The 55,209-nt window shown below is 66.5% G+C and carries 58 protein-coding genes (1 of these 58 only partly in view); 37 read left to right on the top strand and 21 right to left on the bottom strand.

Annotated elements, in window-relative coordinates; all coding sequences use genetic code 11:
- The 4 genes from glnD to VH88_RS09090 form a co-directional block, all read left to right on the top strand.
- On the top strand, nt 1–2,640 hold the 3' portion of the coding sequence (gene glnD, locus VH88_RS09105; protein WP_045810970.1) for a [protein-PII] uridylyltransferase. Its footprint begins 66 nt before the window's first position; only the last 2,640 of its 2,706 coding nucleotides appear in the window; its start codon lies beyond the left edge, outside the window; it ends in the stop codon at nt 2,638–2,640.
- A 36-nt stretch (nt 2,641–2,676) separates the two neighbouring features.
- Nucleotides 2,677–4,272, top strand: a complete 1,596-nt coding sequence (murJ, locus tag VH88_RS09100) for a murein biosynthesis integral membrane protein MurJ (RefSeq protein ID WP_045810969.1) — start codon at nt 2,677–2,679, stop codon at nt 4,270–4,272.
- A gap of 125 nt (nt 4,273–4,397) precedes the next feature.
- The gene (gene trpS, locus VH88_RS09095) at nt 4,398–5,441 is read left to right on the top strand and encodes a tryptophan--tRNA ligase (protein ID WP_045810968.1); all 1,044 of its coding nucleotides are present in this window, start codon (nt 4,398–4,400) and stop codon (nt 5,439–5,441) included.
- Nucleotides 5,441–5,905 (top strand): OsmC family protein, encoded by a 465-nt coding sequence (locus VH88_RS09090; protein WP_045810967.1) that lies wholly within the window; start codon nt 5,441–5,443, stop codon nt 5,903–5,905. Before trpS ends, VH88_RS09090 begins: the two co-directional genes overlap by 1 nt.
- A 5-nt stretch (nt 5,906–5,910) precedes the next feature.
- Here VH88_RS09090 and VH88_RS09085 read toward each other — a convergent pair whose 3' ends face one another.
- From VH88_RS09085 to VH88_RS09075, 3 genes are read right to left on the bottom strand one after another with little or no spacing between them, the layout of a single operon-like run.
- On the bottom strand, nt 5,911–6,669 hold the full coding sequence (locus VH88_RS09085) for a dienelactone hydrolase family protein (protein ID WP_231576632.1): 759 nt from the start codon (nt 6,667–6,669) through the stop codon (nt 5,911–5,913).
- 43 nt (nt 6,670–6,712) lie between these two features.
- A complete protein-coding gene (locus VH88_RS09080; protein WP_045810966.1) occupies nt 6,713–7,351 on the bottom strand; it encodes an alpha-ketoglutarate-dependent dioxygenase AlkB in 639 nt (212 codons plus the stop codon).
- The gene (locus VH88_RS09075; protein ID WP_045810965.1) at nt 7,314–7,682 is read right to left on the bottom strand and encodes a hypothetical protein; all 369 of its coding nucleotides are present in this window, start codon (nt 7,680–7,682) and stop codon (nt 7,314–7,316) included. Before VH88_RS09075 ends, VH88_RS09080 begins: the two co-directional genes overlap by 38 nt.
- Before the next feature lie 257 nt (nt 7,683–7,939).
- Between VH88_RS09075 and dnaK the strand changes: the two genes are divergently transcribed.
- The 3 genes from dnaK (at nt 7,940) to dapB (ending at nt 12,004) form a co-directional block, all read left to right on the top strand.
- Nucleotides 7,940–9,880, top strand: coding sequence for a molecular chaperone DnaK (gene dnaK / locus VH88_RS09070; RefSeq protein WP_255353582.1), 1,941 nt, complete (start codon nt 7,940–7,942; stop codon nt 9,878–9,880).
- Nucleotides 9,881–10,055: 175 nt separating this feature from the next.
- Nucleotides 10,056–11,258, top strand: coding sequence for a molecular chaperone DnaJ (dnaJ, locus tag VH88_RS09065; protein WP_045810964.1), 1,203 nt, complete (start codon nt 10,056–10,058; stop codon nt 11,256–11,258).
- Nucleotides 11,255–12,004 (top strand): 4-hydroxy-tetrahydrodipicolinate reductase, encoded by a 750-nt coding sequence (gene dapB, locus VH88_RS09060; RefSeq protein WP_045810963.1) that lies wholly within the window; start codon nt 11,255–11,257, stop codon nt 12,002–12,004. Before dnaJ ends, dapB begins: the two co-directional genes overlap by 4 nt.
- Nucleotides 12,005–12,071: 67 nt before the next feature.
- Here the strand turns inward: dapB and dnaQ are convergent, their stop codons facing one another.
- The 5 genes from dnaQ to VH88_RS09035 are packed head-to-tail and all read right to left on the bottom strand — an operon-like array spanning nt 12,072 to nt 15,776.
- Nucleotides 12,072–12,794, bottom strand: a complete 723-nt coding sequence (dnaQ, locus tag VH88_RS09055; protein WP_045810962.1) for a DNA polymerase III subunit epsilon — start codon at nt 12,792–12,794, stop codon at nt 12,072–12,074.
- Nucleotides 12,795–12,818: 24 nt separating this feature from the next.
- Nucleotides 12,819–13,451: a dephospho-CoA kinase gene (gene coaE / locus VH88_RS09050; protein ID WP_045810961.1), complete on the bottom strand. Its 633-nt coding sequence runs from the start codon at nt 13,449–13,451 to the stop codon at nt 12,819–12,821.
- On the bottom strand, nt 13,448–14,278 hold the full coding sequence (locus VH88_RS09045; RefSeq protein WP_045810960.1) for a shikimate dehydrogenase: 831 nt from the start codon (nt 14,276–14,278) through the stop codon (nt 13,448–13,450). Before VH88_RS09045 ends, coaE begins: the two co-directional genes overlap by 4 nt.
- Complete coding sequence (locus VH88_RS09040) at nt 14,275–14,910, bottom strand: nucleoside triphosphate pyrophosphatase (RefSeq protein ID WP_255360411.1); 636 nt, start codon at nt 14,908–14,910, stop codon at nt 14,275–14,277. The genes VH88_RS09045 and VH88_RS09040 overlap by 4 nt, the downstream gene beginning before the upstream one ends.
- Nucleotides 14,907–15,776 carry a pyruvate, water dikinase regulatory protein gene (locus VH88_RS09035; protein ID WP_045810959.1) on the bottom strand — a complete coding sequence of 290 codons (870 nt, stop codon included), beginning with the start codon at nt 15,774–15,776 and terminating at the stop codon, nt 14,907–14,909. Before VH88_RS09035 ends, VH88_RS09040 begins: the two co-directional genes overlap by 4 nt.
- Nucleotides 15,777–16,225: 449 nt before the next feature.
- Between VH88_RS09035 and hemE the strand changes: the two genes are divergently transcribed.
- The 11 genes from hemE (at nt 16,226) to VH88_RS08980 (ending at nt 26,651) form a co-directional block, all read left to right on the top strand.
- Entirely contained in the window at nt 16,226–17,284 is a 1,059-nt protein-coding gene (gene hemE, locus VH88_RS09030) for a uroporphyrinogen decarboxylase (protein WP_045810958.1), read from the top strand.
- Complete coding sequence (hemH, locus tag VH88_RS09025) at nt 17,281–18,342, top strand: ferrochelatase (protein WP_045810957.1); 1,062 nt, start codon at nt 17,281–17,283, stop codon at nt 18,340–18,342. Before hemE ends, hemH begins: the two co-directional genes overlap by 4 nt.
- Entirely contained in the window at nt 18,339–18,806 is a 468-nt protein-coding gene (locus VH88_RS09020; protein ID WP_045810956.1) for a CopD family protein, read from the top strand. Before hemH ends, VH88_RS09020 begins: the two co-directional genes overlap by 4 nt.
- 207 nt (nt 18,807–19,013) lie before the next feature.
- Nucleotides 19,014–20,447, top strand: coding sequence for a transcription termination factor Rho (gene rho, locus VH88_RS09015; RefSeq protein ID WP_045810955.1), 1,434 nt, complete (start codon nt 19,014–19,016; stop codon nt 20,445–20,447).
- A gap of 83 nt (nt 20,448–20,530) precedes the next feature.
- Nucleotides 20,531–20,755, top strand: coding sequence for a DUF6489 family protein (locus VH88_RS09010; protein ID WP_045810954.1), 225 nt, complete (start codon nt 20,531–20,533; stop codon nt 20,753–20,755).
- A 36-nt stretch (nt 20,756–20,791) separates the two neighbouring features.
- Complete coding sequence (gene mnmE, locus VH88_RS09005) at nt 20,792–22,099, top strand: tRNA uridine-5-carboxymethylaminomethyl(34) synthesis GTPase MnmE (RefSeq protein ID WP_045810953.1); 1,308 nt, start codon at nt 20,792–20,794, stop codon at nt 22,097–22,099.
- Nucleotides 22,100–22,201: 102 nt separating this feature from the next.
- Nucleotides 22,202–24,082 carry a tRNA uridine-5-carboxymethylaminomethyl(34) synthesis enzyme MnmG gene (gene mnmG / locus VH88_RS09000; protein ID WP_197071040.1) on the top strand — a complete coding sequence of 627 codons (1,881 nt, stop codon included), beginning with the start codon at nt 22,202–22,204 and terminating at the stop codon, nt 24,080–24,082.
- Nucleotides 24,082–24,714: a 16S rRNA (guanine(527)-N(7))-methyltransferase RsmG gene (gene rsmG / locus VH88_RS08995; RefSeq protein ID WP_045810951.1), complete on the top strand. Its 633-nt coding sequence runs from the start codon at nt 24,082–24,084 to the stop codon at nt 24,712–24,714. Before mnmG ends, rsmG begins: the two co-directional genes overlap by 1 nt.
- Nucleotides 24,695–25,516 (top strand): ParA family protein, encoded by an 822-nt coding sequence (locus tag VH88_RS08990; protein WP_045811025.1) that lies wholly within the window; start codon nt 24,695–24,697, stop codon nt 25,514–25,516. The genes rsmG and VH88_RS08990 overlap by 20 nt, the downstream gene beginning before the upstream one ends.
- 37 nt (nt 25,517–25,553) lie before the next feature.
- Nucleotides 25,554–26,441 (top strand): ParB/RepB/Spo0J family partition protein, encoded by an 888-nt coding sequence (locus VH88_RS08985; protein ID WP_045810950.1) that lies wholly within the window; start codon nt 25,554–25,556, stop codon nt 26,439–26,441.
- A gap of 27 nt (nt 26,442–26,468) precedes the next feature.
- Nucleotides 26,469–26,651, top strand: a complete 183-nt coding sequence (locus tag VH88_RS08980) for a hypothetical protein (RefSeq protein WP_045810949.1) — start codon at nt 26,469–26,471, stop codon at nt 26,649–26,651.
- A 90-nt stretch (nt 26,652–26,741) separates the two neighbouring features.
- Here VH88_RS08980 and holA read toward each other — a convergent pair whose 3' ends face one another.
- The 4 genes from holA to VH88_RS08960 form a co-directional block, all read right to left on the bottom strand.
- Nucleotides 26,742–27,794 (bottom strand): DNA polymerase III subunit delta, encoded by a 1,053-nt coding sequence (gene holA / locus VH88_RS08975; RefSeq protein ID WP_045810948.1) that lies wholly within the window; start codon nt 27,792–27,794, stop codon nt 26,742–26,744.
- A gap of 7 nt (nt 27,795–27,801) precedes the next feature.
- Nucleotides 27,802–28,281: an LPS assembly lipoprotein LptE gene (gene lptE, locus VH88_RS08970; RefSeq protein ID WP_045810947.1), complete on the bottom strand. Its 480-nt coding sequence runs from the start codon at nt 28,279–28,281 to the stop codon at nt 27,802–27,804.
- A complete protein-coding gene (leuS, locus tag VH88_RS08965) occupies nt 28,281–30,866 on the bottom strand; it encodes a leucine--tRNA ligase (RefSeq protein WP_045810946.1) in 2,586 nt (861 codons plus the stop codon). The genes lptE and leuS overlap by 1 nt, the downstream gene beginning before the upstream one ends.
- Before the next feature lie 175 nt (nt 30,867–31,041).
- On the bottom strand, nt 31,042–31,506 hold the full coding sequence (locus tag VH88_RS08960; protein WP_045810945.1) for a DUF3576 domain-containing protein: 465 nt from the start codon (nt 31,504–31,506) through the stop codon (nt 31,042–31,044).
- A gap of 324 nt (nt 31,507–31,830) precedes the next feature.
- On the opposite strand from VH88_RS08960, the gene VH88_RS08955 reads away from it, so the two are divergent.
- Complete coding sequence (locus VH88_RS08955) at nt 31,831–32,250, top strand: NtrZ family periplasmic regulatory protein (protein WP_231576631.1); 420 nt, start codon at nt 31,831–31,833, stop codon at nt 32,248–32,250.
- Nucleotides 32,251–32,260: 10 nt separating this feature from the next.
- Here VH88_RS08955 and VH88_RS08950 read toward each other — a convergent pair whose 3' ends face one another.
- Nucleotides 32,261–32,905 (bottom strand): thiamine phosphate synthase, encoded by a 645-nt coding sequence (locus tag VH88_RS08950; RefSeq protein ID WP_052689539.1) that lies wholly within the window; start codon nt 32,903–32,905, stop codon nt 32,261–32,263.
- Here VH88_RS08950 and VH88_RS08945 point away from each other — a divergent pair.
- The 3 genes from VH88_RS08945 to VH88_RS08935 all read left to right on the top strand — a co-directional run bounded on the left by VH88_RS08945 (nt 32,904) and on the right by VH88_RS08935 (nt 35,718).
- Entirely contained in the window at nt 32,904–33,620 is a 717-nt protein-coding gene (locus VH88_RS08945; protein WP_045810943.1) for a YggS family pyridoxal phosphate-dependent enzyme, read from the top strand. The two genes, VH88_RS08950 and VH88_RS08945, sit on opposite strands and share 2 nt — an antisense overlap.
- A 65-nt stretch (nt 33,621–33,685) precedes the next feature.
- On the top strand, nt 33,686–34,372 hold the full coding sequence (locus tag VH88_RS08940; RefSeq protein WP_017505413.1) for a response regulator transcription factor: 687 nt from the start codon (nt 33,686–33,688) through the stop codon (nt 34,370–34,372).
- Nucleotides 34,373–34,413: 41 nt separating this feature from the next.
- A complete protein-coding gene (locus VH88_RS08935; protein WP_045810942.1) occupies nt 34,414–35,718 on the top strand; it encodes a S41 family peptidase in 1,305 nt (434 codons plus the stop codon).
- 48 nt (nt 35,719–35,766) lie between these two features.
- Here VH88_RS08935 and VH88_RS08930 read toward each other — a convergent pair whose 3' ends face one another.
- Nucleotides 35,767–36,354 carry a YitT family protein gene (locus VH88_RS08930; protein ID WP_045810941.1) on the bottom strand — a complete coding sequence of 196 codons (588 nt, stop codon included), beginning with the start codon at nt 36,352–36,354 and terminating at the stop codon, nt 35,767–35,769.
- A gap of 62 nt (nt 36,355–36,416) precedes the next feature.
- Here VH88_RS08930 and VH88_RS08925 point away from each other — a divergent pair, with 62 nt between their 5' ends.
- Nucleotides 36,417–37,865 carry a PLP-dependent aminotransferase family protein gene (locus VH88_RS08925; protein ID WP_045810940.1) on the top strand — a complete coding sequence of 483 codons (1,449 nt, stop codon included), beginning with the start codon at nt 36,417–36,419 and terminating at the stop codon, nt 37,863–37,865.
- A gap of 3 nt (nt 37,866–37,868) precedes the next feature.
- Here VH88_RS08925 and VH88_RS08920 read toward each other — a convergent pair whose 3' ends face one another.
- The 4 genes from VH88_RS08920 to VH88_RS08905 form a co-directional block, all read right to left on the bottom strand.
- Complete coding sequence (locus VH88_RS08920) at nt 37,869–38,666, bottom strand: exodeoxyribonuclease III (RefSeq protein ID WP_045810939.1); 798 nt, start codon at nt 38,664–38,666, stop codon at nt 37,869–37,871.
- 217 nt (nt 38,667–38,883) lie between these two features.
- A complete protein-coding gene (locus VH88_RS08915; protein WP_045810938.1) occupies nt 38,884–39,387 on the bottom strand; it encodes a hypothetical protein in 504 nt (167 codons plus the stop codon).
- 47 nt (nt 39,388–39,434) lie between these two features.
- Entirely contained in the window at nt 39,435–40,367 is a 933-nt protein-coding gene (locus VH88_RS08910) for a Gfo/Idh/MocA family protein (RefSeq protein WP_045810937.1), read from the bottom strand.
- 4 nt (nt 40,368–40,371) lie between these two features.
- Nucleotides 40,372–41,535 carry a DegT/DnrJ/EryC1/StrS aminotransferase family protein gene (locus tag VH88_RS08905; RefSeq protein WP_045810936.1) on the bottom strand — a complete coding sequence of 388 codons (1,164 nt, stop codon included), beginning with the start codon at nt 41,533–41,535 and terminating at the stop codon, nt 40,372–40,374.
- 175 nt (nt 41,536–41,710) lie between these two features.
- Between VH88_RS08905 and VH88_RS08900 the strand changes: the two genes are divergently transcribed.
- The 3 genes from VH88_RS08900 (at nt 41,711) to VH88_RS08890 (ending at nt 44,237) form a co-directional block, all read left to right on the top strand.
- Nucleotides 41,711–42,787: an AGE family epimerase/isomerase gene (locus tag VH88_RS08900; RefSeq protein ID WP_045810935.1), complete on the top strand. Its 1,077-nt coding sequence runs from the start codon at nt 41,711–41,713 to the stop codon at nt 42,785–42,787.
- Entirely contained in the window at nt 42,784–43,293 is a 510-nt protein-coding gene (locus tag VH88_RS08895; RefSeq protein WP_045810934.1) for an HAD-IIIA family hydrolase, read from the top strand. The genes VH88_RS08900 and VH88_RS08895 overlap by 4 nt, the downstream gene beginning before the upstream one ends.
- A 62-nt stretch (nt 43,294–43,355) precedes the next feature.
- Entirely contained in the window at nt 43,356–44,237 is an 882-nt protein-coding gene (locus tag VH88_RS08890) for an alpha/beta fold hydrolase (RefSeq protein ID WP_045810933.1), read from the top strand.
- Here the strand turns inward: VH88_RS08890 and VH88_RS08885 are convergent.
- Entirely contained in the window at nt 44,234–45,208 is a 975-nt protein-coding gene (locus VH88_RS08885) for an ABC transporter ATP-binding protein (RefSeq protein WP_045810932.1), read from the bottom strand. The two genes, VH88_RS08890 and VH88_RS08885, sit on opposite strands and share 4 nt — an antisense overlap.
- A gap of 185 nt (nt 45,209–45,393) precedes the next feature.
- On the opposite strand from VH88_RS08885, the gene VH88_RS08880 reads away from it, so the two are divergent.
- From VH88_RS08880 to polA, 5 genes are all read left to right on the top strand, one after another.
- On the top strand, nt 45,394–45,687 hold the full coding sequence (locus tag VH88_RS08880; RefSeq protein WP_231576630.1) for a hypothetical protein: 294 nt from the start codon (nt 45,394–45,396) through the stop codon (nt 45,685–45,687).
- 56 nt (nt 45,688–45,743) lie between these two features.
- On the top strand, nt 45,744–45,983 hold the full coding sequence (locus VH88_RS08875) for a zinc-finger domain-containing protein (protein ID WP_017505425.1): 240 nt from the start codon (nt 45,744–45,746) through the stop codon (nt 45,981–45,983).
- A gap of 81 nt (nt 45,984–46,064) precedes the next feature.
- Nucleotides 46,065–46,505 carry a VOC family protein gene (locus tag VH88_RS08870; protein WP_017505426.1) on the top strand — a complete coding sequence of 147 codons (441 nt, stop codon included), beginning with the start codon at nt 46,065–46,067 and terminating at the stop codon, nt 46,503–46,505.
- Nucleotides 46,505–47,122 (top strand): DUF6655 family protein, encoded by a 618-nt coding sequence (locus VH88_RS08865; protein WP_017505427.1) that lies wholly within the window; start codon nt 46,505–46,507, stop codon nt 47,120–47,122. The genes VH88_RS08870 and VH88_RS08865 overlap by 1 nt, the downstream gene beginning before the upstream one ends.
- Before the next feature lie 37 nt (nt 47,123–47,159).
- The gene (polA, locus tag VH88_RS08860; protein ID WP_045810930.1) at nt 47,160–50,072 is read left to right on the top strand and encodes a DNA polymerase I; all 2,913 of its coding nucleotides are present in this window, start codon (nt 47,160–47,162) and stop codon (nt 50,070–50,072) included.
- A 7-nt stretch (nt 50,073–50,079) separates the two neighbouring features.
- Here the strand turns inward: polA and VH88_RS08855 are convergent, their stop codons facing one another.
- On the bottom strand, nt 50,080–51,234 hold the full coding sequence (locus VH88_RS08855; protein WP_045810929.1) for a hypothetical protein: 1,155 nt from the start codon (nt 51,232–51,234) through the stop codon (nt 50,080–50,082).
- 161 nt (nt 51,235–51,395) lie between these two features.
- Here VH88_RS08855 and VH88_RS08850 point away from each other — a divergent pair, with 161 nt between their 5' ends.
- A complete protein-coding gene (locus tag VH88_RS08850) occupies nt 51,396–51,599 on the top strand; it encodes a twin transmembrane helix small protein (RefSeq protein WP_045810928.1) in 204 nt (67 codons plus the stop codon).
- A gap of 2 nt (nt 51,600–51,601) precedes the next feature.
- Nucleotides 51,602–52,174 carry a cob(I)yrinic acid a,c-diamide adenosyltransferase gene (locus tag VH88_RS08845; RefSeq protein WP_045810927.1) on the top strand — a complete coding sequence of 191 codons (573 nt, stop codon included), beginning with the start codon at nt 51,602–51,604 and terminating at the stop codon, nt 52,172–52,174.
- Between the two features lie 10 nt (nt 52,175–52,184).
- On the opposite strand, the gene VH88_RS08840 is transcribed toward VH88_RS08845, so the two are convergent.
- Entirely contained in the window at nt 52,185–52,529 is a 345-nt protein-coding gene (locus VH88_RS08840) for a hypothetical protein (RefSeq protein ID WP_017505432.1), read from the bottom strand.
- Between the two features lie 116 nt (nt 52,530–52,645).
- On the opposite strand from VH88_RS08840, the gene VH88_RS08835 reads away from it, so the two are divergent.
- The 4 genes from VH88_RS08835 to VH88_RS08820 all read left to right on the top strand — a co-directional run bounded on the left by VH88_RS08835 (nt 52,646) and on the right by VH88_RS08820 (nt 54,963).
- Nucleotides 52,646–53,410 carry an electron transfer flavoprotein subunit beta/FixA family protein gene (locus tag VH88_RS08835; protein WP_017505433.1) on the top strand — a complete coding sequence of 255 codons (765 nt, stop codon included), beginning with the start codon at nt 52,646–52,648 and terminating at the stop codon, nt 53,408–53,410.
- A gap of 1 nt (nt 53,411) precedes the next feature.
- A complete protein-coding gene (locus VH88_RS08830; protein WP_017505434.1) occupies nt 53,412–54,341 on the top strand; it encodes an electron transfer flavoprotein subunit alpha/FixB family protein in 930 nt (309 codons plus the stop codon).
- Between the two features lie 76 nt (nt 54,342–54,417).
- The gene (locus VH88_RS08825) at nt 54,418–54,708 is read left to right on the top strand and encodes a DUF167 domain-containing protein (RefSeq protein WP_017505435.1); all 291 of its coding nucleotides are present in this window, start codon (nt 54,418–54,420) and stop codon (nt 54,706–54,708) included.
- Nucleotides 54,709–54,762: 54 nt separating this feature from the next.
- Nucleotides 54,763–54,963: a hypothetical protein gene (locus tag VH88_RS08820; RefSeq protein ID WP_017505436.1), complete on the top strand. Its 201-nt coding sequence runs from the start codon at nt 54,763–54,765 to the stop codon at nt 54,961–54,963.
- Nucleotides 54,964–55,209 lie beyond the last annotated feature (246 nt).

Raw genomic sequence — 55,209 nt, 5'->3', positions numbered from 1 at the left:
GCGGTCTCTGTCGTTTTGCGCGAGACCTATGACGCCGCGCGGGCTCGCGCCGAGCGCAAGCTGGACGGCGGCATGAAGGGGCGTGACGTGGCGCGCCTGTACGCCGCCGCCGCCGACGAGATGCTGGCCGGGTTGTGGCGAGTGGCGACCCAGACGCTGTGGCCGACCTCGCCGGTCGAGGCCGAACGGCTGGCCCTGGTCGCGGTCGGGGGCTACGGCCGGGGCGTGCTGGCGCCCCATTCCGATCTGGACCTGCTGTTCCTGAGATCGTCCAAGGCGACGCCGCGCGGCGAGCAGGTGATCCAGTTCGTCCTCTATGTGCTGTGGGACCTGGGGGCCAAGGTCGGGTCGGCGGTGCGCTCGGTCGAGGAGTGTCTGAGCCTGTCGCGCACCGACATGACGGTGCGGACGACCCTGCTGGAGGCGCGTCCGCTGGCGGGGGACGAGGCGCTGGCCCAGCTGATGATCGGCCGGTTCCGCGACATGGTGTCGAAATCCGATCCGCGCCCCTTCATCGCCGCCAAGCTGGAGGAGCGGGCCGCCCGGCACGAGAAGGCCGGCTCGACCCGCTACAAGGTCGAACCCAACGTCAAGGACGGCAAGGGGGGCTTGCGCGACCTGAACACCCTGTACTGGATCGCCCGATCCCTGGCGCCCGAAAGCCGGCTGGGCGCCACGGTGATGGACGAGCTGTTCACCCCACGCGAGCGACGCACGTCGGACGAGGCGTTCGACTTCCTGTGGCAGGTCCGCATCCATCTGCATCTGATCGCGGGCCGGGCCGAAGAGAAGCTGACGTTCGACATGCAGCCCGAGGTGGCCCGACGCATGGGCTGGCGCGGGCGCGGCGACGAACCGGCGGTCGAGCGGTTCATGCGGCGATACTTTCTGGTGGCCCGCGACGTCGGCGCCCTGACCCGCGCCATGTCGGCCAAGCTGGAGGCGCGCCACCAGAAGACGGCGCACGGCCTGTCGCGTCTGATGGCGCCGTTCCGACCCGCCCCCCGACGCAAGCTGGAGGTCGAGGGGTTCTGGATCGACCAGGGCCGTCTGTCGGTCGAGGGGCCGGAGGTGTTCGCCGCCGATCCGGTCAAGCTGCTGACCCTGTTCGTCTGCGCCGACAAGCATGACCTGGATCTGCATCCGGACGCCTTTTCGGCGGTGACGCGGTCGCTGTCGCTGGTGACGCCCCGGCTGAGGCGCGATCCGGCGGCGACGCGGGCCTTTCTGGACATTCTGGCGCATGGGCAGAGGCCCTATCGCGTCCTGACCATCATGAACGAGACGGGCCTGCTGGGCCGGTTCCTGCCCGAATGGGGGCGGATCGTCGGCCAGACCCAGTTCAACATGTACCACGCCTATACGGTCGACGAGCACACGCTTCAGGCCATCGGCATCATCAACGACATCGCGCGCGGCAAGCTGAAGACCGACCACCCGATGGCCAGCGAGATCGTGCATCTGATCTCGGACATGGAAGCCCTGATGCTGGGCATGCTGTTGCATGATGTGGGCAAGGGCGGCGAGCGGGGGCAGCTGGAGGACGGCGCCATCGCCGCGCGTCGGGCGTGCGAGCGGCTGGGCGTCGATCCGCGCCGGATCGAACTGGTGGTCTGGCTGGTGCGCAGCCATCTGGCGCTGTCGGACTATGCCCAGAAGCGCGATCTGTCGGACCCGGCGACGATCCGCGCCTTCGCCGAACTGGTCGGCGATCCCGAGCGACTGCGGATGCTGCTGGTCCTGACCGTCGCCGATATCCGGGCCGTGGGGCCGGGGGTGTGGAACGGCTGGAAGGGTCAGCTGATGCGCACCCTCTACAACCAGGTCGCCGCCCTGTTTCGGGGCGAGGACGTGACGCGCGAGGATCCGCTGGCGGCCCATCCGGCCCTGGTCCAGCGGGCGCGCGAGACGGGCGCGGCGGCGGACGCGGCGCCGACCGCGCCGGTACAGGGGCTGACGGTCCAGACCACCGAAATCTCCATCGCCGCCGCCGACCGACCGGGTCTGTTCGCCGATCTGGCCCAGACCATGGCCGCCCTGGGCGCCGACGTGACCGACGCCCGGGTGGCGACCGAGGACGGCGTCGTCCTGGACGTGTTTCGTGTTCAGGACGGGGCGGGCCTGCCCTACGGCCAGGCTGAACCGCGTCGCCTGAAGGCCCTGGTCGAGGCGCTGGAAAAGGCTGCGCGGGGCGAGGGTCGCATCGGCCAGGCGCCCGATCCGACCGGCAATGCGCGCAAGGCGGCCTTCGAGGTCCGGCCCGTGGTGATGGTCGATCACCACGCCAGCGAGGTCGCCACCGTGGTCGAGGTGTCCTGCGCCGACCGGCCGGGGCTGCTGGCGGACCTGTCGCGTGTGTTCAACGACGAAGGCCTGAGCATCCGCTCCGCCCACGTCGCCAGCTATGGCGAGCGGGCAGTGGACAGTTTCTACGTCGTGGATCGCAAGGGACGAAAGATCACCTCGGAACAGCGGATCACCGAACTGCGCACTGCGCTCGAGGCCGTGCTGGACAGTCGCGCGCCCGCGCCCGCCGGACGCAAGGTCGCCTCGGCTCGCGCCAGTGCGCGCGACGTCTCCGACCTGGGCCGCCGCAGCCCGCGCGCAAAGCCCGTATCGCCCGGCGAACAAGCGCGCTAAGCGACAACCTTCCTCCGCGCCCTGTCGAATGTCCGCATGAGCCTCGCCCGAAACACCCTGGTGCAGTCGACCCTGACGCTGGGCAGTCGAATTCTCGGCTTCGTGCGCGACATGGCGCTGGCGGCGCGCTTCGGCCAGGGACCGATGATGGACGCCTTCACCACGGCGTTGATGCTGCCCAACATGTTCCGCCGCCTGTTCGCCGAGGGCGCCTTCGCCCAGGCCTTCGTGCCGGTCTATGGCGGAGTTCGGGCGCGCGAGGGCGAGGAAGCCGCCGCCGTCACGGCGTCCGAGGCGCTCAGCTTCATGCTCGCGGTCGTCGCCGGCTTCTGCATCCTGCTGCAGGTCGTGATGCCCTGGATCATGCCTTGGCTGCTGTCGGCCTATCGCGACCAGCCGATGGTGCTGCGCGCGGCCGTGATCGCGACCCAGCTGGCCATGCCCTATCTGGCCTGTATGACCGTGGCCTCGCTGCTGTCGGGCGTGCTTAACACGGGTGGTCGGTTCGCCCTGTCGGCGGCGGTTCCGGTGTTTCTGAACCTGTGCACCCTGGCCGCCCTGATGCCGCCGCTGATCCTTCCGATCCCGCAGGAGACGGTGCTGCTGATGGTGACGGCGGCGGTGACGATGTCGGGCCTGATCCAGGCCGGTCTCTTGTGGTGGGGCGTGCGGCGTCTGGGCGTTCGGCTGAAGATCGGCCTGCCGCGCATCACGCCGAACGTGCGTCACACCCTGGCGCTCGCCGTGCCCGGCGCCCTGGCGGGCGGGGCGCTGCAGATCAACTCTCTGGTGTCGCAGTTCCTGACCGGGTCGGACGAGGGCGCGCGTTCGGTGCTGTATAACGCCGATCGCCTTTATCAACTGCCGCTGGGCCTGGTGGGGGTCGCCATCGGCCTGGCCCTGGTGCCGCGCCTGACCAAGGCCTTCGTCGATGGCGATCACGAGGGCGGGCAGAAGACGCTCGACGACGGCATCAACCTGGCTATGGCCTTCACCCTGCCGGCGGCGGTTGCCCTGTTCGTCATTCCCTTCTTCATCATCGACGCGACCGTGACGCGCGGCGCCTTCACCTCGGCCGACGCCGCCCGCACCGCCGACGTTTTGCGTCAGTTCGCCTGGGGCGTGCCGGCCTTCGTCCTGGCCAAGGTTCTGACCCCGCCCTTTTTCGCGCGCCAGGACACGCGCCGTCCGATGATCTTCGCCGTCACCAGCGTGGTCATCACCGTCATCCTGGGCTCGGCCCTGTTCTTTTGGTTCCGCCGTCAGGGCTGGGACGGGGTGCTGGGCCTGGCCATCGCCACCAGCACCTCGGCCTGGGTCAATGTGGCTCTGTTGGGCGGCGTCCTGATCCGCGAGAACAGCTGGCGGCCGTCGCCGGCCTTCCTGTCGCGCATCGCCCGCGTGATCGCCGCCAGCGCCATGATGGCCGCCCTGCTGTTCGCCGCCGACGTCTTCTATCCGCAGCTTAGCCGACTGTTTTTGGCCAAGGAAATCGCTGTCCTGGTGGTCAGCGGCGCCGGGGCCGGGCTTTACGGCTTCTGCCTGCTGGCGTTCCGGGCCGTCACGCTCTCGGAACTGAAGGCCACGCTGAAGCGCGAGCCCGGCGGCGGCGCGGTCTCTGGTCTGGACTGACAGGCGGCGAACCGATAAGCGCGAGACCATGACGACCTCGGGCCTGATCCATGACCTGCGATGGCGCGGCTGAACCGCCGCCTGCCCCGCCACGCCTGCCTTTCGACCTTCCGAGACCCGATCCCATGACCGACCAGACCCCCGCCGTTGCGACTTATGACGGCCCGCGCCGCATCCTGTCCGGCATCCAGGCCTCAGGCGCGCTGCACCTGGGCAACTACCTCGGCGCCCTGAAGCGGTTCGTGGAGCTGCAGGACCAGGGCGCGCCGGTCTATGTCTTCGTCGCCGACATGCACGCCATCACCGTGTGGCAGGATCCGGCCAAACTGACGGCCCAGACGCGCGAGATCGCCGCCGCCTATCTGGCCTCGGGCCTGGATCCGGAAAAGGCGATCATCTTCCCGCAGTCGGCCGTGCGCGCCCATGCGGAACTGGCCTGGATTTTCAACTGCGTCGCCCGCCTCGGCTGGCTCGACCGGATGACCCAGTTCAAGGAGAAGTCGGGCAAGCACAAGGAACGCTCCTCGGTCGGTCTCTACACCTATCCCGTGCTCCAGGCGGCCGACATCCTGCTGTACAAGGCCACCGAAGTGCCGGTGGGCGAGGACCAGAAGCAGCATCTGGAGCTGACCCGCGACATCGCCGCGAAGTTCAACAACGACTTCGGCGTTTCCGGCTTCTTCCCCGTGCCCGAGCCGATCATCCAGGGGCCGGCGACCCGCGTCATGTCCCTGCGGGACGGAGCGGCCAAGATGTCCAAGTCGGACCCGTCCGACAACAGCCGCATCAATCTGACCGACGACGCCGACACGATCGCCTCCAAGATCAAGAAGGCCAAGACCGACCCCGAGCCTTTGCCGGAAACCCTGGACGGCCTGAACGAACGGCCCGAGGCCAAGAATCTGGTCGCCATCTATGCGGCGCTGGCGGGCCTGACCCGCGAACAGGTGATCGCGCAGTTCGGCGGTCAGGGTTTCGGCGCCTTCAAGCCGGCGCTGGCGGACCTGGCGGTGTCGTCCCTGGCGCCCGTGACGGCCGAGATGCGCCGCCTGATGGACGACCCGGCCGAAATCGACCGCGTGCTGAAGGGCGGGGCCGAGCGCGCCGCCGAGGTCGCCGATCCTGTGGTGGACGAGGTCAAGAAGATCGTCGGCTTCTGGAGGGTGTAATGGGCGTCTACGAGGCCAAGGTCGTCTGGACCCGCGGCGACCAGCCCTTTTTGGACAAAGGCTACAGCCGCGCCCATTCCTGGAGCTTCGATGGCGGGGCGGTGGTGCCGGGGTCTTCGGCGCCCTCCAGCGTGCCTATGCCGATGTCCGATCCGGCCGGCGTCGATCCGGAGGAGGCGATGATCGCCTCCCTGTCCAGCTGTCACATGCTGTGGTTCCTGGCCTTCGCCGCCAACGCCGGTCTGGTGGTTGACACCTATGTCGACGAGGCCTCAGGGAAGATGGACAAGGACCCAAACGGCAAACGTTACCTCGCCGAGGTAACGCTGCGCCCCTTCACCAGCTTCACCGGCCGCGAGCCCGATCAGGCCGAGATCGACGCCCTGCATCACCAGGCGCACGACCATTGCGAAATGGCCCATTCGGTCCGCGCGACGATCACGGTCGAGGCGACGGTCGGCTAGGCGGCTCAGCCGTGTGGGACGGCGTCGGTCAGGAAGGCGCCAAAACGGCGCAGGGCTTCGGTCGTCAGTTCCGGATCGTGGCGCATGGGGCCGTTGTTGGTCGGTTCGTCGAAGGCGTGGGTTCCCCCGGCGATCCAGCTTTCGACCTGGGAGCCGCAGTTGCGGATCATGGCGTTGACCTGCTCGGCGTTGCGAACGGTCGTCAGGTGGTCGCGCTTGCAGGTGACGGCCAGGACGCGCGGGCAATGCCGCCAGGGCTTCAGCCGGTTGAAGGCGAACGGTCCGATGTAGGGATAGGCCAGCCACACCGCCTTGACACCGGACAGATCGGCCTCGGCGGGATCGGTCACGCCAAAGGCGCCGGGCGTCGGCGCGCCGCTCATCATCTCCATGATCGACCAGCCGCCGTGGCTCCAGCCGGCCAGGGCCAGCTTCTTCGCATCGACATCGGGGCGGGCCGAAACGCCCTGGATCGCCGCCAGCACGTCGCCCACCCGCTCATAGCCCCGGAACGACAGACCCGTGCAGACCGCCGCCAAGGTGAAGACCCGGCCCCATCCGCGAGGGCCATAGGAATCGACGATGAAGGCGCGCCAGCCCGCCGCCTTGGCGACCTCGGCATAGCGGGGCAGATGATCACGCAGACCCCCGCAGCCATGGAACATCAGCACGGCAGGACGGGGCCGATCGTCGTCCGAGCCCACGACGGTGACATGGGGCTCAAGCCGGGCCCAACGGCGCTTCAGATCATCCATCTTCGACATACGCCGCAGCTTGCCGGCGAAAGCCAGTCCAAAAATCCGGTGCTCAACCGGCGCAGCGCAGCGTCAGGTTCAGCCGGCCGCCGCCGGGGATCAGGCGCGACGATCCGGCCAGAACGCGGTCGACGCCATGACGGGCAAGGCGGGCGGGTCCGGTCAGGGCGCAGACGTCGCCGCTGTCCAGCCTCAACGTCGTGGTGCGTCCGCCCTCCGCCGCGCCGATGCGGAACGTCGCCGTGTCCCCTAGCGACACCGACAGGACGGGCGCGCCGAGATCGGCCTCATCCTTGTCCTGGTGCAGGCCCATCTTCGCCGCATCGCGATACAGATTGACCAGACAGGCGTCCGGCGGCGTGGGCCAGCCGACCGTGGCGTGCCACAGATCGAGCAGCACAGTCGGGATCGCCGGCCAGGGTCGCCCGGTCTCGGGATGGGTCGACTGATAGCGATAGCCGCCCCGGTCGGAGACCCAGCCCAGCGGACCGAAGTTGGTCATCTGAACCGAAAAAGGCCGCCCGCCCGGCGTGGTCGGCCGATACAGCGGCGCGTCATCAAGCCGGGCGAACACCTCGGCGACCAGATCAGCCTGCGCCGCGGCATCGAGCGCCCCCGGCCAGAGCCGGAAGCCCTCGACGGCGGTCTTCACCTCAACGGGTGTAGGTGTATTCGCTGACCTCACAGACATTGATGCGCGACCGCGTCAGCTCCTGACCGTTGGTGAACTCGGCCTTGAAGTCATAGATGCAGGCGCCCGAGCCGTCATCGATGTTGATGCGCACATCCTGCCCGCTTTCCAGAACGTCCGAGCCCAGGATGTCCTCTTCCCAGTCGTCGCTGCGTGAATCCGACGCGTAGAAGCGCAGCATGGTCCAGCCGGTGCGGTTCTTGATGGTGACGTGCCGATCATAGCCGTCACGCGACTGGATGACCGGCGCCCCAGCAGGCGGCGCGGCGGCGGCCGCAGAGCCGATCAGAACGGCCGCGGCGACGGCCGCCTTGAGCATGGTCTTGATCATTGTTTCCTCTCCCTTCCTTCATCGCGGTCCCCAGAGCGCGATGGCAAATCTTATGCCTGATGATCGCAATCTGCGCATCTTCGAATTTCACCGTTCTTCGAAAGCGTTGAATCGCATAACGCCCTTGCGGGCGGGGGGGATTTTCCCATATCGGGGCCAGCTTCGGAGAAACCCCGCGAAACTTGGGGCTATCCAGCCTGATCCACGCCAACCCAACCGGGGGCGGTCACGCGCGGCGCTTCGTCGAAGGCCGCCGCATCGCCCGCCGAACCAGAGAGACTGAAGAACACATGGCCAAGATTATCGGCATCGACCTGGGCACCACCAACTCGTGCGTCGCCGTCATGGACGGCAAGACGCCGAAGGTGATCGAAAACGCCGAGGGCAACCGCACGACCCCGTCGGTCGTGGCGATCCAGGACGGCGCGGAAGTGCTGGTGGGCCAACCCGCCAAGCGCCAGGCCGTCACCAACCCGTCCAACACCTTCTTCGCGATCAAGCGCCTGATCGGCCGCAATTTCGATGATCCCGTCGTCGCCAAGGACAAGGGCATGGTGCCCTATGAGATCGTCAAGGGCCCGAACGGCGACGCCTGGGTGCGCGCCTTCGGCAAGGACTATTCTCCGCAGCAGATTTCGGCCTTCACCCTGACCAAGATGAAGGAAGCGGCCGAGGCCTATCTGGGCGACAAGGTCACCCAGGCCGTGATCACCGTGCCGGCCTACTTCAACGACAGCCAGCGTCAGGCGACCAAGGACGCCGGCAAAATCGCCGGCCTGGAAGTGCTGCGCATCATCAACGAGCCGACCGCGGCGGCCCTGGCCTATGGTCTGGAAAAGAACGACGGCCAGAAGATCGCCGTCTACGACCTGGGCGGCGGCACCTTCGACGTCTCGATCCTGGAGATCGGCGACGGCGTGTTCGAGGTGAAGTCGACCAACGGCGACACCTTCCTGGGCGGCGAAGACTTCGACCTGCGTCTGGTCGACTACCTGGCCGACGAGTTCAAGAAGGAGCAGTCGGTCGACCTGCGGCAGGACAAGCTGGCCCTGCAGCGCCTGAAGGAAGAGGCCGAAAAGGCCAAGAAGGAGCTGTCGACCACGACCCAGTACGAGGTCAATCTGCCGTTCATCACCATGAACGCCTCGGGTCCGCTGCACCTGAACATCAAGCTGACGCGCGCCAAGCTGGAAAGCCTGGTCGAGGATCTGGTCCAGCGCACGATCGAGCCGTGCAAGAAGGCCCTGGCCGACGCCGGCCTGAAGGCCTCGGACATCGACGAAGTGGTGCTGGTCGGCGGCATGACCCGCATGCCCAAGGTCGTGGAAGCCGTGAAGGCCTTCTTCGGCAAGGAGCCGCACAAGGGCGTGAACCCTGACGAAGTCGTGGCCCTGGGCGCCGCCGTTCAGGCCGGCGTTCTGCAAGGCGACGTCAAGGACGTGCTGCTGTTGGACGTGACGCCGCTGACCCTGGGCATCGAAACCCTGGGCGGCGTGTTCACGCCTCTGATCGAGCGCAACACGACGATCCCGACCAAGAAGAGCCAGACCTTCTCGACCGCCGACGACAACCAGTCGGCCGTGACGATCCGGGTCTTCCAGGGCGAGCGTCCGATGGCGTCGGACAACAAGATGCTGGGTCAGTTCGACCTGATGGGCATTCCGCCGGCGCCGCGCGGCATGCCGCAGATCGAGGTCGCCTTCGACATCGACGCCAACGGCATCGTCAACGTCTCGGCCAAGGACAAGGCGACCAACAAGGAGCAGTCGATCCGCATCCAGGCGAACGGCGGCCTGTCGGACGCCGACATCGACAAGATGGTCAAGGAAGCCGAGGCCAACGCCGCCACCGACAAGGCCAAGAAGGATCTGGTCGAGGCGCAGAACGCCGCCGACAGCCTGATCCATTCGACCGAAAAGGCCCTGGCCGAGCACGGCGACAAGGTGGGCGCGGACGAGAAGACGGCCATCGAGACCGGCCTGGCCGAGCTGAAGACTGCGCGCGAAGGCACCGACCCGGAAGACATCCGCGCCAAGACCAACACCCTGGTCCAGGCCTCGATGAAGCTGGGTGAAGCCATGTACGCCCAGCAGCAGGGCGACGCCGCCGCCGAAGGCCAGCCGGCCGACGACGGCGTGGTCGACGCCGAGTTCGAGGAAGTGTCGGACACGGACGGCGACGACAAGAAGAGCGCCTGATCCGTCACAGGTCGCTGAAATGATACGGCCCCGCTTGTCTTGCGATAGGCGGGGCCTTTTCATGAAACTTGCATCATTGGTCCCGGACCCCATGTCAGCCGGGACATCGATTTCGACCAACGCTCGATAAGAGGCGAGGCGAAAGCGAACGGGGAAGTATGAGGACGAACGCCCGATGGCGCGTGATTATTACGAAGTTCTGGGTGTCGAACGCACGATCGACGCCCCCGGCCTGAAAGCCGCCTACCGCAAGCTGGCCATGGTTCACCACCCCGACCGCAACGGCGGCTCGGAAGAATCGATGGCCAAGTTCAAGGAACTGTCCGAGGCCTATACGGTGCTGTCGGACGACAACAAGCGCGCGGCCTATGATCGTTACGGCCATGCGGGCGTGAACGGCGGCGGGGGCGGCAATCCCTTCGGCCAGGGCGGCCAGGGCTTTTCGGACATCAACGACATCTTCTCCCAGGTCTTCGGCGATGCGTTCGGCGACGCCTTCGGCGGACGCCAGGGCCGGGGCCAGCAGGGCGGACCGCGCCGGGGCTCGGACCTGCGCTACGATCTGGAGATCACCCTGGAGCAGGCCTACAAGGGCGAAGACGTCGAGATCGACATCCCCTCGACCATGACCTGCGACACCTGCGAGGGGTCGGGCGCCAAGCCGGGCACCAAGCCCGTCACCTGCACCACCTGCCAGGGCGCCGGTCGCGTGCGCCAGGCCAACGGCTTCTTCCAGGTCGAACGCACCTGCCCCCGCTGCCACGGCCAGGGCCAGATGATCGCCGATCCCTGCACCACCTGCCACGGGCATGGCCAGGTTCGCAAAACCCGCACCCTGAACCTGAAAATCCCGGCCGGCGTGGACGACGGTTCGCGCATCCGTCTGTCGGGCGAGGGGGATGCGGGCCAGCGCGGCGGACCGCGCGGCGATCTGTACGTCTTCATCTCGGTCACGCCGCACGACCTGTTCGAGCGCGACAACCTGGACCTGCTGGTCACCGTGCCCGTGCCGATGACGGTGGCGGCCCTGGGCGGCGAAATCGACGCGCCCTGCCTGGTCTCCACGGCCTGCGACGGCAAGTGCAAGGCCTCGGTCGCCGTGCCGGCCGGCGCCCAGACCGGCAAGACCGTGCGCATCAAGGGCAAGGGCATGCCTCATCTGAACGGCCGCAACCGCGGCGATCTGGTTGTCGAGCTGTTCGTCGAGACGCCCACCGATCTGACCGCGCGCCAGCGTGAGTTGCTGGAAGAGCTTGCCCTGTCGTTCGGGGAGGGGCAGAACCCCAGGAATTCCAGCTTTGCCGGAAAGGCGAAGCGTTTCTGGGCCGACATCCTGGGCAATCAGGACGCGGACGGGTCGAAAGAGAACGCGGTTTGAGCGCAATCTTCCACGCCGGCATTTCCGGCTATCGCGGCCGGATGGGGCGTGCGGTCTCTCAGGTTCTGGACGCCCGCGAGGACGTGGTGGTCGCCGCCCGCTTCGATTGGGGCGAAACCGCCGACCTGTCGCTGTGCGACGTAATCATCGACTTCTCGACCCCGGCCGCCTCGGTGGCCTTGGCCCAGGGCGCAGCCGAGCGGGGCGGCCCGGCCCTGGTGATCGGTTCGACCGGCTTCACGGACGAGCAGGAGGCCGACCTGATGAAGGCCGCCGAGAAGGTCGCCATCGTCAAGAGCGGCAACTTCTCTCTGGGCGTGAACATCCTGATCGGCCTGGTCCAGCACGCGGCCCAGCGTCTGGACGCCCAGGACTGGGACATCGAGATCACCGAGGCCCACCACCGCCGCAAGGTCGATTCACCCTCGGGCACGGCCCTGATGTTGGGCGAAGCCGCCGCCGAGGGGCGGTTCGCGGATCTGGATGACCTGCGCTCCAAACCCTACGACGGGGTCCAGGGCGAGCGTGAGAGCGGCAAGATCGGCTTCTCCTCCATCCGCGCCGGCGGCATCATCGGTGAGCATACGGTGCTGTTCGCATCGGAAGACGAGGTGCTGACCCTGAGCCATTCGGCGATCGATCGGTCGCTGTTCGCCAAGGGCGCGGTCGCCGCCGCCGCCTGGGTGCGGACGCGCGGCCCCGGTCTCTATGACATGCAGGACGTGCTTGGCTTTCGGCAGGCTTAAGCCTGGGGCGCTGCGCGCCGCGCTATGGTCGCGACGCGGTCGCTCACGACTTGAGCGCTAAAAGAGATTAAGCCGCGTCTTCCTGAACAGGCAGGCCGTAGGCTTCCCACAGCGAGCGATCCTTCAGCGCCTTGGCGAGGAAGGCGACGTGGGCGGCCTGTTCCTCGGGCGTGGAGCGTGGCGCCAGAGGGCGGGGACGCTGGCCGTAGGCGGCGGTTTCGATGGCGCCGCCGGGACCACGACCGACCGGCGCGGACGACAGGTCCAGCACCCGCTCCTTGCCGCCGCGAAGCTCCAGATAGACCTCGGCCAGCAGACGGGCGTCGATCAGGGCGCCGTGCAGCGTCCGCTCGACCAGCGACACCTTGTAGCGTTTGCACAGGGCGTCCAGCGAGTTGGGCATGCCCGGAAACCGCGTCTGGGCCAGTTTCAGCGTATCGATCCAGCGCGCCTCGCCGGTGATCGGCCGGCCGCACCGCGCATATTCGAAGTCGATGAAGTTGCGGTCGAAGGCGGCGTTGTGGGCGATCATCTGCGCATCGCCGATAAATTCGATCAGCTCGTCGGCAATCTCGGCGAACTTGGGCGCATCCTTGACCTTTTCGTCGGTGATGCCGTGAACCCGGATGGCGTCGGGCGGGATCAGCCTCTCGGGATTGACGAACCGATGGAAGGTCCGCCCCGTCGGCAGCAGATCCTGAATCTCGATACAGCCGACCTCGATCAGCCGGTCGCCCGTCTTGGGGTCGAAGCCGGTGGTTTCGGTATCCAGAACGATCTCGCGCGCCATTCACCCTTAATGGCGGCATTCGCCTCAGCGCGAAAGGCTCGCCGCGCCGCGCCGGGGAGATATCCACGACGGGTCGAGAACGGCGGCGACGATCGCCTCGACCTCGGCCCGAGCAGCCTCCAAACCCCGGCCGGTGTTGATGACGAAATCGGCGCGGGCGCGCTTTTCGGCGTCCGGCATCTGGCGCGCCAGGATGGCGTCGAACCGTTCGCGGGTCATGCCGGGACGGGCCAGAACACGCTCCGCCTGGATCGCCGGATCGGCGGTGACCACAACCACGGCGTCGACAGCCCTGTCCCCACCCGTCTCGAACAGCAGGGGGATGTCCAGAACCGCCAGTTTCACACCGGCCGTGCGCGCCGCCTCCAGATCGGCCGCGCGCCCCTGGGCGACCAGGGGGTGGACGATGGTTTCCAGATGTCGAAAGGCGGTCTCGTCTTTCCCAAGCGCCTCGGCCAGACGCGTGCGATCGACCGCGCCGTCCACGACGACCCCGGGAAAGGCTTCGCCTACCGGACCGACCGCCGCACCGCCTGGCGCATAGAGGCGGTGAACTGCATCGTCGGCGTTCCAGACGACCGCGCCCAGGTCGGCGAACATGGCCGTCGTCGTCGACTTGCCCATGCCGATGGAGCCGGTGAGGCCGAGCAGGATCATGCCGTCTCGCCCAGATAGGTCATCAACAGGGCGCGAAGATCGAGAGGCGGCGGCGGGCGGCGGAACAGGGCTTCGAACGACGGCGCCGCCTGGCCGATCAACATGGCCAATCCATCCACGGTCGGCAGGCCGCGTTTGCGCGCCGCCGTCAGGAACGGCGTGGCCAATGGCTTGTACGTCATGTCCATCACCACCGTGCCGGAGGCGATCCGGTCGAAGTCGATGCTGGGCGCAACGCTGAGCGCATTGATGACCAAGGCTGCGCCGTCGAAAGCGGCCTCGGCCGTCATGACCCGAACCGACGGCCCGAGATCGGCGGCCAAAGCCTCGGCGCGTTCGGGCGAACGGTTGACGATGCGCACCTCGGCGCCGGCCTCGACCAGGGCGCCGGACCCTGCGCGGGCCGCGCCGCCGGCGCCAAGCATCACCACCGGCCGCCCGGCCACGTCCAGGTCCGGCGCCTGTTCCCTCAGGCCGCGCATCAGGCCGATCCCGTCGGAACTGTCGGCCAGCACCCGCCCGTTTTCGAACTGCAGGATGTTGGCCGAGGACGTCAGCCGCGCCGCCACCGTCGCCTGATCCGCCAGGGCGAAGGCCTGTTCCTTGAACGGCGCGGTGACGTTCAGTCCCATGATCAGACCGGCACGTCCCGCCGCGACCAGCGCCTCGAACCCGGCCGCATCGGCAGGGGCGAAGGGGACGTAGGCGCCGTCGATCCCGCCGGCCGCCATCCAGGCGTTGTGGATGACCGGGCTGAGCGAATGGGCGACCGGATTTCCGGCGATCCCGGCGACCATGGCGGCCCCGGTTATGCGGTGCGTGCTCATGCCACGATCAACCCCGCCCGACGCAGCTCTTTCAACACCGGCCAGAGCGGCAGACCCAGCACTGTGAAATAGTCGCCGTCTACCGCTTCGAACAGCTGCGAGCCCAGCCCCTCCAGCCGGTAGGACCCGACGCAGGACAGCAGGGCTTCGCCCTCCGCCGCCAGATAGGCGTCGAGGAAGGCGTCGGAGAAATCGCGCATCCGCATCTGAACCGTATCGACGCCGGACCAGACGATCTGGCCCTTGATCGCCAGCGCTGCGCCGGAGTGCAGTTGGTGAGACTTGCCGCGCATGGCCTTCAGCCGCTCGCGCGCCGCGTCCAGAGACCTGGCCTTGGAGACCAGGCCGCCGTCAAAGGCCAGGGTCTGATCCGAGCCCAGCACCCAGGCGGTCTCGTCGTCGCGCGAAACGGCCAGGGCCTTGGCTTCCGCGAGACGAACGGCGAGGGCGGCGGCGTCCAGGTCGGTCGAGACGGCCTTGATGGCGTCCTCGTCCACATCGGCGACGCGCACCTCGAAGGCGACGCCGGCGTTTTCCAGCATGGCGCGGCGAGCCGCGCTCTTGGACGCCAGGATGAGAGTTCCGTGCTCAAGCAGCCCGGAGGGCGATAGCGCAGCAGGAATGCTTTTCACCAAGTCGTCCCGATCTTGTGGTTGCGATGTTCGCTCAGCAGATTGGTGATCGCCGCCGCCGTCTCCTCCACCGAGCGGCGGGTCACGTCGATGGTTGGCCAACCGCGCCGCTCGAAGGCCCGCCGGGCCTTGATCGTCTCGTCACGCACGGCGTCCTGGTCGGTGTAGTTCGACGACTGGCTGGCGTTCAGATTGTCGATGCGGTTGCGGCGGATCTGAACCAGCCGATCCGGCGACACGGTCAGGCCGATCACCAAGGGATTCTTCAGCTTGGTCAGCCGCTCGCCGTCCTCCTGACCCGGCACCAGAGGCACGTTGGCCGCCCGGATGCCCCGGTGGGCCAGATAGATGCAGGTCGGGGTCTTGGACGTCCGGCTGACCCCGCACAGAACAACGTCGGCGCCCTCCAGCTGATCCAGCGAACCTTGGCCGTCATCGTAGGCCATGGCGAAGTCCAGCGCCGCGATACGGTTGAAATAGTCGTGGTCCAGCGCGTGCTGGGCGCCGACGCGCGTGGACAGGGCCGCGCCGAGATAGCGCGACATGGCGCCGACCAAGGGATCCAGCGCGCCGATCTGGGGCATGTCCAGGCGACGGCAGCCTTCTTCCAGCTGCTCGCGCAGATCACGGTCGACCAGGGTGTGGAGAACGACGCCCGGCGCGGACTCCACTTCCTGCAGCACCCGCTCCATCTGCTTTGACGATCGCACCAGGGAATAGATGTGCTCGATCGGAATGACGCCGTCGAAACGCGCGGTCACCGCCTTGGCCATGGCGTTCAAGGTCTCGCCGGTGGAGTCCGACACCAGGTGAACGTGGAAATAGGTGGCCAGACGGGCCGGTCCCGAGGGTCTCGCAGGGCTCATGAGACTGTCTGTCTCCCTGTTGAAAGTTGGGGGACGGCGTTGGACCGTCGGGGCGCCGTTTTCTTAGCCGCTGATCGATCCGCCCGCGAGCGGGGATGATGGTGGATCGCATCGGTCGTCGGCCGCTGGATCATCCCAAGGCGGAAAACCGAATTTCCAACCGCTGTGGAAAATCCTAATGAAAGGTTAACGACGCTTAACCGCGTTCACAGCCGCAAGCCCCCGCAAACCCTTGACCGTTAAGGTTTCGTTAGGGATTGTCCACCGGCGGGATCAGTCGTTTCGACATCCCCGTTAAGGATACGCCAGGCGTGGATATCCGCTTTTGTTCCGCCGCCGGCGATCGAGTCATCCCCGCCATTCCACCGCCCTACCTGCCACTTCGAATCTTTTAATTCTTAATCTGATTAGGGATTGAGAGCGGGGGGCTGTGACCTTAATCCTCCGGCATGACCGATCAGACCCAGACTGCCGATCCGACACCCCTGGTGCTTCGGACTCTCCGCGGGGAGACGTTGGAGCGTCCGCCGGTGTGGTTCATGCGCCAGGCCGGTCGGTATCTGCCGGAGTATCGCAAGCTGAGGGCCGAGGCGCCCGACTTCATCGCCTTCTGTCTGAACCCCGAAATGGCCGCCGAGGCGACGCTTCAGCCCATGCGGAGGTTCGGCTTCGATGCGGCCATCGTCTTCGCCGACATCCTGCTGATCCCGCGCGCCCTGGGCCAGGACGTCTGGTTCGAGACGGGGGAGGGGCCGCGTTTGGGCGAAATGCCGATCCCGGGTCGGATGGCCGAGCTCGCTCCGGCGGCAGGCGAGCATTTGTCGGCGGTGGGCGAGACCCTGTCGATCGTGCGCGCGACCCTGGAGCCTGAGCGGGCCCTGATCGGCTTCGCCGGCGCGCCCTGGACCGTGGCGACCTATATGCTGGACGGCCAGGCGCGCACCATCGGCAAGGGCGAGCGCGCCCAGGCCCGCACCTATGCCTATGCCGATCCCGAGCGCGTCGATGAGACGCTGGAGGTTCTGGTCGAGGCCACGGCCCGATATCTGAAGATGCAGGCCGACGCCGGCGCCCAGGTTCTGAAGATCTTCGAGAGCTGGGCCGAGGGTCTGCCGGACGATCTGTTCGAAAGACTGGTCCTGAAGCCCCACCAGGCGCTGGTGAAGCGTACGCGGGAGCTGGGGGTCACCGTACCCCTCATCGGCTTCCCAAGGGGCTCTGCGGCGCTTGCAGAGCGGTATGCTGAGGCGGTCGAGGTCGACGCCGTCGCCCTGGACACCGCCTGCCCGCTCGAGGTCGGTAAACGCGTGCAGCAGATCAAGCCGATCCAGGGGGCGCTCGACCCGCTGTTGTTGCGCGCCGGCGGGGATCTGCTGGACCGACGCGTCGATCAGCTGATGGAGGCCTGGGGGCAGGGGCCCTGGCTGTTCAACCTGGGCCACGGCATTTTGCCGGACGTGCCGATCGACCATGTCGAACAGGCTCTGAGACGGATCGGCGCCCAATGAGCGATGCGAATCCCGGCCGCCGCATTGCGGTGGTGCTGTTCAATCTGGGCGGGCCGGACGATCAGGCGTCGGTCAAGCCGTTCCTTTTCAACCTGTTCAACGATCCGGCCATCATCGGTCTTCCGGGGATTTTCCGCACGCCTCTGGCCAAGCTGATCGCCAGCCGGCGCGAAACCAGCGCCCAGGCCAACTACGCCCTGATGGGCGGCGGATCGCCGCTGCTGCCTGAGACCCGTCGGCAGGCCGAGGCTTTGCAGGCGGTGCTTGGCGCGCGGCTGGGCGGCGATGAGGTCAAGGTCTTCATCGCCATGCGCTACTGGCATCCGCTGACCGAAGAGACGGCGGCCGAGGTCGCCGCGTTCGGACCCGACGAAGTCGTCCTGCTGCCGCTCTATCCGCAGTTTTCGACCACGACGACGGAATCCTCGTTGAAGGCCTGGAACGCCGCCTATGCCGGGCCGGGCGTCAGCCGCGCTGTCTGCTGCTATCCGGCCGCGACAGGCTGGGTCGAGGCCCAGGCCAAGGCGATCGGTGAGAAGCTGGACGAGGCGGTGGGCCAGCCGGTGCGGGTGCTGTTCTCCGCCCACGGCATTCCCGAGACGCTGGTGACCGGCAAAGGCGATCCCTATCAGGAGCAGATCGAGACGACGGTCGCCGCCGTCGTCGCCGCCATCGAGGCGCAGCGCGGGCCGATCGACCACGCCATCTGCTACCAGAGCCGCGTCGGACCGATGAAATGGCTGGGCCCGTCAACGCCTGAAGCCATTGAAACGGCGGCCAAGGACGGCGTCGGCGTCGTCGTCACGCCTATCGCCTTCGTCTCGGAGCATATCGAGACCCTGGTCGAGCTGGATATTGAATACGGCGAACTGGCCCACGAAAAAGGGGCCAGTCCTTATTTGCGGGCGCCGGCGGTCGGGATCGCGCCGCTGTTCATCGACGCCTTGGCCGATGCGGCGGTGGACGCACTGTCCTACAGAGGCGTCGCGCCGTTCGGTCAGGGGTGCAAGGCGGACTGGAAGGCCTGTCCGCATCGCAAGGCAAGGCAGGCGGCATGAACACCTACGATCTCGCACGCGGGCTGCACATTCTGGCGGTGATCGCCTGGATGGCGGGCCTTTTGTTCCTGCCTCGGCTCTACGCCTATGACGCCGAGCAGAACGCCAAGTCCGAACCGCTGATAAGCGAGATGCAGGGCCTGCTGCGCCTGTGGCAGACGCGGCTGCTGCGCATCATACTGACCCCGGCGATGATCCTGGCCTGGGTCTTCGGTCTGTGGTTGATCCATCTCGACGTCTCGGCGCGCGGCGCCGCCTTCCTGGCCGAGCCGTGGATGGTCGCCAAGCTGGCGGGCGTCTTCCTGCTCAGCGGCTGGCATGGCTTCCTGGCGGCCCAAAGGAAGAAGATCGCGGCCGGCACGTCGAAATATTCGGGCAAGTTCTGGCGCATGACGAATGAGGTTCCGTTCGTTCTGGCGATCGTCATGGTGCTTTCGGTGACGACCGAGTGGACGTTCCGTTAAGCGGCTCCGCTTGACCTGACCCGCCGCCTGTGGTTCCGCTGGCGGCGAACCGTTTGGCGTCCTGCGCCGGCAGTCCCTCTCTTTCGTGACGCCTGCAGGCCTTGTAGCCAGCGGGAGCCCGTCGCACATCCCTTCGGCCTTACGGCCAGACATTTTCAGAGACCCGCGCCGCAGCCGTCTGGCCGCGTGCGCCCGCGAGCCTGCATCATGACCGACGTCCGCGACACCAACACCGACACCCCCGAGACCGAAGGCGTGGAGGTTGAAATCCCCACCCATCACGGGGCCGCGCACGAAGCCGGCGAGGCGGCGGGCGCCGATTCCGGCGTGGATACGACGGCGGACGACGAAGAGGACGGCGAGCCCGTCGTCGCCAACGGCCGCATCACACTCGCCGAACTGAACGAGAAGACCCCGGCCGACCTGGTCGCCTTCGCCGAACAGCTGGAGGTCGAGAACGCCTCGAACCTGCGCAAACAGGATTTGCTGTTTGCGATCCTGAAGGCCCTGGCCGACGAAGAAGTCGAGATCATCGCCGACGGCGTGCTGGAAATCCTGCCGGACGGCTTCGGCTTTCTGCGCAGCTCGGACGCCAACTATCTGCCGGGGCCGGACGACGTCTATGTCTCGCCGTCGCAGATCCGCCGCTTCGGCCTGCGTTCGGGCGACACCGTCCACGGGGCCGTCCGCGCGCCGCGCGAAGGCGAACGCTACTTCGCCTTGCTCAAGGTCGACACGATCAATCTGGAAGACCCCGAAGCGGTCAAGACCAAAGTCCTGTTTGACAACCTGACGCCCCTCTATCCCGAAGAGCGGCTGCACATGGAAATCCAGGATCCGACGCTGAAGGATCGCTCCGGCCGGGTCATCGATATCGTCGCGCCTCTGGGCAAGGGCCAACGCTGCCTGATCGTGGCGCCGCCGCGCGTGGGTAAGACGGTGATGTTGCAGAACATCGCCAAGTCGATCGAGCGGAACCACCCGGAAGTCTTGCTGATCGTCCTGCTGATCGACGAACGTCCCGAAGAAGTGACGGACATGCAGCGCACGGTGAAGGGCGAGGTTGTCGCCTCCACCTTCGACGAGCCGGCCACCCGCCACGTCGCGGTCGCCGAAATGGTGATCGAAAAGGCCAAGCGTCTGGTCGAGCACAAGAAGGACGTGGTGATCCTGCTCGACTCCATCACGCGTCTGGGCCGGGCCTACAACGCCACCGTCCCCTCGTCGGGCAAGGTGCTGACGGGCGGTGTGGACGCCAACGCCCTACAACGGCCCAAGCGCTTCTTCGGCGCGGCCCGCAATGTGGAGCAGGGCGGTTCGCTGACCATCATCGCCACGGCCCTGATCGACACCGGCAGCCGCATGGACGAAGTGATCTTCGAAGAGTTCAAGGGCACCGGCAACTCGGAAATCGTGCTGGATCGCAAGGTCGCCGACAAGCGCATCTTCCCCGCCATCGACGTGTTGAAGTCCGGCACCCGCAAGGAGGACCTGATCACGCCGAAGGATCAGCTGGCCAAGACCTATGTCCTGCGCCGCATCCTGAACCCCATGGGTCCGCAGGACGCGATCGAGTTCCTACTCGACAAGCTTCGTCAGTCGAAGAACAACTCGGACTTCTTCCAGTCGATGAACACCTGATCCGTTTTTCCTGAGGTAGCCGCGCGCCGCGCGTGCGGCGTCAGGATGGAAGAAGCGTTTCACGTGAAACAGGAAATCGCGCAATGAAGGTCAATGTGGAAGTCGAGTGCACACCGGCGGAGGCGCGCGCATTCCTCGGTCTGCCGGACGTGACGCCGCTGAACGACGCCATGGTCGCGGAGATGCAGAAGCGGATGGAGGCCAATGTCGCCGCTATGCAGCCTGACGAACTGATGAAAACCTGGACCAGCTTCGGCCTCCAGGCCCATGACCAGTTCCGTCGGCTGATGGAAGCGGCGGTGAAGTGAGCACGCGCTCGCTTCGGAGCCGCTCGGTCTGAGTTGATGATCAACACCATCTTCGCCTTGGCGACGCCGTCCGGCCAAGGGGCCATTGCGGTGATCCGTCTGTCGGGCCCCGGCGTCGAGACCGCGTTGACGGCGCTGGGCGCAACCCGCGTGAAACCGCGCATGGCGTCCGTGCGCGATCTCAGCCATGCCGGCGATCACATCGACCAAGCGCTGGTGCTGCGTTTCGTCGCGCCCAACAGCTATACGGGTGAGGATGCCGCCGAGCTGCATCTTCACGGCGGTCGGGCGATTGTCGAGTCCGCCAGCCGCGCCTTGATCGCGCTGGGCTTGCGCCCGGCCGACCCCGGCGAGTTTACGCGCCGCGCCTTCCAGAACGGCCGCATGGATCTGGCGCAGGCCGAGGCGGTCGCCGATCTGATCGATGCAGAAACCAGCGCCCAGGCCAAACAAGCCTTGGGGCAGTTGGACGGAAAACTGAGCGAGACCTATGCCGGTTTCCGTCGTGACCTTCTTCAAGCCTTGGCCTTGGTCGAGGCGGAGATCGATTTTCCCGATGAAGAGGTGCCGGACAATCTGGCCCGTACGGCGGGGCCAGTGCTGGACCGACTCGGCGCCGACCTGCGACGCGCGGTCGATACGGGGCGGCGTGGCGAACGGGTGAGGGAAGGCTATCGCATCGTCCTGATCGGAGAGACGAACGCCGGCAAGTCGTCGCTGTTCAATGCGCTGGTTGCGCGTGAAGCGGCCATCGTGACGCCGATCGCCGGCACCACGCGTGATGTGCTGGACGCCGATCTGGTGATCGGCGGCTATGCCGTGACCTTGTCGGATACGGCTGGCTTGAGAGACAGCGATGACCCGGTCGAGGCAGAGGGTGTGCGCCGCGCCCGGATGCGCGCCGAACAAGCCGACTTGCGTCTTTGGATCCGTGCGCCTGGCGACCCTGAAGGGGTGGCTGCAGGTTACGTCAAGGATGACGATCTGATCGTGGCGACCAAGTCCGACCTTGGCCTCAGTTTAGCACGCGGCGTCCATGAGACTCTGGCGGTCAGCACCACCACTGGCGATGGCTTGGCCGAGCTTCGGGACTGGATTGCTGCCCGTCTTGCGCAAGATCTGTCAGGCGCTGACTTCCCAGCTGTGACCCAGGAACGGCATCGGCTGCGTTTGCTTGAGGCGCTGGAAAGCGTCGACGCCGCGCGCGTTGCGATCAATGTCGCGCCGGAAATGGCTGGCGATGATCTGAGACGGGCTGCCGACGCTCTGGCCCGCGTCACCGGTGCGATCGGCGTCGAGGACATTCTGGGCGAAGTCTTCTCGACCTTTTGTATCGGAAAGTAGGTCCAGCCATACCAGCGTTTCACGTGAAACAGAGGCGGGTCGCGAGCCGATCCGATTAGCCCACCTCTGGCGATCATACGCGTTTTGGCTTATGTGGCGGCCATGAATTCTTCCTCTGATCTCGTGTTCGACGTCGTCGTTATCGGCGGCGGCCATGCCGGCTGTGAAGCGGCGGCGGCTTCTGCGCGCGCCGACGCCAACACGGTTCTGTTGACCCAGAAGCTGGAGACGATTGGCGAGATGTCGTGCAACCCGGCCATCGGAGGGCTGGGGAAGGGCCATCTGGTTCGCGAGATCGACGCCATGGACGGCGTCATGGGACGGCTGGCCGATGTGTCCGGCATCCAATTCCGCCTGCTTAACCGATCCAAAGGCGCCGCCGTTCGGGGCCCGCGCAGCCAGATCGACCGCCGCCTCTACCGCGAGGCCATGCAGGCCGAACTGAAGGGCACGCCCAACCTGACTCTGATGGCGGGGACGGCCGAGCGGCTTATTCTTGAAGGTAATCGGGTCGTCGGCGTCGTGACCGGCGACGGAGAGACGGTTCGGGCTGCGGCAGTCGTCCTGACGACCGGCACCTTCCTGAACGGGGTCATCCATCGCGGCGACGAGCGAACGCCGGCGGGGCGGCATGGTGAGGAGCCCTCGACGGGTCTGGCCGCCGATCTTCATGCCGCCGACCTGATGATGGGACGTCTGAAGACAGGCACGCCCGCACGCCTGGACGGTCGGACGATCGCCTGGGACCGGCTGGAAATGCAGGAAGCGGACAATACGCCGTCAGCCTTTTCATTCCTGACCGACCGGATCGACGTGCCTCAGATCGCCTGCGGCGTGACCCACACGACCGAAGAGACTCACCGGATCATCGCGGAGAATCTGGGCGAGAGCGCTGTCTATGGCGGCAAGCTGTCGGGACGGGGGCCGCGGTATTGTCCGTCGATCGAGGACAAGGTTGTTCGGTTCGCCGACAAGACCAGCCATCAGATTTTCCTGGAGCCGGAAGGCTTGGACGATCCGACGGTGTATCCGAATGGAATTTCGACCTCGGTATCGGAGCCGACGCAACTCGCCTTCCTACGCACCATTCCCGGCCTGGAAGCGGTTGAGGTTTTCCGATACGGCTACGCCATCGAATACGACTACGTCGATCCGCGCGAGCTGACAGCGGCGCTGGAGGTCAAGAAGCGTCCCGGGCTGTATCTTGCCGGACAGATCAACGGCACGACCGGCTATGAGGAAGCGGCGGCTCAGGGTCTGATGGCGGGGCTGAACGCCGCGCGGTCAGCGGCCGGGCAGGAGCCGGTGATCCTGGGGCGTGATCAGGCCTATATCGGCGTCATGATCGACGATCTGGTGACGCGCGGCGTCACCGAACCGTATCGGATGTTCACAAGCCGAGCGGAATACCGGCTGACCCTGCGAGCGGACAATGCCGACCTTCGGCTCACACCCTTTGCGATCGAGCTGGGCATCGTCGGCAATGAGCGGCGCATTCGGTTTGACGCCAAGGCCTCGGCGCTTGCGGCAGCGAGTGCTGTTTCACGTGAAACACTGTTCACGCCCAACGAGGCTGGCGCGCTCGGCATTTCGGTCAATGCTGACGGTCGGCGACGGTCGATGCGCGAACTGCTCGCCTTCCCCGATGTGACTTTGGATCAGTTCGTTTCGGCCGTGCCCGTCATCGGCGACTGGACCGATGATGTTCGCGAGCAGATTCAAATCGACGCTGGCTACGCCAACTATCTGGATCGACAGTCGCAGGGTGTGGATGCGCTGAAGGCGGAGGAGGGACTGACGCTTCCGACCGATCTCGACTATGGCGTCGTTGGCGGCTTGTCGAATGAGGTGAAGGAAAAGCTGGCGCGCGTCCAACCGCGCACCTTGGGCCAGGCTGGCCGGATCGAGGGCATGACGCCTGGCGCTTTGACGGCGCTCTTGGCCTATGTGAAGCGCGCGCCCAAGGCGTCGGTCGCCGCTTGATGTTGGAGGCAGAACAAGAGGCGTTCCGCGTACGCGCCAATGCATCTGCGGAACAGATCGCCGACCTCGAGGCCTTTCGACTGCGGTTGGTCGAGGCCAATGCGGTGATGAATCTGGTCGGCCCGGACAGTCTGCCGGACTTCTGGAACCGCCATGTCTGGGATAGTGCGCAACTGCTGGATCTAGCGCCGGACGCGAAGACTTGGGCGGATATGGGGGCAGGGGCCGGCTTTCCCGGACTGGTCCTTTCCATCATGCTGAAGGGGCGGGAAGGGGCGCATGTCTGGCTGATCGATAGCTTGGCGAAGCGCTGTCGATTTCTTCAGGAAGTGGTGGATGCGCTGTCCTTGCCGGCAACGGTCATCGTCGGTCGGGCTGAAGCGCAGTCCGTGACGTGTGACATCGTCACCGCCCGCGCCGTGGCCCCGATGGACAAACTGTTGGGTTATGCACAGCCCTACTTTCAAAGGGGTGCACAAGGTCTGTTTCTGAAGGGCGAAAAGGCCGAATCCGAGTTGATCGAGGCGGGGAAATCCTGGCATTTCGAAGCTGAACTGGCCCCGTCGCAGAGCGACCCGCGCGGCCGCATCGTGACAATCCGGAGTGTTCGACGTGCCCGCACCAGGTCGTAAGAAGCAGCCCGCCCGGGTCCTTGCCGTGTCGAACCAGAAGGGCGGCGTGGGCAAGACGACGACCGCCATCAATCTGGGCACGGCCCTGGCGGCGATCGGCGAAAAGGTGCTGATCGTGGACATGGACCCGCAGGGCAACGCCTCCACCGGATTGGGTGTTCCACGTGAAACACGGCGCGTGACCATCTACGACGTGGTGGTCGACAAGCGGTCGATCGACGATGCGGCGGTCCAGACGACCGTTCCCGGCCTGTGGATCGTGCCGGCCGACGCCGACATGTCGGGCGTGGAAATCGAACTAAGCCAGGCTGATCGCCGCTCCTATCGGCTGCGTGACGCGCTGCGGTCGCACGACGACGGCCCTACCGCGTATGACTATGTGCTGATCGACTGTCCGCCGTCGTTGAACCTTCTGACGCTGAACGCCATGGCGGCGGCGGATGCGGTGTTGGTGCCGCTGCAGTGTGAATTCTTTGCGCTGGAGGGCCTAAGCCAGCTGATGCGCACCGTCGACATGGTCAAGCACAGCCTTAACCCGGCGCTGGAAATCCAGGGTCTGGTCCTGACCATGTTCGATCGCCGCAGCGCCCTGTCGGGGCAGGTGGCCAATGATGTGCGCGCCCACTTCGGCGACAAGGTCTATGACAGCGTCATCCCACGCAATGTGCGCGTGGCCGAGGCGCCGTCGTTCGGCAAGCCGGCCCTGATCTATGATCTGAAATGCGCCGGCAGCCAGGCCTATCTGCGTCTGGCGCGCGAAGTGGTGAAGCGCGAACGCGAACGGCTGAAGCTGGCGGCCTGAGCCGCCCCTCAAGATTTGACAGAAACGGAACCGTATCTTGGCTGAACGACAAAGAGGTCTGGGCCGCGGCCTGTCGGCATTGATGGGCGAGAACGCAGAGGCGCCGACGGCGCCCGACGCGCCCGTGCCGGCCGGCGTGCAGCGCGTGCCGATCGAGAGCCTGAAACCCAATCCCGACCAGCCGCGCAAGACCTTCCGTCAGGAGGATCTGGAGGAGTTGACCGCCTCGATCCGCGACAAGGGGGTGCTGCAGCCCATCCTGGTGCGCAGCCAGCCGGGCGAGGACGGCGTCTGGCAGATCATCGCTGGCGAACGCCGCTGGCGCGCCTCGCAGGCCGCGCGCCTGACCGAGGTGCCGATCGTGATCCACGAGATGGACGACGTCGAGGTGTTCGAGGTCGCCATCGTCGAGAACGTCCAGCGCGCCGACCTGAATCCGCTGGAAGAGGCCGAGGCCTATCGCGTTCTGATGGAGCGGTTTGGCCGGACGCAGGACGCGGTTGCGGGCGTCGTGGGCAAGAGCCGCAGCCATGTCGCCAACACCCTGCGCCTGCTGCAACTGCCCGAGCGGGTGCTGTTCTATGTGCGCGAGGGCAAGCTGTCGGCCGGTCACGCGCGCGCGCTGATCAACACGCCCGACCCGGCGGAGCTGGCCGATATCGCCTTCGTCAACGGCCTGAGCGTGCGCGAGACCGAGGCCCTGGCGCGGCGCGCGGTCGAGGGGCCCAAGCCGACCAAGGCGTCTTCGGGCCGGAGCAAGGCGGGCGCGGGGTCGGCCGACGTGGTCGCCCTGCAGCAGGACCTGGCCGACGCCCTGGGCCTGAAGGTCCAGCTGTCGGATCGCAACGGCAAGGGCGATCTGACCATCCAGTACGGCTCGCTGGAGCAGCTGGATGACCTGTGCCGGCGTTTGATGCGCGGCTGAGGACGCAGACGTGCTAGGGATGGGCGCATGACCGAAGACAAGACGCCCACCGCCGCCGACAAGCTGAGACAGGCGCTCGCCGCCAAGAAGGCCAGGGCCGGGCATGGCTTCAGCGCCCAGCCCGGCGCCAAGGCCGAGGAAAAAAGCGTCGCGGCGCGCAATGTGGCCATGGCCAAGCCCGCCTTCCGCAAGGCGTCGAAGCGGGGCTGATCGCCGCCTGGAGCGCCCCTTCGTCGGGGTGCGGAAGCGGCGTCGCATCACCTTTCCGTGCGGTGGGGAAGCGACGCGCCGGCTGTCTCGTCAGAGGCCGAGGCGGCGGGCGCGGCCGGCGATTTCCAGCAGCAGGCGTTCGGCGATCAGCTGATCCGGCATGCCGGTCGTCTTGGTGGCGACGTCGGCGGTGTTGATGCTGTCCAGAACCTCGTCCAGCGCCTCAAGACGCCAGGATCGCGCCTGGCGCAGCATTTCAGCCTCCTGTTTCCAGAAGACGCCTGCGGCCTTGGCGGCCTCCTTGGCGTTTGCGCCGTTGGCCTGCAAGATATTGATTCGGCGCAGCTTTCCGAGGTGCAGGGCGGCGGATCGCACGGCCAGAACCGAGGATTCGCCCTCGGCGAAGGCGCGACGCAGGCCGGATTGGGCCGGGCCGGGGCGTGCGCCGAACGCCTGGAGCGCCGCATCGGACAGGGAGGCGTCAGGCTCGACCCCCAGATGCTGCTCCAGCAGGTCGACGTCGATGGTGCGGCCAGAGCCGGGGCCGATGAACAGTGCCAGGCGCTCGATCTCCTGGCGCATCAGGCCCCGTTCGCGCGGCAGACGGGCGACAAACCGGTCCAGGGCGTCGGCGGTCAGGCCGACCTTGTCGGCGGCCAGGGCCTCGCGCGTCATGCGGGCGACGTCGCCGGTCTCGTCCTCATAGCAGACGATGCCGACGGCCCCGTTCTCCTTCTCGGCGGTCTTTCGCAGGGTGGATTCGCGGCCCAGCTGATCGGCCTCGACCACCAGCATGGCGTCGGGATTATAGCCGCCGGCGGCGTGAACCTTGACGGCGGCGGCCACAGCCTTGTCCACGCCGGGCTTCAGCATCGAAAGGCGGATGCGCACCAGACGGCGCCCGCCCATCAGGGACATGGCGGTCAGGGCTTCTTCCAGCCGGGTCTCGTCGGCGTCGATGTCGCTGTCGGTCAGGACGGTGACGTTGAAGGGGTCGTTCAGATCAGGCGTGACGGTGCGGCACAGGATCTCGGCGCGTTCGGCGACGCCAGAGCGGTCCTTGCCGTGGATGACCGCCGCGCGGATGGCGGGATCCGGCGCCTTCAGGAACCGCTCGATCTCGGGGCGTTTGGCGAGGATCATCGGAGGCTCACCGGCCCGAGAGCGCCTGCATCAGATCAAGCCGGATCAGGCGGGCCAGCTCGGCGGCGGCGCGTTCCTCGCCGTCCTGCTGGGCGGCGATGGCGGCATAGGGCTGGTCGGCGGCGGCGTAGGTGGTGGTCACCGTCTCGACGCCGCTGACGGGCGCGGCGCCGGACGTGGGCGTCAGGGTCCAGGTCGCCTTGACCGTCAGTTCGTAACGTGTGGCGGTGTCGTCGATCCGGCGGCCCAGCGAGCGACGGTTCTGCTCGACCTGGGTGGTCAGGCGGTACAGGGGCGCCGCGCCGCGGTCCCAGGCCAGGGCGTCTTCCAGCTGTTCGCGCAGCCGATACCCCAGGCGGTTGTCCTGGGTTTCGACCGCGATGCGCCGCAGGGCCGATCCGGTCGCCGGTTCGGCGTACATGGGGGTGAAGCCGCACGCCGCCAGTCCTAGCGACAGCAGAACCGCAAGGACCGTCGCGACGCGCATTACTTTGTCACCAGATTAACAATGCGATTGGGCACCACGATGATTTTGCTGACCGTTAAATTGTTGGCTGTCAGGTAGGTCTGGATCGCAGTGTTGGCCAAGGCCGCTGTTTCCACGCTTGCATTGTCCGCGTTCATGGGCACCCAGACCTCGCTTCGACGTTTTCCGCTGATCTGAATGGGCAAGGCAACCTGATCATCAGCCGCGAGCGCAGCGTCCCACACAGGCCACGGTGCGTCCAGAACCATCCCGTCCTCACCCAGACGCGTCCAGGCTTCTTCGGCCAGGTGCGGGGTGAAGGGGGCGATAAGCCGGGCCAGAGCCGACAGGGCCTGACGTTTGGCGTCGCCGCCCGCCTTGGTGTTGTCGCGCACAGTGGCGACGAAGGCGTACAGCTTGGCGATGGCGGAGTTGAAGCGGAAGCCTTCGACGCCCTCGGACACAGCCTTGATGGCCTTGTGCGTCTCGCGGCGCAGCGCGGCGTTGGCCTTGTCGTCGCCGGCGATCGCGGGATCAAAGCCGTCGAACAGGGTCCAGGTGCGCTGGACGAAGCGGCTGGCGCCCTCGACGCCGCCGGGCGTCCACTGCACGTCGCGCTCGGGCGGGCTGTCGGACAGGACGAACAGGCGGCCGGCGTCGACGCCGTGGCTTTCCAGGATTTCGGCCGGGGCGACGACGTTCTTCTTGGACTTGGACATCTTTTCGATGTCGCCGATCGTCAGGGTCTCGCCGGTCGAGATCTGGCGGGCGCTGCGCACGCCGTTGTCGTTGCGCAGGTCGACGTCGGTGGGTTCGACCCAGGCGCCGTCGGCCCGGCGATAGGTCTCGTGGACCACCATGCCTTGTGTGAACAGGCCGGCGAACGGCTCCTTGACCGACATCAGGCCGGCGTCGGTCAGGGCGCGGGTGACGAAGCGGGCGTAAAGCAGGTGCAGCACCGCGTGCTCGACCCCGCCGATATACTGGTCCACCGGCAGCCAGCGGTCGGCGGCGGCCTTGTCGATCGGATCGGCGGCGGTCGGGTCGGTGAAGCGGGCGAAGTACCAGCTGGAATCGACGAAGGTGTCCAGCGTGTCGGTCTCGCGCGTCGCATCCTGGCCGCACGACGGGCATTGGACGTGCTTCCAGGTCGGGTGGCGATCCAGCGGATTGCCGGGCACGTCGAAGGTCACGTCATCGGGCAGGACGACCGGCAGCTGGTCGGCGGGAACCTCCACCGGGCCGCACGACGGGCAGTGGATGATCGGGATGGGGCAGCCCCAGTAACGCTGGCGCGAAACGCCCCAGTCGCGCAGGCGGTAGATGGTTTCGGCGCGGCCCTGGCCGGCGGCCTCGACCTTGGCGATGGCGGCGGCCTTGGCGGCCTCGACGTCCATTCCGTCCAGGAAGCCGGAGTTGAAGATGCGGCCCGGCCCGACATAGGCCTCGGTCCCGATCTCGACCGTCTCGGCGTCGTCGGATTTGACCACCGGCGTCACCGGCAGATCGTATTTGCGGGCGAAATCCAGGTCCCGCTGGTCGTGGGCCGGGCAGCCGAAGATGGCGCCCGAACCATAGGTCGACAGCACGAAGTTGGCCGCCCAGACGGGCAGGGTCTTGTCCGGATCGAAGGGATGGCGGACGCGAACGCCCAGATCCACGCCTAGCTTCTCGGCCTTTTCGATCTCGGCTTCGCTGGTGCCGGCCTGGGCGCAAGACTTGATGAAGTCCGCCACGTCCGGTCGGTGTTCGGCGATGGCCTTGGTCAGAGGATGATCGGGGGCCAGGGCCAGGAAGCTGGCGCCGAACAAGGTGTCGGGGCGGGTGGTGTAGACCTCGATCGGATCGCGGGCGTGGTTGGGTTCGCCCTCGGGGGAGGCGGGCAAGAAGGCCGGCGCCTCGGCGATATCCCACCACAGGGTCGCGCCCTTGGACTTGCCGATCCAGTTCTCCTGCATCAGCCGGACCTTTTCCGGCCAGCGGTCCAGGGTCTTCAGGCCGTCGATCAGGTCGTCGGCATAGTCGGTGATGCGCAAGAACCACTGGTTCAGCTTGCGCTTCTCCACCAGGGCGCCCGAGCGCCAGCCGCGTCCGTCGATCACCTGTTCGTTGGCCAGGACCGTGTTGTCGACCGGATCCCAGTTGACCACCGCATCCTTGCGATAGACCAGACCGCGCCGATACAGCTCCAGGAACCAAGCCTGCTGCTTGCCGTAGTATTCCGGGTCGCAGGTGGCGAACTCGCGCGACCAGTCCAGCGACAGACCCAGCAGCTTCAGCTGCTCGCGCATGTTGGCGATGTTGGAATAGGTCCAACCCTTGGGATGGATGCCGCGCTCCATGGCCGCGTTCTCGGCCGGCATGCCGAAGGCGTCCCAGCCCATCGGGTGCAGAACGTCGTACCCTTGCGCGCGCTTGGACCGCGCCACCACGTCGCCCATCACATAGTTGCGGGCGTGACCCATGTGGATGTTGCCCGACGGATAGGGGAACATCTCGAGCACATAGTATTTCGGCCGACCGGTGTCCTTCGTGACGAAGGCGGAGGCCTCGGCCCATCGGGCCTGCTGGCGGGGTTCGGCGGTCTTGGGTTCGTAACGGGCCACGGTCGTCCTGAAAGTCGAAAGGGCGCTGACGCCCTCCCGGCTCAACTAGCCCGAAGGACGACAGCGCCCAAGAAGTAATACGTTTCGGCGTTCCCAGCAGGTCCGACGAAACTAAACCAGTCGGCGCTCAAGTAGCCCGCATGGCGATAGCGCCAAAATAATGCGAGTGCCGGCTTTAACCGGCGTTCGACAGGTTCAGCTGGCGCGCCTTAGTCAGGATGGCGTTTTCCAGATCGGCCTCGGTCTGGGCGGCGACCGGGGCGGCGGTCCACTGACCATCGGTGCCCTTAACTTCCTTGGTCACCGTGACATTCAGCGCGTCGGCGCGCAGACGGGTGTCCAGGATGAAGACGGTCGCCTTGAAGCGCTCGTTCGGCGTCTGGGGGTTGATGTACCAGTCATAGTTGATGACGCCGCCCCACGGATCGGCGGTCAGCAGCGGCATGAAGCTGAGGGTGTCCAGCGAGGCGCGCCACAGGAAGGCGTTCACGCCGATGCCCTGTTGCACGTTCGTCTTGGGCGCAGACTTCTTGCCGCCGACGAAGGGAATGCTCGAGCAGGCCGACAGGGACGCGCCCAGGGCCACGCCCGAGACCAGCACGACCGCGACGTTCCGAACCAGGGCCTTGTTGAGGCTCATCAAGAGAAGTCTCCGTAAACTCAGGGACGTGAGAGCCCTCGCCCGCACGCGCGCACGGCATGAGGAATGCCGACTGCCAGGCTCTATAACACGGCGAAAAGGGGCGATGACAAGGCGAAGTCGGTTCCCGTCGCATCGCGCGTGGCGGTGTTTTGCGAAGGGCGTGTGAGATTTCGCCGGAATCCGCCCGAATCCCGTGACGCTTGAGACACATACGCCGACAACAATGCGTGGGAACCTTGTTATCGCCGGCCCATTGCGTTGACCGCGCAGACGCCCGGTGTCTAATCGCGGGGCTCACGACCATATAAGGTCGGTTCAGGGATGAAACGTCGCCTCATGGCGGGGTTCGAAGGATTTGGTATGCGGTTCGGTGTTTTCCTGGCTGTGATGATGGCGACGACGGCGATGGCTGCGTCGACGTCCGCGCTCGCCCAGAGCCGGTCCACAGTCTCTCTGTCGGAAGCCCAGGCGGCGCAACGCAACACGCCAGCGCCGCAGCGTCGCGGTCTTCGCCTGAACGACCGCGGCCGGTGGGGTCTGGATTTCAACCTCAATCAGCCCGTCGGCCGCGAGACCGAATGGGGTGATGTCGAGGCCGGCGCCTATTATCGGCTGAACGACCGCCTGCGTGTCGGCGCCGCCGCCGCCGTCAGCACACCGGAAGCCGATCCGGCCCGTGCGCCCGAAACCAACGGCCGGGCCCAGCCCCGCGTCCGTCTGGAAACCATCTTCAAGTTCTGATCTCGACCGGTCAGCGAAACGCCGACTGGATCGCATTTACCGCCCCCAGGCCGCAAGCGCCTGTGTGTGCGAGCATTGCTGCGTTGTCTGGCATGACGCCGCCCAGCGCATAGACGGGCAGGCGGGCGGCTTTCACATGCTGTTCGAATGCCGCGACGCCCAAGGCGGGTTTGCCGGCGGACGCACCGCCCGCCGGAAACACCGGCGACAGGATCACGGCGTTCAGGTCTTCGGGTGCGGGCGAAGAGCCATGCCAGGCTGCCGTCAGGATCCAGTCGGGTCGGTCCGAGCGGATGCGCATGGCCTGCTCCGCGGCCCGTTCGGGCAGGTGGAGCCCGTCGGCGTCGATCGCCTCGGCCAGATTGGGGTCCAGCCCGACCAGCAATTTCACGTCCCGACCGGCCGTCGCTTCCCGAAGCCGATGTCCCGTCTCGACGGCATTCGAGGCGCCAAAGGCGCGATAGACCACGGCCGAACCGGCGGGCAGGCGCGCCGCCGTCTCCCACGGTCGTGGCGTGCGATCCGGGTCGGTGAAGAACAGCATCGGCGGCAAGGCCGCGGCGGCCGGGCTGACAGCGGCGGCGGCGCGGTTTAGAGCGGTCGCGGCGTTCCAGAGCGCGCGCGCATCGTCGCTGTAACCGGCCGGCAGGATCATGACCTCTTCTTCCTCCGCTTTTTCCGCCCCGTCCATCGCCGAAAGGGTCGCCGGGGTGCGGGCGCGCATCGACGCCGCCTGCCATGCGGCCGGTCGGGATCCGGCGGGCGTGACCCTGACTGCTGTCTCCAAGACGCAAGCCCCAGAGGCCATCGACGCCATCCTTGCGACGGGTCAGCGGATCTTCGGCGAAAACCGGGTGCAGGAGGCGCAGGGACGGTGGGCGGACCGTCGCGCAGCCTTGCCGGGCCTGGAGTTGCGGCTGATCGGCCCGTTGCAGACCAACAAGGCCGAGGATGCGGTCGCTCTGTTCGACGTGATCGAGACCCTGGACCGCGAGAAGCTGGCGCGGGCCCTGGCGCAGGCGGGCGAAAAGCGCGGCCGATCGCCGCGCGTCCTTGTCCAGGTCAATACCGGCGCCGAACCGCAGAAGGCCGGGGTCCTGCCCGACGCCGCCGACGCCCTGATTGCGGCGGCCCGAGACACCTACGGGCTGATGGTCGAGGGTCTGATGTGCATTCCCCCGGCGGATCAGGACGCAGAGCCACATTTTCAGATGTTGCGGGACATGGCCGAACGAAACGGTTTATCGGTCCTTTCGATGGGCATGAGCGGCGACTACGAGACCGCCATACGGTGCGGCGCGACGCACGTCAGGGTCGGAACGGCCTTGTTCGGGGAACGAAATCGACCCGAAACGCCCTCTAGCTCGTAACCCGATGTGAATATTCGCACCCCCAAGCCTTGGCGCGGGGGCCAAGCCTCGCCATTGTCTGTCCCATGCCTACGCCCAAGACCATTCTGATCATCGACGACGACGACGACCTGCGAGAGGCCTTGGCGGAGCAGCTGAACCTGCATGAGGAGTTTCGCACCCAGCAGGCGTCGACCGCCACGGATGGGGTGCGGATGGGGCGCGAGATCCGCGCCGATCTGATTCTGCTGGACGTCGATCTGCCCGACATGGACGGCCGCGAGGCCTGTCGCCTGTTGCGCAAGGACGGGGTTTCGACCCCGGTCATCATGCTGACGGCGCAATCGGCGGACGCCGACGCCATCTTGGGTCTGGACGCCGGCGCCAACGACTATGTCACCAAGCCCTTCCGGTTCGCCGTGCTGCTGGCGCGTATCCGCGCCCATCTGCGCAGCCATGAACAGTCCGAGGACGCGGTCTTCACCATCGGCCCCTACGAGTTCCGGCCCGCCGCCAAGGTGCTGATGGACACCAAGGGCAAGAAGGTGCGGTTGACCGAGAAGGAAACCAACATCTTGAAATACCTCTATCGCGCCGGGGCCAAGCCGGTGTCGCGCGAAGAACTGCTGACCGAGGTCTGGGGCTACAACGCCGGGGTCACGACCCATACGCTGGAAACCCATATCTATCGCCTACGCCAGAAGATCGAACCCGAGCCGGGCCATGCGCGTCTTCTGCTGACCGATGCGGGCGGATATCGGCTTCAACCCTAGAACCGTCTGGACGACAGCGTTCGCGCAGGCGATGAAACGGCATGATCGCCGCCTTCGCCCTCGCCGCCCTGCTCCAGCAATCACCGATGCCGTCCGTGGCGCCGGACGGCGTGTTCCGATCGCGCGGCTATGGTCTGGTGATCGTCCGCGCCGGGCAAGACATCCGGGTCTATCACGAGGCCGGCGGGGCCTGCTGGCCGGATCCCGATGGGGAAGATCTGAAAGACAGCTTCGCCGCCGCCGTCCCCGTGGCTGACGGCATAGGCTTGACCGAAGCGCACGACGATCAGGCGAGCATCTATGTGTTCGACGGGCTGCCGGCTCTGCCCCCGGCCTGCGAACATCCAGATACGAGCGACCGTGCCGCCGTCCTGGCCATCTCGGATTTGATGCAGGCCTACTATCCTGGTTTCGAGGCTCGAAAGATCGATTTCCAAGCCCGTCGCAGCGAGGTGCTTGGGCGTCTTTCACAGACACCATCCCCCAGCCAGGCGTTCGCCGCCGCCGCCGACCTTCTATCAGGACTGGATGACGCACATATCGAATTGAGCGCAGAAATCGAAGGCCGCGCGCAAGACCTTCAGGTGTCGAGCGGACGAACCCTGGACGCGGTCAACGCACGCTCCGAGCCAAGGGCCGAGAGGGCGTGGCTGGGCGCGTGGCGCGAAGGCGTCCTTCAGACCATCCTTGACGGTGAAGGTCACGCCGTCGCCAATAACCGGGTCTTCTGGGGGGTGAACGACGGCGTAGGCTATCTGGCGATCGTGACCATGGGAGGGTTCGACGCCGAGGACGCCGCTTCCACAGAGCTGCTGGAAGCCGCCCTCGACGAGGCGATGATCGCTTTCCACGGGGCGCGAGCGGTCATCGTGGATGTCTCGAACAATCGCGGCGGTTATGACTCTGTCAGCCGGTTGATCGCGTCGCGTTTCGCCGACCAGCCGCGCGTCGCCTACACCAAGAGGGGCTGGGGATCGGGCGTCGCTCCGCAGGTCGTGGAGGTGCGACCTTCGAATCGAACGGGCTATCACGGCCCGGTCTGGCTTCTGACCAGCGACATCACCGTCAGCGCCGGCGAGACATTCAGCCAGATGATGACGGTATTGCCCAATATCACGCACGCCGGGACCCGGACGAGAGGCGCGTTTTCCGATCAGAGCCCTGTCGTTCTCGCCAATGGTTGGCGCTTCGCCATGCCGATGGAGCTTTACGTCGATCCGCAAGGCCATCCGCTTGAAGGACGCGGGCTGACGCCGCAGGTCCGCATCGATCTCTATCCCGAGGGCGATCTGGACCATGGTCACGCCAAGGCCGTGAAGGCCTTGATGCGACGACTTTCGCATTAGGCCGCTTCGCCTCGATCAACCGGCGGACGGCAGCAAGACTGACGGAGTCTACCGACGGATCGTGAACAGCGGCAGGAAGACGTGGACCAACGGGCCGATGGTCAGGGCGTAGAGCACCGTGCCCAAGCCGACCGAGCCGCCCAATAGCCAGCCGACGGCGATAACGGTCATTTCGATGGCCGTCCGCACCCATTTCACCGGCCAGCTGGTGCGCGCGACGATGCCCGTCATCAGGCCGTCGCGGGGACCGGGGCTAAGGCCCGCGCCGATATAGGCCCCGCTGGCCACGCCGTTCAGGACGATGCCGGCGATCAGCAGGCCGGCCCGGAGCGGTAGGCCCAGGTCGGACGGAATCCAGTCCAGGCCCAAGTTGGCGACGGTGCCGATGACCAGCACATTGGCCACGGTCCCGATCCCCGGCTTCTGGCGAAGGGGAATCCATAGCAGCAGCACAGCCATACCGATCAGATTGACCACCAGACCGAAGCTGACTCTGCTGGGTTTCGCGAACCGCTCGAACACCCCTTGGTTCAGCACGTCCCACGGATCCAGACCGAGATCGGCACGAACGATCAGGGCGATGGAGAGGCCGTAGAGGACGAGGCCGATAAACAGTTGGATCAGGCGACGGGTCATAAACCCACCAGATGCGCCAAACTGGCTATCGAAAACAGAGCCAGTTATGCCATTCTGGCCTCATGTCGTCGCGGTCGATCGGTCTTGTTTCCCTGACACGCCATCTCGGCGCCTGGCGGTCGCCGGGTGCTGGCGCAGCCTACCGGCAGCTGGCGGGGGCGGTACGACTGCTGATTCTGGATGGCCGACTGCCCTTGGCGGCGCGGTTGCCCGGCGAACGGGAACTGGCTCAGGCGCTGGGCTTGAGCCGCACGACCGTCTCGGCCGCCTACGGGCGCTTGCGGGACGACGGGTTCCTGACGGGCGGGCAGGGCGCCGCCGCGCGCACCAGCCTGCCGACCGGACCGGCGCCGCGTCATGAGGCGACGCCAACGGACAAGGCCGGCCTGATCGACCTGACCGCCGCCGTTCTGCCGGCCGATCCCAATGTGCACGCGGCCTATGTGCGGGCGCTGGAGCGGTTGCCGGCGAACCTGCCGGGTCACGGGTACGAGACGGTGGGGCTGGAGGCGCTGCGTGAAGCGGTGGCGGCCGGCTATCGGCGGCGCGGCCTGGCGACCTCGTCGGGGCAGATTCTGATCACGCACGGCGCGCACAACGGACTGGTGCATCTTCTGCGCCTGACGACGCGCCCCGGCGCCCCGGTGGTGTTCGACCATCCCACCTATCCGCAGGCGATCGACGCCATCCTGGCGGCGGGCGGTCGCGCCGTGCCCGTCGCCTTGCCGGACGGCGAGGGCGAGGAGGGTTGGGATGTCGAGGGTCTGATTGCGGCCTGCCGAAGCAGCAACGCGGCCATGGCCTATTTAGTGCTGGACCATAACAACCCGACCGGCCGGATGATGCGAGCGTCGGACCGGACGCGCTTGCTGGCAGGCCTGAAGGGATCGGAGACTCTGCTCGTGCTGGACGAGACCCTGGTCGAGCTGACCTTGAGCGGACCGCCAGCGCTCAGCGCCTCGGCCGTCGATGCGCCGCGGATCGTCAGATTGGGATCGATGTCCAAGAGCGTTTGGGGCGGGCTGAGGATCGGCTGGATCCGCGCCGACCGGGCGGTGATCCAGCGTCTGGCCCAGAGCCGCGCCAGCTTCGATCTGGGCGTTCCGATTCTGGAGCAGCTGGCGGCGGTCGAACTGCTGAACGACGGCGGAAAGGCCCTGGCGGCGCGTCGGCCCCTCTTGCGCGCCCGGCGGGATCATCTGCGCGCGCGGCTCGCCGAAAAACTGCCTGAGTGGGTCTGTCCGCGCCCGGCTGGGGGATTGTCCCTGTGGGCGCGGCTGCCGGGGCCGATCAGTTCCGCTTTGACGATCGCGGCCGAGGCCGAAGGCCTGCGCCTCGCCGCCGGTCCGCGATTCGGCGTCGACGGCGCCTTCGAACGCCGGCTGCGCCTGCCCTACACCTTGCCGGAAGATCAGCTGGACGAGGCGGTGGTTCGGCTGGGGCGCGCCGCCAGGAAGGTCGGCCGGGGGCGAAAGGCGCCGGCGTCGGTCAAGCCGGTCGCCGTTTATTAAGGATCAGATATCCAGATCAACCGTGACCGGCGCGTGGTCGCTGGGACGATCCCACTCGCGGACGTCGTCGTGGATGCGGGCGGTGTCCTTGACCACGGCGGGAGTCAAGCCGGGCGACGTCCAGATGTGGTCCAGGCGCAGGCCGCGATTCGATTTGCGGAAGTCGGCGGCGCGGTAGCTCCACCAGCTGGCCAGTTTCTGGGGCTCGGGGAAACGGTCGCGCAACACGTCTGCGAAACCACCGGTCTCCTGAAGGCGGTTCAGGGTCTCGACCTCGATCGGCGTGTGGCTGACGATCTTGGACATATAGCGGTGGTTCCAGACATCGCCTTCGCCGGGGGCGATATTGAAATCGCCGGCCATGACCAGGGGACGAGACTTGTCCTGCTTGGCCACGATGGCGGTCAGCTGTTCATAGAAGTCCATCTTGTGATCGAACTTGGGGTTCAGCGTCCGGTCGGGAACGTCACCGCCGGCCGGGATGTAGAAGTTCTGCACGTCGATGCCGGACACGCGGGCCGAGACGCAGCGCGCATGACCCAGTTTGCAGACCTGGAAGGTATCGCTGTCCTCAAGCGGCAGACGGCTTGCGATGGCGACGCCGTGCCAGCCCTTCTGGCCCGCCACGCGAAGGTGGGACAGGCCCATGTCCTCGAAGGCGCCGCGCGGAAACTGGTCTGTCGTGCATTTGATCTCCTGCAGCATCAGGACATCGGGCGCGCGTTCGGCGACGAAGCGGGCGACCTGGTCGATGCGCAGGCGGACGGAGTTGATGTTCCAGGTGGCGAGGCGAAGGGTCATGCCCCCGTCTAGCAGGCGCACGGCGTAAAAAAAGCCCGGCCGCGACGGGCCGGGCTCTGGGAGGTTCGTCTCTCTCGCCGCCGGGGAGGGGGATATTCCAGGGCGGTAGAACGGCCGCCGCCGCTCATGTGCGCAAAATGTCACTGACGATTATAAAAGTCAAATCGTCACAATTGTCAGCTTGCGCGTGCTGATTATGAAACAGTCAGGACGCGGATCAGTCTCGCGGCGTTTGCGCCTGCGGGGCCGTCGCCCACTCACCGCGCCAGTCGTAGCTGAGCGTCACGCAGTGCCGATAGGCGCCGTCCGACCACCGGCCCACGGCCTGCATAGTCAGAGGCCGCGGCGCACGGACGCGACCCATGATCAGCCACACCTCGTCGGCGCCGGGACATAGGGCGCGCGACAGGCCACGGCCGTCGCCGTCCTGATCGATGGCGTAGATGTCGTTTTCCTCTGCGCCCTGCGGCAGGACGCGTCGCGCGGCGTCCGGTCCGCCGCGCGTGAAACCGGCCGTGCCGCGCGCGGTGGTGGAGAACAGACGTTCCACCTGCACCGCGCCGAACAGACCGCGCCGCACCTGCAAGGTGACGCCCTTGGTCAGCGCCTGGGTGATCCTGTCCGACGCATTATAGGCCAGGTAGCGGGTGTCCGCATGGGCGGGCGCCGCCGCCGAACCAACGGCGATCAAGGCGAGAGCGGTGGCGGTGATACGGCGCATACGTCTCTCTTCCTCAGGTTTTGCGGCGAGAACGGGGCCTGATTCGATCAGTGCTCGCCGAGGCAGCGCAGCGCGACCTCGAGATTGCGCAGGCCATCTTCGCCGGTGACGGCCGGTGTTTCGCCGGTCGTGATGGCGCGAGCGAAGGCCTCCAGCTCCTTTTTCAGCGGTTCGGCCGGCCAGCTGTTCAGCATCCGGGTCGAGTAGGAGCCGTCCGGCTGCTGGCCGAAGTATTCTGTGACCTGGCGCGTGATCAGATCGGCGACGATGAATTTGGTCTTGGTCGCGACCTGCAGCGTGCGGGTCTTGTAGGGGGTGACCCAGTTTGTGGTGATGTGGGCGATCACCCCGCTGTCCAGGCGGAACTGGAGCAGGGCCGTGTCCTCGCGGTCCGCGCGCGTGCGGGCCAGTTGCGGCTGGACCTCGACGATCTCGGAGCCCGTCAGGTGGCGGATGATGTCGATGTCGTGCACGGCCAGGTCGATGACCACGCCGACCTCGCCCATGCGGGGCGGGAAGGGACCGACCCGCGTGATCTGGATCGAGATGATGTCGTCATCGGCGACGGCGCGCTTGACGGTTTCGACCGCCGGATTGAAGCGCTCGACCTGACCGACCATCAGGACCCGGTCATTGGCCTTGGCCGCATCGATCATGCGCTGGGCGTCGGCGACGCTGGCGGCGATCGGCTTTTCCACCAGGACATGGACGCCCTTTTCCAGCAGGGCGACGCCGATCTCGGCGTGGAATCGGTTGGGGGTGGCGACGATGGCGGCGTCCAGACCGGCGTCGACGAAGGCCTGGGCCGTCGTGACGGGCGATGCGCCATAGGCGGCGGCGACGCCCTCGGCCGTCACCGCATCGGGATCGAAGACGGTGGTCAGGTCGAACTCGCGCATTTCGGAGGCGACGCGTGCATGGTTGCGGCCCATGACGCCGACGCCGGCGACGCCGATCTTGAGGGCGGGGGTGTTCGGCATCGGCTTAGCCCTTGTAGCTGGCGACGGCGGCGACGATCTTGTCCTGGGTCGCCTCGTCCAGATCGGCGTGCATCGGCAGGCTGAGGACCCGGTCCCTCAGCCGTTCGGTGATCGGCAAGCCGCCCGCACCCTGCGGGAAGCGCTGATAGGCCGGCTGGATGTGCATCGGCACCGGATAATAGACGGCGGTGGGCACGCCCTGATCCTTCAGGTGCGCGGCCAGACCGTCGCGATCCTCATGTTCGATCGTGTATTGCGCCCAGATAGAGACGCCGCCGTCGATGACGTGAGGCACGGCCGAGACATGGGGCGCGAGGCGTTCGTTGTAGCGGGCGGCGATCCGGTTGCGCCATTCGATCTCCTGACCGAAGACTTTCAGCTTCTCGATCAGGATGGCGGCCTGGATGGTGTCCAGCCGGCTGTTCATGCCGATGCGCATGGCCAGATATTTGGGGTCGTGGGCGAAGGCGGCGGCGCCGGCCTCCAGGTCCTTGGCGACGACCTTGCCGTGCACGCGAAGGGAATCCATTTCCTGCGCCAGATCGTCGTCGTCGGTCAGCACCGCACCGCCGTCGCCGTAGCAGCCCAGGGGCTTGGCCGGGAAGAAGCTGGTCGTGGTGACGTCGGCCCACTTCAGCGGATGATTGCCGTTCAGGGTGCAGCCGAAACCTTGCGCCGAATCCGAGATCAGCTTCAGCCCGTGGCGGTCGCAGACGGCGCGGATGGCGGGATAGTCGGCGGGCTGGCCGAACAGATCGACGGCGATGACCACCTTGGGCGTCAGGCGACCCTCGGCCTTGACCGCTTCAATGGCCGCCTCGAGCCTGGCCGGGTCCATATTGTAGGTGTGGTCGTCGACGTCCACGAACACGGGCGAGGCGCCCAGCCACGGCACGACCTCGGCCGTGGCCGTGAAGGTGAAGCTGGGGCAGAAGACGGCGTCGCCGGTGCGGACGCCCCAAGCGATTAACGGCAGGATCAGGGCGTCGGTGCCGTTGCCGCAACCCAAGGCGTATTTGGCCTGGCCGAAGGCGGCGAGGTCTGCCTCGAACTGACGGACCTGCGGACCCATGACCCAGGCGCCGCCGACGACGGCTTCCTGAACGGCGGCCTCGATCTTGCCGCCGAGGCGCTGGCGCTGGGCCTGAAGGTCGATGAAGGGGATCATGGGGGACGCTCTCCACGGGGGATCGGGTGCGGCGGCCGGACAGGCGGGCCGCGAATGTCGGGTCGTCCTAGCAAGATCGGGCGCGCGGGCCAAATCGCGCGGCGTCACATCGCGTTGCCCTTTGCTACCGCACACAGGCCTTGGCGCCCGTCGGCTGGCGTCCTAAGCCAGCGCCATGACGACGCTTTCCGCCGCCCGGACCAGGGTCTCGAACTGGCTGTTCGACCATGCCCTGCCGCTGTGGGCCGAGCGGGGCGTGGACGCGCAGGGGCGTTTCTTCGAGCAGCTGGATTTCGACGGCCGGCCGGTGATCGGTCTTCGTCGCCGCACACGTGTTCAGGCGCGTCAGATCTATGTTTTCTGCGAAGCGGCGGCCTTGGGATGGGCGCAGGGCCGTGCGGTGGCCAAGGCCGGGCTGGATCAACTGATAGCCGACCGCCGACGTGACGACGGCCTTTGGGTCGCGGCGACCGATGACGACGGCGTGGTCGTCGATGAGACGCCTGATCTTTACGACCTGGCCTTCGTTCTGTTCGCGCTCGCGGCGGCGCACCGCGTCCTGGATGATGCGCGAGCGCGGCCTCTGGCGCTTGAGACGCTGGCTGCGATCGATCGGTTGATGGCGTCTTCGCGGGGAGGATGGGAGGAGGCTCTGCCGCCACGCCTGCCGCGTCGTCAAAATCCCCACATGCATATGCTGGAGGCCATGCTGGCCTGGCAGGCGATCGCGCCCGATCCGGCGTTCGAGGCGGCGGCGCGGGCGTCGCTGGACCTGTGCAAACACCGCTTCCTGATCAACGGCGCGATCCGCGAATATTTCACTGAGAACTGGTCCGCCGAGCCGGCGACGGGTCATGTGATCGAGCCGGGCCACCTTGAAGAATGGGCCTGGCTGCTGAAACAGGACGGGGACGACTCAGATCTTGCCGCGGCGCTACATCGTCGGGCGGCGGCGCAGGGTTATCGCGACGGATTCGCGATCCGCGAGATCGGCCCGGCGGGAGAGGTGCTGGATGGCGGACGGCGCCTGTGGGCCCAGACCGAGGCCATTCGCACGGGGTTGAGTTTTGGCGACGCGGGCCTTCCACGGTTGATCGCCGCCGTGTTCGACACGCATCTGGCCACCGCTGTGCCGGGCCTATGGGTGGACAGCTACGACGCCGAAGGCCGCTCACACGATGCGGCGGCGCCCGCCTCCAGCCTCTACCACCTGATGACCGCCTTTTCGGAACTGCTTCGGAGCGACGTATGACCGGCCGGCCCGCCGCCTTTCTGGATCGGGACGGGGTGCTGATCGAGGACAGCGGTTATCCGCATCGGCCTGAGCATCTGAAGCTGATCCCCGGTGCGGCGGCGGCGGTGCGGCGGATGAACCAGGCCGGTTATCGCACCGTGATCGTGACGAACCAGTCGGGCGTGGCGCGGGGCCTGTTCAGCGAAGAGACGATGAACGCCTTCAACGATCTGCTGGTCGCGCGACTGGCCGAAGAGGGGGCGATTATCGACGCCGTCTATTCCGCGCCCTTCCATCCCGAGGCGATCGAGGCGCGCTATCGCCATCCCGACCACCCTGATCGCAAACCCAATCCGGGCATGTTGCTGCGCGCCATCGAAGAGCACGATCTGGACCCGACGCAGTCCTTCATCATCGGCGATCAGAAGCGCGATCTGCAGGCCGGTGAGCGGGCCGGGGTGGCGGGCTATCTTTTTGAAGGCGGCGATCTGGACGCTTTCGTGCGCGATGTGGTCGGTCTCTAGGACCGGACGTCGCATTTCCTTGGCTGGTGAATTACTCTGAGCCAAATCGGAGGAGATCGCCAATGAGCGCGCCCTATCCATTCGCTGAACGCCGTTGGACTTCGCCGGACGGCCTCTCTCTCTTTGCGCGGGATTATGCGCCCGGTCCCGGCGTGGCGCGGCCGCCGGTGATCGCCATTCACGGCCTGACCCGCAACAGCGCCGATTTCGAAGCCATAGCGCCGCTTCTGGCCCAAAGCGGGCGGCGGGTGCTGGCGGTGGATGTGCGCGGGCGCGGCCTGTCGGACCGTGCGCCCGACCCCATGACCTACATGCCCGACGTCTATGCGCGCGACGTTCTGGCCCTGATGGAGCAGGCTGGAATCGATCGAGCGGTCTTCGTCGGCACCTCCATGGGCGGGCTCATCACCATGGCGCTGACGGCGATCCGGCCCAAGGCGGTGGTCGCGGCGATCCTGAACGACATCGGGCCGGAGGTGGCGCCGGAAGGTCTGGCGCGGATCGCTGCCTACAGCGGTCAGCCGGTCGAGATCGGCTCCTGGGCCGATGCAGCGGCCTATACGAAGCGGATCAATTCGGTGGCCTTCCCGCTCTATACGGATGCGGACTGGGACGCCTTCGCGCGACGCATTTTCCGCCAGCAGCCCGACGGCGAGATCGCGCTGGACTACGATCCCGACATCGCCGTGCCGATCCGCGCGGCGGGGGCCAAGGCGTTGGTCCCCAATCTGTGGCCCATGTTCGGGCGGCTGGCGAAGAAGAGGCCGACGCTGCTGGTGCGGGGAGCCAACTCCGACTTGCTGAGCGCCGACATCGCCGCGCGCATGAAGAAGGCGGCCCCGACCATGGCCTATGTCGAGGTTCCCGGCATCGGCCACGCGCCCATGTTGGACGAGGCCGAGGCCAAGGCGGCGATCTTCGAATTCCTGGCCGAGGTCGATTAGTCCCTGGTCGGATCGACCCGTGACGTATCGCCGTAGGTCAGGGCCAGGAAGACGTCCTCCAGGTCCGGATCTTCGGTGGTGATGTCAGCGATGGTGACGCCGGCGGCGCGCACGGCGTTGATGACCTGTTCGACCGACGACTGCCCCTTCTTGTAGGCGACCGCGAAGGCGCCGCCCGGACGGGGCGTGACCTCGAAGCCAGCCAGCACCGGCGGCGTCGCCTGGGGCGTTTCCGGGGTCACGACCACATTGCGACTGTCCAGACGGCGCAATAGCTGCGGCGTCGGTTCGCAGGCCACAACCTCGCCCCGGTTGACGATGGCGATGGTGTCGCAAAGCTCCTGCGCCTCTTCGAGATAGTGGGTGGTCAGGACGATGGTCACCCCCTCTTCGTTGATGCGGCGGACATAGGCCCACAGCTGGCGACGCAGTTCGACATCCACGCCGGCCGTCGGCTCGTCCAGGATCAGGATGGGCGGATTGTGGACCAGGGCCTTGGCCACCATCAGGCGGCGCTTCATGCCGCCGGACAGGGCGCGGACATAGGCGTTAGCCTTGTCCGACAGGCCCAGCGCGGCCAACAGTTCGTCGGACCGGCGCTCATCCTTGGGCACGCCGTAAAAGCCCGCCTGCACCTCCAGCGATTCGCGCGGGGTGAAGAAGACGTCGGCGACGATCTCCTGCGGCACGACGCCCAGGGCGGCGGCGGCGTCGCGCGGCTCCTTGTCGATGTCCCGGCCCCAGATGGTCACAGAGCCTTCGGACTTCTTCACCACCCCGGCCAGGATGTTGATCAGGGTCGACTTGCCGGCGCCGTTCGGGCCCAGCAGGCCGAAGACCGAGCCGCGCGGAATGACCAGGTCGACGCCGCGCAGGGCCGTCTTGGGCGCAGCCTTCTTGGACCCGGCATAGGTCTTCTTCAGTCCCCGCACCTCGATGGCGTTGTCGGGCAGGGCGGGGGTCTCAGACATGGTCAGCTATTCACTCGGGCGGGACGGCGAGCGGCATAGGTAGGGCGAGGGACCGCATTCGCCAACCTGTCTAACCGACAGTATTAGACAAGCAGGCCTGTCCATGTGTCAATGGTGCTTGACTTGCACGTTTTGCGTGTCTAGCCTGCTTGTCATAAAGACAACTGAACTTGATGGAGACCGCCATGACCCCCGTTCACAAAGCCAAGACGCCTCTGACCCGCACCCGCCTGCTAGGCTTCGTCGCCATGGCGGTCTGCGCCATTGGCTACATCGGTGGAGGACTGGCGCTGCTGGCGGGCAAGACCGATCAGATCGAGATGACGCATGCCGCCATCGCCGGCGCCGCCCTGCTGCTGATCGGCGAGATCGGTCTGTGGGTCGGCGCGGCCTGTCTGGGCCTGACCCTGTTCAAGAAGCGCAAGGCGATGCTGAACCGTCTTCTGGGCCGTCGCCCGGCGGCGCCCAGCGAGGTTTGACCTTCGGGGCCGGTCCGCCTAGGAAGCCCGCAAGCCTTTCAGACCCGGACCGGACCATGCCTCCCCGCCATTCCGACGCCATCATCCCGCCGCCCGAAGAGATCGTCGTCTCGACCAAACGCGTGGCCTGCGACGGCGGCGGCGGAGCCCTGGGTCATCCGCTGGTCTATATGGACATGGGCGAGGACGACTTCATCGAGTGCGGCTATTGCGACCGGCGTTTCGTTCTGTCAGCCCAGGCCCACGACGAAAACGAATATTTGAGCCCGGCGGCCCGCGCGCCCGAGGCCCACTGAGGCCGTAACCTCAGTTCAGTCGCGGTGTCGCGGCGGTTGGGTCTATAGACGGCTGACACGCTGTTCGGACGGAGACGAGCCTTGCGCTATCTGCACACCATGGTCCGGGTAAAGGACATCGACGCCTCGCTGCACTTCTATTGCGACCTTCTGGGTCTGCAGGAGGTGCGCCGCACCGAGAACGAGGCGGGCCGGTTCACGCTTGTGTTTCTCGCCGCGCCCAAGAATCTGGAACAGTCGGCGGCGGAACGCTGCCCCGAGGTCGAGCTGACGTTCAACTGGGATCCGGAAGAGTATCAGGGCGGCCGCAACTTCGGTCACTTGGCCTATAAGGTCGATGACATCTACGCCGCCTGCCAGAAGTTGATGGACGGCGGGGTGACGATCAACCGTCCGCCGCGCGACGGCAACATGGCCTTCGTCCGCTCGCCCGACGGCATCTCCATCGAACTGCTTCAGGAAGGCGCGCCGCTGGCGCCGGCCGAGCCCTGGGCCTCCATGCCGAACGTCGGCGCCTGGTGATGACGGCGCGGACGGCGGCTCTGCTGACGGTTGCGGCGGTCGTGCTGTCGGCCTGCGCCTCGACCACCGAGAGCAACACCGGCCGTACGGCGACGGAGCAGCTGCTCTTGGCGCGCGCCTCGGACCGGGCGGTCGAGGGGTTGGTCCTGCCGCTGCCGACGGGCGCTTCGGTCTTCATCGACGACGCCTATTTCCAGGGCGAGGGCACCCGCTACGCCGTCAGCGCGATCCGCGGCGCGATCTCGGACGCCGGTTTCAGTCTGGCCCGCAACAAGGACGAGGCGAACGCCGTGTTCGAAATCCGCGCCGGCGCTCTGTCGCTGGAGCAGATGCGGCGCGTCTTCGGTATTCCCGAGATGCGGATCCCGATCAACGAGACCTTCAACGTCGTCTCCCTGCCGGAACTGTCGGTCTACAGCCACCGCGACCGGGTCGGGGTCGCCGAGTTTTCCGGCTTCCTCTACGAAGCCAAGACCGGTGCGCCGCTGGGCGCCGTCGTGCCGATGATCGGCACGTATCGTATCCGCAGCCACAAGGCCTTCATGGTCGTGTCCTGGGGCCAGCAGCAGGCCCAGCCGGGTCAACGTGATCCGGGATCGAGCTGGACCGAATTCTGACGCTGACGCGGGGGCGTAGGAGCCCTATGTTCCCGCCATGACCGAGACGACTGCGCCCGAAAATCCAGAGACCGAACGCCCGATGACGCAGGGCGGCCCTGCGCTGCGGCTTTGGATGATCGACGCCTCGGCCTACATCTTTCGCGCCTATCACGCCCTGCCGCCCCTGACGCGCAAGTCTGACGGCTTGCCGGTCGGCGCGGTCCAGGGCTACTGCAACATGTTGTGGAAGCTGCTGAAGGACATGAAGGGAGCCGATGGCCCGACGCACCTGGTGGCCATCTTCGACCATTCGGAAATGACGTTCCGCAACACCCTGTATGATCAGTACAAGGCCCATCGCCCGCCGCCGCCCGAGGACCTGGTCCCGCAGTTTCCGCTGGTGCGCGAGGCGACGGCGGCGTTCGGCGTGCATTGCGTTGAACTGCCCGGCTATGAGGCCGACGACCTGATCGCCACCTACGCTTGCAAGGCGCGCGATGCAGGCGGGGAGGCGGTGATCGTCTCGTCCGACAAGGATCTGATGCAGCTGATCGGCGGCGGCGTCGTGATGTGGGATCCGATGAAGGACCGGCGTCTGGCCGAGCCTGAGGTCTTCGAAAAGTTCGGCGTCGGCCCGGACAAGATGGTCGATCTGCAGGCCCTGATCGGCGACAGCGTGGACAACGTCCCCGGCGCGCCAGGCATTGGGCCGAAGACGGCGGCGCAGCTGCTGGACGAATACGGCGATCTGGACACCCTGCTGGCCAACGCCGGCGAGATCAAACAGCCCAAGCGTCGCCAGACGCTGATCGACTTCGCCGACCAGATCCGGCTGTCGCGCGAACTGGTGCGCCTCACCTGCGATGCGCCGGCGCCCGAGGCGATCGAGGATTTCGCCGTGCGCGATCCCGATCCCGCAATCCTGTCGGCCTTCTTAGAGACGATGGAGTTCCGCTCGCTTCAGCGCCGCGTCGGCGACGGCAAGGCCGGGCCCAGCGACGTTTCCGCCTTTGCGCCCAAGCGTGCGCCGAACCTGAACGCGCCCGTCGCCACCCCTCGCTATGGCCAGGTCGTCGAAGGTCCGGCCGAGGTCCAGACCTTCGATCACGCGGCTTACGAATGCGTCCAGACCGAAGAGGCGCTGGATCGCTGGATCGCGCGCGCGACGGAGGTCGGCGTCGTCGGCTTCGACACTGAGACCGATACGTTGTCGGCGACCCATGCGGGCCTGTGCGGCGTTTCGCTGGCTGTGGGGCCGAACGAGGCCTGCTACATCCCCCTGACGCACGAGCATGAGCCGCAGGCCGGCGAGGGTGGTTTGTTTGGCGAAGCAGGCGAAGCGCCAGAGCCGATCCATCAGCTCGACAAGCCTACGACCCTGGCCAAGCTGAAGACGTTGCTGGAAGATCCGTCGGTCCTGAAGGTGCTTCAGAACGCCAAGTACGACATCGCCGTCATGGCGCGTCGGGGCATCCGCGTCGCGCCCTATGACGACACGATGCTGATCTCCTATGTGCTGGAGGGCGGGCTTCACGGGCACGGCATGGACGAGTTGGCGCGCCTGCACCTGGGCCACGAGCCGATTCCGTTCAAGAGCGTCGCGGGGACCGGCAAGAGCCAGAAATCCTTCAAGCACGTCGCGCTGAAGCCCGCCTCGGAATATGCGGCCGAGGATGCGGACGTGACCCTGCGGCTGTGGCGTATTCTGAAACCGCGTCTGGCGCGTGAGGGCCTGTCCACCGTCTATGAGACGCTGGAGCGCGGCATGCCGACGGTGCTGGCGGACATGGAGTTGAACGGGGTTCGCATCGATCCCGACCGGCTGAAGCGGCTATCCAGCGAGTTCGGTTTGCGCATGGCCGAGCTGGAGGCCCAGGCTCATGAGATCGCCGGGCGGCCCTTCAATATCGGCTCGCCGCGTCAGATCGGCGAGATCCTGTTCGGCGAACTGAACCTCCCGGGCGGCAAGAAGACCGCCTCGGGCCAATGGGGCACCGACGCCAGCGTGCTGGAGGAACTGGCGCTAAGCCACGATCTGCCGCGCGCGATCCTGGACTGGCGCCAACTGTCAAAGCTGAAGGGCACCTATACCGACGCCCTGACCGCCGCCGCCGATCCCGCGACCGACCGGGTCCACACCAGCTATCAACTGGCCGCCGCCACCACGGGCCGTCTGGCGTCCAGCGATCCCAACCTGCAGAACATCCCGATCCGCACCGAGACGGGTCGCGAGATCCGCCAGGCCTTCATCGCCGCGCCCGGCAATGTCCTGATCAGCGCTGACTACAGCCAGATCGAGCTGCGCCTTTTGGCCCACATCGGCGACATCCCCGAGCTGAAGCGCGCCTTCAAGGCGGGACTGGATATTCACGCCGCGACAGCCTCGGAGATGTTCGGCGTGCCGGTCGAGGGCATGCCGTCCGAGACCCGCCGGCGCGCCAAGGCCATCAACTTCGGCATCGTCTACGGCATTTCGGCCTTCGGCCTAGCCAACCAGCTGGGCATCGATCAGGGCGAGGCGGGGGCCTATATCAAGACCTACTTCGAACGCTTCCCAGGCATCCGCGCCTATATGGACAAGACCAAGGCGGAGGTGCGCCAGACCGGCTTCGTCTCGACCGTCTTCGGCCGTCGCATCCACATCCCGGCCATTCATTCGAAGTCCGGCGCCGAGCGCCAGTTCGGAGAGCGCGCCGCCATCAACGCCCCGATCCAAGGCGCAGCCGCCGACATCATCCGCCGCGCCATGATCCGCATGCCCGACGCCCTGACCGAAGCGGGCTTCAGCACGCGCATGCTGCTTCAGGTCCACGACGAACTGGTGTTCGAGGCGCCGGAAGCCGAGGCCGACCGCGCGATCGCCGTCATCAAACGCGTGATGGAGAACGCTGCAGACCCGGCCGTGGCCCTGACAGTTCCGCTGGTGGTGGATGCCCGCGCGGCGTCCAACTGGGACGCGGCGCACTAGGATCGGGCTAGGCGGCGATCATGCCGATGTCGTCGGGGAGTTCGCCGCGGCCGAGCAGGCCGGTTTCGAAGTCCATGAAAATGTCCATCAGCTCCTCGACGTTCACCGGAGCGGCGGAGGAGCCGAAGCGGAAGCGCCAGTAGCTGACGATGTGCTGGACGGCGCCCAGCTGATCGCCCAGCTTGGCGAACATTGAGGGGGCGTCCAGGAGGAAGTCGCGGAAGGCGATGGGGCGGCCTTCTTGCGTCAATTTGGCGTAGGCGTCGTCATAGACCCGCAGGGTTCTGCTGACCTCGTCGCAGGTCTTGATGATGCGCCCGCGCAGGACATCGCGGCTGCGCGCCAGATATTCCTTGGCGGCGTGATCGACCTTGCCGACGGGCTTGATGGTGCGCACGGCCTCGGCGACGCCGGCGACCTCGCCCAGCAGGGCGGCCAGCGTCCATTTGTAATAGAGGAAGCCTTTCCAGCAGAAGACGCCCTCTTGATATTGTTCGGGCGCCAGGCGCAGGGTCAGTCGCAGGGCGTCCAGCTGATCGCCGGGCGTGTTCGACAGAATCTTGGCCGCCATCCGCCCGGCCGAATCCGAGTTCACTGCGATCGTGTCCGCGCCCAGGCTGAGCGTCACCAGCGGCTCGATCTCGCTGCGGACGAAGGCCAGCATGCGCTGAAGATCGCTGTCGCTGATCGAGAAGTAGCAGGGCGAGGGGTCCAGGCCGCCGCGACGCAGCTGTTCACGCAGCAGGAAGGGATCCAAAGACGGCAGTTTGTCGATCAGGCGCAGGGTTTCGATGTCCGGATGGTTGGGCGCGACGCCGAACGCCTCCATCATCATTCGCTCGAAGCCGATCTGATTGACGAAGACGTATCGGCCGCCGGTCTTCAGGTCCGCATCGTCGATAGGGATGACCACCTTGGTCGCGACCTGGCGTCGGCCGGTGAAAAGATCGGTCTCGTTGCGCCGTAGACGATGCTTGATGATCAGAGCGCGGTTCAGCGCCGCCGTGCGGAAGATCGGACGCGCCGCCCAGTCGGGATTGCGCACGGCGCCGTCGGGCGCGCTGTCGCCGTTCTCCTCCCACACGCGCAGCAGGTTGAGCACGCGAGCGGTGGAAGCCGAGCTTTTGAGATGCTCCAGGTTGCGGACGGCGCGATCAGTCATGGGCTGACGCTACGCCAACAAATGTCACCAATGGCTTAGCTTGGCTGTTAAAATATCCTTGGTCGTCGAATTTCAGATCAATAGGCGGCTGAGCCCTGTCCTTCCGGCCCTTTGACGCGCCGCGCTGGCGCGTGACAGCGATCCGGGTCTAGAACGACGGCATGCAGATTTTCGACATTCTGATCATCCTCGCGATCCTGGCCGTGACGGTCACGCTGGGCTTCGGCCTCTATTCGCTGTTCCGGGGCGGAGAGTATGCGCGCAGCCATTCCAACAAGCTGATGCGGCTGCGCGTCGGGCTTCAGGCGGTCGCCGTCATCCTGCTGGTCGTCGGCATGTTGTGGAAGGCGACGCAGGGGGCCTGATCATGGTGACGCTGAACAAGATCTACACCCGCACGGGCGATGACGGTCGCACGCGGCTGGCGTCCGGCGCGCCGGTGTCCAAGAGCGATGCCCGGGTCGAGGCCTATGGCGCGGTGGATGAGCTGAACGCGGTGATCGGGGTCGCCCGGCTGAACAGCGGCCAGAACGACCGGATCGACGCCATGCTGGGCCGGATCCAGAATGAGCTGTTCGACCTGGGCGCCGATCTGGCTACGCCCCTGGACCCTCCGCCTGCGTGGGAGGCCCTGCGCATCGTCGAGGGTCAGGTTGCGCGGCTGGAGCAGGAAATCGACTGGATGAACGAGAGCCTGAAGGCGCTCGACAGCTTCATCCTGCCGGGCGGCGCGCCCTTGTCGGCCCATCTGCACGTCGCGCGCACCGTCTGCCGACGGGCCGAACGGGAGGCGGTGCGTCTGATCGAAAACGGCGAGGCCGTGAATGTCGAGGCGGTCAAATATCTGAACCGCCTGTCCGACCATCTTTTCGTCGCCGCGCGACGCGCCAACGCCAACGGCGCCAGCGACATCAAATGGAAGCCCGGCGCGACCCGCTAGGCGAAGCCGGTCAGGCGGCGGGACGCGCCGCCGCCAGTGCGGCTTTCTGACGCTCGGCCTCTGCGGCGCGGGCGCGGCCCTGGGCGGCGAGGTCCTGTTCGATGCGAACCAGCTCGCGATTCTTCTCGGCCGAAGCCTCGGCGCGCGACACGCCGTTTGGGCGGCCGGTGATCTGGGCGATGGAGATGGGCTGGGCGCAGATGCGGCTTTCCATATCGTACCATTTGCCTGCCGCCTCGCACCGTTTGCCGGGCGCGACCCAGTAGTCCTGCAGGGCGAAAATCCCGACGACCGTGATGCCGAACAGGCCGAAGAAGATCATCGCCAGGCGGGGAAAGGTCAGGAAACGCTTCATCTCGTGGTCCGTTGGATAGGGATCGAAGCCACAGCTTGACCCCGCGTTACGTTGACAGGCCTTCGCGACCGCTCCATGTCCTGCCCACACATTCAGGCGATTTCACGGATAGACCCATGAAGGTACTCGTCCCCGTCAAACGGGTGATCGACTATAACGTCAAGGCCCGCGTCAAGGCGGATCAGTCGGGCGTCGATCTGGCCAACGTCAAGATGAGCATGAACCCCTTCGACGAGATCGCCGTCGAAGAGGCGGTTCGTCTGAAGGAAGGCAAGGAACACCATGCCGCCGGCACCGCGACGGAAATCGTCGTGGTCTCCATCGGCGTCACCCAGGCGCAGGAAACCATCCGCACGGCGCTGGCCATGGGCGCCGATCGAGGTCTGCTGATCCAGTCGGACACGGATCTTGAGCCGCTGGCGGTCGCCAAGCTGCTGAAGGCGGTGGTCGAGGAAGAAAAGCCCGACCTGGTCCTGATGGGCAAACAGTCGATCGACGGCGACAACAATGCGGTGGGCCAGATGCTGGCCGCCCTGCTAGACTGGCCCCAGGCGACCTTCGCCGGGAAACTGGTGATCGATGCCGGCAAGGCCACGGTCACGCGCGAGGTCGATGGCGGTCTGCAGACGATCGCCGCCGAACTGCCGGCGGTGGTGACAGTGGACCTGCGGCTGAACACGCCGCGCTACGCCTCCCTGCCGAACATCATGAAGGCCAAGAAGAAGGAGATCGCCATGAAGGCGGTCGCCGACTACGGCGTCGATGTCGCCGACCGCCTGAAGGTCATCAAGGTCACCGAGCCGCCCAAGCGGTCGGCCGGCGTCAAGGTGGCCGATGCGGCCGAACTGGTTTCCAAGCTCAAGTCTGCGGGAGCGCTGTAATATGGCTGTCCTCGTCATCGCCGATCACGACGGTTCGACCGTTCGCGACACCACCCACAAGACCGTGACCGCCGCGCTGGGCCTGTCGTCCGATGTGGACGTCCTGGTCCTGGTGCAGGGGGCGCAGGCCGCCGCCGACAGCGCCGCCAAGATCGCGGGCGTCCGCAAGGTGCTGCTGGCTGATAGCGCCGGTCTGGGCAAGATGCTGGCTGAGGCGGTCGAGGCGACCGTCCTGCCGCTGGCCGGGGGCTACGACGCCATCCTGACGCCTGCGACCACGGACGGAAAGAACTTCGCCCCGCGTCTGGCCGCCAAGCTGGACGTCGCGCCGATCTCGGACATCATCGAGGTGGTGTCGGCCGATACCTTCGTGCGCCCCATCTATGCCGGCAATGCGCTGGAGACGATCCAGTCGGCCGACGCCAAGAAGGTGATCACGGTGCGCCCGACCGCCTTCGCCGCCGCCGCCGAAGGCGGATCGGCTGCGGTCGAGAGCGTCGCCGGCGCCGATGCGCCCAAGACGGCCTTCGTGTCCGAGGAAATGGTCAAGTCGGACCGGCCCGAACTGGGCGCCGCCAAGATCATCGTCTCGGGCGGTCGCGCCCTGGGCTCGGCGGATGAGTTCCATGCCGTGATGGAGCCGCTCGCCGACAAGCTGGGCGCCGCCATCGGCGCCTCGCGCGCGGCGGTCGACGCCGGCTATGCGCCCAACGACTATCAGGTCGGTCAGACCGGCAAGGTGGTCGCCCCGGCGCTCTACATCGCGATCGGCATCTCGGGCGCCATTCAGCACCTGGCCGGGATGAAGGATTCCAAGACCATCGTCGCCATCAACAAGGATGCGGACGCCCCGATCTTCCAGGTCGCGGACTATGGTCTGGTCGGCGACTACAAGACGGTTGTGCCGGAACTGATGGCCGCCTTGGGCTAGGCCCAGGTCGCATCGATCTGAAAAGGGCGCGGCGCCGATCGGAGCCGCGCCCTTTTTCTTGCCCGCAGAGGACCGCATGGCGAATTTGCCTGTAAGGCTGCAGCCCGGCGCTGCGGCCGACCGCATCGATGGGTGGAAGAGCGACGCCGAGGGTCGACGCGTGCTCAAGGTGCGCGTCCGCGCCCGCCCGATCGAGGGAGAGGCCAATGACGCCCTGATCCGACTGCTGGCCAAAAGTCTCGGCGTCCCGAAGTCGTCGGTCAGCCTGGGACGCGGCGGACAGTCGCGCTCGAAGATGCTCGTCGTGCAGGGCCTGGATGACGAAGAGCTGCGTTTGCGCCTCGCCGACGGTCTTTCTGGCGATTGAGGAGAGCCATCCGGCCGATTGGTGCGTTCTGCATCGGAACAGGAGACCAGCCCAATGACGATGGACGCCCGCATCCTCCACGCCCGCAGCGGCGTCACGCTCGAGCTGAAGGGCGATGTCTACGCGGTCTCAAGCTTGCGGTTGTCCGACCCGGCGACCTTCTCGGAAGAGGCGGACGCCCAGCGCGCCTTCGATGATGAGGTCGCGGCCTCTGAGCAGGATCCGGAACTGATGTCGCGTCTCGGCGGGGCCTGAAACGGCGAAACGCCCGGATTTGCAGGCCCCGAATAGGCTCGAGGACTGCGATTCCTGATCGACGATCATGAGTCTGCGAGAAACTTCCCCTGTCTTGTCAGAATCCGCTTGCTGACAAATCCGCGTCTCCGTATAGAGCCGCCTCGCTCGGAAACGGGCCGGCCGGCGGGGCGGCGGGGATGAAAATCTCCAACGTCCCACGAAAGAAAGAGTTGAAAAACGTCTTGCTTTCATCGGTTGGTTTCA

The organism is Brevundimonas sp. KM4, assembly GCF_000964075.1.
GTDB classification, from domain to species: domain Bacteria; phylum Pseudomonadota; class Alphaproteobacteria; order Caulobacterales; family Caulobacteraceae; genus Brevundimonas; species Brevundimonas huaxiensis.
The sequence above is the reverse complement of the archived record's forward strand: the minus strand, read 5'-3'. Positions and strand labels throughout refer to the sequence as shown.

Coding starts and splice junctions, on each gene's coding strand:
- murJ (WP_045810969.1), top strand. CDS start 2,677: ATGAGCCTCGCCCGAAACACCCTGGTGCAGTCGACCCTGACGCTGGGC.
- trpS (WP_045810968.1), top strand. CDS start 4,398: ATGACCGACCAGACCCCCGCCGTTGCGACTTATGACGGCCCGCGCCGC.
- VH88_RS09090 (WP_045810967.1), top strand. CDS start 5,441: ATGGGCGTCTACGAGGCCAAGGTCGTCTGGACCCGCGGCGACCAGCCC.
- VH88_RS09085 (WP_231576632.1), bottom strand. CDS start 6,669: ATGTCGAAGATGGATGATCTGAAGCGCCGTTGGGCCCGGCTTGAGCCC.
- VH88_RS09080 (WP_045810966.1), bottom strand. CDS start 7,351: ATGTCTGTGAGGTCAGCGAATACACCTACACCCGTTGAGGTGAAGACC.
- VH88_RS09075 (WP_045810965.1), bottom strand. CDS start 7,682: ATGATCAAGACCATGCTCAAGGCGGCCGTCGCCGCGGCCGTTCTGATC.
- dnaJ (WP_045810964.1), top strand. CDS start 10,056: ATGGCGCGTGATTATTACGAAGTTCTGGGTGTCGAACGCACGATCGAC.
- dnaQ (WP_045810962.1), bottom strand. CDS start 12,794: ATGGCGCGCGAGATCGTTCTGGATACCGAAACCACCGGCTTCGACCCC.
- coaE (WP_045810961.1), bottom strand. CDS start 13,451: ATGATCCTGCTCGGCCTCACCGGCTCCATCGGCATGGGCAAGTCGACG.
- VH88_RS09045 (WP_045810960.1), bottom strand. CDS start 14,278: ATGAGCACGCACCGCATAACCGGGGCCGCCATGGTCGCCGGGATCGCC.
- VH88_RS09035 (WP_045810959.1), bottom strand. CDS start 15,776: ATGAGCCCTGCGAGACCCTCGGGACCGGCCCGTCTGGCCACCTATTTC.
- hemE (WP_045810958.1), top strand. CDS start 16,226: ATGACCGATCAGACCCAGACTGCCGATCCGACACCCCTGGTGCTTCGG.
- hemH (WP_045810957.1), top strand. CDS start 17,281: ATGAGCGATGCGAATCCCGGCCGCCGCATTGCGGTGGTGCTGTTCAAT.
- VH88_RS09020 (WP_045810956.1), top strand. CDS start 18,339: ATGAACACCTACGATCTCGCACGCGGGCTGCACATTCTGGCGGTGATC.
- rho (WP_045810955.1), top strand. CDS start 19,014: ATGACCGACGTCCGCGACACCAACACCGACACCCCCGAGACCGAAGGC.
- VH88_RS09010 (WP_045810954.1), top strand. CDS start 20,531: ATGAAGGTCAATGTGGAAGTCGAGTGCACACCGGCGGAGGCGCGCGCA.
- mnmE (WP_045810953.1), top strand. CDS start 20,792: ATGATCAACACCATCTTCGCCTTGGCGACGCCGTCCGGCCAAGGGGCC.
- mnmG (WP_197071040.1), top strand. CDS start 22,202: ATGAATTCTTCCTCTGATCTCGTGTTCGACGTCGTCGTTATCGGCGGC.
- rsmG (WP_045810951.1), top strand. CDS start 24,082: ATGTTGGAGGCAGAACAAGAGGCGTTCCGCGTACGCGCCAATGCATCT.
- VH88_RS08980 (WP_045810949.1), top strand. CDS start 26,469: ATGACCGAAGACAAGACGCCCACCGCCGCCGACAAGCTGAGACAGGCG.
- holA (WP_045810948.1), bottom strand. CDS start 27,794: ATGATCCTCGCCAAACGCCCCGAGATCGAGCGGTTCCTGAAGGCGCCG.
- lptE (WP_045810947.1), bottom strand. CDS start 28,281: ATGCGCGTCGCGACGGTCCTTGCGGTTCTGCTGTCGCTAGGACTGGCG.
- VH88_RS08960 (WP_045810945.1), bottom strand. CDS start 31,506: ATGAGCCTCAACAAGGCCCTGGTTCGGAACGTCGCGGTCGTGCTGGTC.
- VH88_RS08955 (WP_231576631.1), top strand. CDS start 31,831: ATGAAACGTCGCCTCATGGCGGGGTTCGAAGGATTTGGTATGCGGTTC.
- VH88_RS08945 (WP_045810943.1), top strand. CDS start 32,904: ATGACCTCTTCTTCCTCCGCTTTTTCCGCCCCGTCCATCGCCGAAAGG.
- VH88_RS08950 (WP_052689539.1), bottom strand. CDS start 32,905: ATGATCCTGCCGGCCGGTTACAGCGACGATGCGCGCGCGCTCTGGAAC.
- VH88_RS08940 (WP_017505413.1), top strand. CDS start 33,686: ATGCCTACGCCCAAGACCATTCTGATCATCGACGACGACGACGACCTG.
- VH88_RS08935 (WP_045810942.1), top strand. CDS start 34,414: ATGATCGCCGCCTTCGCCCTCGCCGCCCTGCTCCAGCAATCACCGATG.
- VH88_RS08930 (WP_045810941.1), bottom strand. CDS start 36,354: ATGACCCGTCGCCTGATCCAACTGTTTATCGGCCTCGTCCTCTACGGC.
- VH88_RS08925 (WP_045810940.1), top strand. CDS start 36,417: ATGTCGTCGCGGTCGATCGGTCTTGTTTCCCTGACACGCCATCTCGGC.
- VH88_RS08920 (WP_045810939.1), bottom strand. CDS start 38,666: ATGACCCTTCGCCTCGCCACCTGGAACATCAACTCCGTCCGCCTGCGC.
- VH88_RS08915 (WP_045810938.1), bottom strand. CDS start 39,387: ATGCGCCGTATCACCGCCACCGCTCTCGCCTTGATCGCCGTTGGTTCG.
- VH88_RS08910 (WP_045810937.1), bottom strand. CDS start 40,367: ATGCCGAACACCCCCGCCCTCAAGATCGGCGTCGCCGGCGTCGGCGTC.
- VH88_RS08905 (WP_045810936.1), bottom strand. CDS start 41,535: ATGATCCCCTTCATCGACCTTCAGGCCCAGCGCCAGCGCCTCGGCGGC.
- VH88_RS08900 (WP_045810935.1), top strand. CDS start 41,711: ATGACGACGCTTTCCGCCGCCCGGACCAGGGTCTCGAACTGGCTGTTC.
- VH88_RS08895 (WP_045810934.1), top strand. CDS start 42,784: ATGACCGGCCGGCCCGCCGCCTTTCTGGATCGGGACGGGGTGCTGATC.
- VH88_RS08890 (WP_045810933.1), top strand. CDS start 43,356: ATGAGCGCGCCCTATCCATTCGCTGAACGCCGTTGGACTTCGCCGGAC.
- VH88_RS08885 (WP_045810932.1), bottom strand. CDS start 45,208: ATGTCTGAGACCCCCGCCCTGCCCGACAACGCCATCGAGGTGCGGGGA.
- VH88_RS08880 (WP_231576630.1), top strand. CDS start 45,394: ATGACCCCCGTTCACAAAGCCAAGACGCCTCTGACCCGCACCCGCCTG.
- VH88_RS08875 (WP_017505425.1), top strand. CDS start 45,744: ATGCCTCCCCGCCATTCCGACGCCATCATCCCGCCGCCCGAAGAGATC.
- VH88_RS08865 (WP_017505427.1), top strand. CDS start 46,505: ATGACGGCGCGGACGGCGGCTCTGCTGACGGTTGCGGCGGTCGTGCTG.
- polA (WP_045810930.1), top strand. CDS start 47,160: ATGACCGAGACGACTGCGCCCGAAAATCCAGAGACCGAACGCCCGATG.
- VH88_RS08855 (WP_045810929.1), bottom strand. CDS start 51,234: ATGACTGATCGCGCCGTCCGCAACCTGGAGCATCTCAAAAGCTCGGCT.
- VH88_RS08850 (WP_045810928.1), top strand. CDS start 51,396: ATGCAGATTTTCGACATTCTGATCATCCTCGCGATCCTGGCCGTGACG.
- VH88_RS08845 (WP_045810927.1), top strand. CDS start 51,602: ATGGTGACGCTGAACAAGATCTACACCCGCACGGGCGATGACGGTCGC.
- VH88_RS08840 (WP_017505432.1), bottom strand. CDS start 52,529: ATGAAGCGTTTCCTGACCTTTCCCCGCCTGGCGATGATCTTCTTCGGC.
- VH88_RS08835 (WP_017505433.1), top strand. CDS start 52,646: ATGAAGGTACTCGTCCCCGTCAAACGGGTGATCGACTATAACGTCAAG.
- VH88_RS08830 (WP_017505434.1), top strand. CDS start 53,412: ATGGCTGTCCTCGTCATCGCCGATCACGACGGTTCGACCGTTCGCGAC.
- VH88_RS08825 (WP_017505435.1), top strand. CDS start 54,418: ATGGCGAATTTGCCTGTAAGGCTGCAGCCCGGCGCTGCGGCCGACCGC.
- VH88_RS08820 (WP_017505436.1), top strand. CDS start 54,763: ATGACGATGGACGCCCGCATCCTCCACGCCCGCAGCGGCGTCACGCTC.